This window comes from Albidovulum denitrificans, from assembly GCF_002973535.1.
GTDB lineage: Bacteria > Pseudomonadota > Alphaproteobacteria > Rhodobacterales > Rhodobacteraceae > Albidovulum > Albidovulum denitrificans.
On the sequence record NZ_PVEP01000001.1, the window covers coordinates 566,438 to 619,109 of the forward strand.

Annotated in this window: 65 protein-coding genes, 3 tRNA genes and 1 pseudogene (2 of these 69 cut by a window edge); 26 read left to right on the top strand and 43 right to left on the bottom strand. The window is 64.6% G+C overall.

The window, feature by feature from the left end; genetic code table 11:
* On the bottom strand, positions 1–152 hold the 5' end (the start) of the coding sequence (locus tag LX70_RS02675) for a hypothetical protein (protein WP_105512980.1). The gene continues 751 nt to the left of window position 1, outside the view; 152 of the gene's 903 nt are visible here — the first part of the coding sequence; it begins with the start codon at positions 150–152; its stop codon lies off the left edge, out of view.
* Positions 153–316: 164 nt separating this feature from the next.
* Here LX70_RS02675 and LX70_RS02680 point away from each other — a divergent pair, with 164 nt between their 5' ends.
* From LX70_RS02680 to LX70_RS02695, 4 genes are all read left to right on the top strand, one after another.
* A complete protein-coding gene (locus LX70_RS02680) occupies positions 317–1,255 on the top strand; it encodes a nucleoside hydrolase (protein ID WP_105512981.1) in 939 nt (312 codons plus the stop codon).
* A gap of 51 nt (positions 1,256–1,306) precedes the next feature.
* Positions 1,307–2,731, top strand: a complete 1,425-nt coding sequence (locus LX70_RS02685) for a protein adenylyltransferase SelO (protein WP_105512982.1) — start codon at positions 1,307–1,309, stop codon at positions 2,729–2,731.
* Position 2,732: 1 nt separating this feature from the next.
* Complete coding sequence (locus LX70_RS02690) at positions 2,733–3,470, top strand: endonuclease/exonuclease/phosphatase family protein (RefSeq protein ID WP_105512983.1); 738 nt, start codon at positions 2,733–2,735, stop codon at positions 3,468–3,470.
* A gap of 107 nt (positions 3,471–3,577) precedes the next feature.
* Positions 3,578–4,558: a CorA family divalent cation transporter gene (locus LX70_RS02695; RefSeq protein ID WP_105512984.1), complete on the top strand. Its 981-nt coding sequence runs from the start codon at positions 3,578–3,580 to the stop codon at positions 4,556–4,558.
* A 221-nt stretch (positions 4,559–4,779) separates the two neighbouring features.
* Here LX70_RS02695 and LX70_RS02700 read toward each other — a convergent pair.
* Positions 4,780–4,853, bottom strand: a tRNA-Gly gene (locus LX70_RS02700).
* Between the two features lie 12 nt (positions 4,854–4,865).
* Positions 4,866–5,546 carry a hypothetical protein gene (locus LX70_RS02705; RefSeq protein WP_105512985.1) on the bottom strand — a complete coding sequence of 227 codons (681 nt, stop codon included), beginning with the start codon at positions 5,544–5,546 and terminating at the stop codon, positions 4,866–4,868.
* Positions 5,547–5,923: 377 nt separating this feature from the next.
* On the opposite strand from LX70_RS02705, the gene drt2 reads away from it, so the two are divergent.
* From drt2 to LX70_RS02720, 3 genes are all read left to right on the top strand, one after another.
* Positions 5,924–7,252: an antiviral reverse transcriptase Drt2 gene (gene drt2, locus LX70_RS02710; RefSeq protein WP_105512986.1), complete on the top strand. Its 1,329-nt coding sequence runs from the start codon at positions 5,924–5,926 to the stop codon at positions 7,250–7,252.
* 110 nt (positions 7,253–7,362) lie between these two features.
* A complete protein-coding gene (locus LX70_RS02715; RefSeq protein ID WP_245884902.1) occupies positions 7,363–8,001 on the top strand; it encodes a DUF3489 domain-containing protein in 639 nt (212 codons plus the stop codon).
* A 162-nt stretch (positions 8,002–8,163) separates the two neighbouring features.
* Entirely contained in the window at positions 8,164–8,355 is a 192-nt protein-coding gene (locus LX70_RS02720; RefSeq protein WP_105512987.1) for a hypothetical protein, read from the top strand.
* Between the two features lie 42 nt (positions 8,356–8,397).
* Here the strand turns inward: LX70_RS02720 and LX70_RS02725 are convergent, their stop codons facing one another.
* The 15 genes from LX70_RS02725 to LX70_RS02800 all read right to left on the bottom strand — a co-directional run bounded on the left by LX70_RS02725 (position 8,398) and on the right by LX70_RS02800 (position 18,820).
* The gene (locus tag LX70_RS02725; RefSeq protein ID WP_105512988.1) at positions 8,398–8,703 is read right to left on the bottom strand and encodes a hypothetical protein; all 306 of its coding nucleotides are present in this window, start codon (positions 8,701–8,703) and stop codon (positions 8,398–8,400) included.
* The gene (locus tag LX70_RS02730; RefSeq protein ID WP_105512989.1) at positions 8,700–8,942 is read right to left on the bottom strand and encodes a hypothetical protein; all 243 of its coding nucleotides are present in this window, start codon (positions 8,940–8,942) and stop codon (positions 8,700–8,702) included. Before LX70_RS02730 ends, LX70_RS02725 begins: the two co-directional genes overlap by 4 nt.
* Positions 8,939–9,121: a hypothetical protein gene (locus tag LX70_RS02735; RefSeq protein WP_105512990.1), complete on the bottom strand. Its 183-nt coding sequence runs from the start codon at positions 9,119–9,121 to the stop codon at positions 8,939–8,941. The genes LX70_RS02730 and LX70_RS02735 overlap by 4 nt, the downstream gene beginning before the upstream one ends.
* A 199-nt stretch (positions 9,122–9,320) precedes the next feature.
* Positions 9,321–10,034: a hypothetical protein gene (locus tag LX70_RS02740; protein WP_105512991.1), complete on the bottom strand. Its 714-nt coding sequence runs from the start codon at positions 10,032–10,034 to the stop codon at positions 9,321–9,323.
* Complete coding sequence (locus LX70_RS02745) at positions 10,024–10,818, bottom strand: terminase large subunit domain-containing protein (protein ID WP_146111532.1); 795 nt, start codon at positions 10,816–10,818, stop codon at positions 10,024–10,026. Before LX70_RS02745 ends, LX70_RS02740 begins: the two co-directional genes overlap by 11 nt.
* Positions 10,811–11,419: a hypothetical protein gene (locus LX70_RS02750; protein ID WP_105512993.1), complete on the bottom strand. Its 609-nt coding sequence runs from the start codon at positions 11,417–11,419 to the stop codon at positions 10,811–10,813. Before LX70_RS02750 ends, LX70_RS02745 begins: the two co-directional genes overlap by 8 nt.
* The gene (locus LX70_RS02755) at positions 11,419–11,676 is read right to left on the bottom strand and encodes a hypothetical protein (protein WP_105512994.1); all 258 of its coding nucleotides are present in this window, start codon (positions 11,674–11,676) and stop codon (positions 11,419–11,421) included. Before LX70_RS02755 ends, LX70_RS02750 begins: the two co-directional genes overlap by 1 nt.
* 4 nt (positions 11,677–11,680) lie before the next feature.
* On the bottom strand, positions 11,681–12,043 hold the full coding sequence (locus LX70_RS02760) for a hypothetical protein (protein ID WP_105512995.1): 363 nt from the start codon (positions 12,041–12,043) through the stop codon (positions 11,681–11,683).
* A 152-nt stretch (positions 12,044–12,195) separates the two neighbouring features.
* Complete coding sequence (locus tag LX70_RS02765; RefSeq protein WP_105512996.1) at positions 12,196–12,900, bottom strand: hypothetical protein; 705 nt, start codon at positions 12,898–12,900, stop codon at positions 12,196–12,198.
* A 3-nt stretch (positions 12,901–12,903) separates the two neighbouring features.
* Positions 12,904–14,259 (bottom strand): DUF4055 domain-containing protein, encoded by a 1,356-nt coding sequence (locus LX70_RS02770; protein WP_105513564.1) that lies wholly within the window; start codon positions 14,257–14,259, stop codon positions 12,904–12,906.
* 5 nt (positions 14,260–14,264) lie between these two features.
* Positions 14,265–14,528 (bottom strand): hypothetical protein, encoded by a 264-nt coding sequence (locus LX70_RS02775; protein WP_105512997.1) that lies wholly within the window; start codon positions 14,526–14,528, stop codon positions 14,265–14,267.
* 326 nt (positions 14,529–14,854) lie between these two features.
* Positions 14,855–15,037 (bottom strand): hypothetical protein, encoded by a 183-nt coding sequence (locus tag LX70_RS02785; protein WP_105512999.1) that lies wholly within the window; start codon positions 15,035–15,037, stop codon positions 14,855–14,857.
* Positions 15,038–15,809: 772 nt separating this feature from the next.
* Entirely contained in the window at positions 15,810–17,243 is a 1,434-nt protein-coding gene (locus LX70_RS02790) for a TOTE conflict system archaeo-eukaryotic primase domain-containing protein (protein ID WP_146111533.1), read from the bottom strand.
* Positions 17,244–17,248: 5 nt separating this feature from the next.
* Positions 17,249–17,449: a helix-turn-helix transcriptional regulator gene (locus tag LX70_RS02795; protein WP_105513001.1), complete on the bottom strand. Its 201-nt coding sequence runs from the start codon at positions 17,447–17,449 to the stop codon at positions 17,249–17,251.
* A gap of 258 nt (positions 17,450–17,707) precedes the next feature.
* Positions 17,708–18,820, bottom strand: coding sequence for a tyrosine-type recombinase/integrase (locus LX70_RS02800; protein WP_170076099.1), 1,113 nt, complete (start codon positions 18,818–18,820; stop codon positions 17,708–17,710).
* Between the two features lie 267 nt (positions 18,821–19,087).
* Here LX70_RS02800 and LX70_RS02805 point away from each other — a divergent pair, with 267 nt between their 5' ends.
* Together LX70_RS02805 and LX70_RS02810 are read left to right on the top strand one after the other, a co-directional pair.
* Positions 19,088–19,441: a RidA family protein gene (locus tag LX70_RS02805; protein WP_105513003.1), complete on the top strand. Its 354-nt coding sequence runs from the start codon at positions 19,088–19,090 to the stop codon at positions 19,439–19,441.
* A gap of 117 nt (positions 19,442–19,558) precedes the next feature.
* Positions 19,559–19,747, top strand: a complete 189-nt coding sequence (locus LX70_RS02810; protein ID WP_105513004.1) for a hypothetical protein — start codon at positions 19,559–19,561, stop codon at positions 19,745–19,747.
* A 7-nt stretch (positions 19,748–19,754) separates the two neighbouring features.
* Here the strand turns inward: LX70_RS02810 and LX70_RS02815 are convergent, their stop codons facing one another.
* Both LX70_RS02815 and LX70_RS02820 read right to left on the bottom strand, forming a co-directional pair.
* Positions 19,755–20,099 (bottom strand): nuclear transport factor 2 family protein, encoded by a 345-nt coding sequence (locus LX70_RS02815; RefSeq protein WP_105513005.1) that lies wholly within the window; start codon positions 20,097–20,099, stop codon positions 19,755–19,757.
* 44 nt (positions 20,100–20,143) lie between these two features.
* Positions 20,144–21,688, bottom strand: coding sequence for a helicase HerA-like domain-containing protein (locus LX70_RS02820; protein WP_245884904.1), 1,545 nt, complete (start codon positions 21,686–21,688; stop codon positions 20,144–20,146).
* A 429-nt stretch (positions 21,689–22,117) separates the two neighbouring features.
* Between LX70_RS02820 and LX70_RS02825 the strand changes: the two genes are divergently transcribed.
* Positions 22,118–22,780: an invasion associated locus B family protein gene (locus tag LX70_RS02825; RefSeq protein ID WP_105513006.1), complete on the top strand. Its 663-nt coding sequence runs from the start codon at positions 22,118–22,120 to the stop codon at positions 22,778–22,780.
* 116 nt (positions 22,781–22,896) lie between these two features.
* Here LX70_RS02825 and LX70_RS02830 read toward each other — a convergent pair.
* The 6 genes and pseudogenes from LX70_RS02830 to LX70_RS02855 form a co-directional block, all read right to left on the bottom strand.
* Positions 22,897–23,175: pseudogene (locus LX70_RS02830) on the bottom strand (type II toxin-antitoxin system RelE/ParE family toxin); the annotation flags it as partial.
* A gap of 12 nt (positions 23,176–23,187) precedes the next feature.
* Positions 23,188–23,445: a type II toxin-antitoxin system ParD family antitoxin gene (locus tag LX70_RS02835; RefSeq protein ID WP_105513007.1), complete on the bottom strand. Its 258-nt coding sequence runs from the start codon at positions 23,443–23,445 to the stop codon at positions 23,188–23,190.
* A 115-nt stretch (positions 23,446–23,560) separates the two neighbouring features.
* Positions 23,561–24,769 carry a beta-ketoacyl-[acyl-carrier-protein] synthase family protein gene (locus LX70_RS02840; protein WP_105513008.1) on the bottom strand — a complete coding sequence of 403 codons (1,209 nt, stop codon included), beginning with the start codon at positions 24,767–24,769 and terminating at the stop codon, positions 23,561–23,563.
* Positions 24,766–25,041: an acyl carrier protein gene (locus LX70_RS02845; protein WP_105513009.1), complete on the bottom strand. Its 276-nt coding sequence runs from the start codon at positions 25,039–25,041 to the stop codon at positions 24,766–24,768. The genes LX70_RS02840 and LX70_RS02845 overlap by 4 nt, the downstream gene beginning before the upstream one ends.
* Positions 25,025–26,152, bottom strand: coding sequence for a UDP-3-O-(3-hydroxymyristoyl)glucosamine N-acyltransferase (locus LX70_RS02850; RefSeq protein ID WP_105513010.1), 1,128 nt, complete (start codon positions 26,150–26,152; stop codon positions 25,025–25,027). The genes LX70_RS02845 and LX70_RS02850 overlap by 17 nt, the downstream gene beginning before the upstream one ends.
* A 45-nt stretch (positions 26,153–26,197) precedes the next feature.
* Complete coding sequence (locus LX70_RS02855) at positions 26,198–27,814, bottom strand: L,D-transpeptidase family protein (RefSeq protein ID WP_105513011.1); 1,617 nt, start codon at positions 27,812–27,814, stop codon at positions 26,198–26,200.
* A gap of 313 nt (positions 27,815–28,127) precedes the next feature.
* Here LX70_RS02855 and mepK point away from each other — a divergent pair, with 313 nt between their 5' ends.
* Entirely contained in the window at positions 28,128–28,697 is a 570-nt protein-coding gene (mepK, locus tag LX70_RS02860) for a peptidoglycan L,D-endopeptidase MepK (protein ID WP_105513012.1), read from the top strand.
* Positions 28,698–28,930: 233 nt separating this feature from the next.
* Here mepK and hppD read toward each other — a convergent pair whose 3' ends face one another.
* A complete protein-coding gene (gene hppD, locus LX70_RS02865; RefSeq protein ID WP_105513013.1) occupies positions 28,931–30,034 on the bottom strand; it encodes a 4-hydroxyphenylpyruvate dioxygenase in 1,104 nt (367 codons plus the stop codon).
* Between the two features lie 119 nt (positions 30,035–30,153).
* Here hppD and LX70_RS02870 point away from each other — a divergent pair, with 119 nt between their 5' ends.
* Both LX70_RS02870 and maiA read left to right on the top strand, forming a co-directional pair.
* Positions 30,154–30,627, top strand: a complete 474-nt coding sequence (locus LX70_RS02870; RefSeq protein ID WP_105513566.1) for an Lrp/AsnC family transcriptional regulator — start codon at positions 30,154–30,156, stop codon at positions 30,625–30,627.
* A gap of 32 nt (positions 30,628–30,659) precedes the next feature.
* Complete coding sequence (gene maiA, locus LX70_RS02875) at positions 30,660–31,277, top strand: maleylacetoacetate isomerase (RefSeq protein ID WP_105513014.1); 618 nt, start codon at positions 30,660–30,662, stop codon at positions 31,275–31,277.
* Positions 31,278–31,334: 57 nt separating this feature from the next.
* Here maiA and LX70_RS20625 read toward each other — a convergent pair.
* Positions 31,335–31,421 (bottom strand) — tRNA-Arg (locus tag LX70_RS20625).
* Between the two features lie 315 nt (positions 31,422–31,736).
* On the opposite strand from LX70_RS20625, the gene LX70_RS20630 reads away from it, so the two are divergent.
* The 7 genes from LX70_RS20630 (at position 31,737) to LX70_RS02900 (ending at position 34,578) form a co-directional block, all read left to right on the top strand.
* On the top strand, positions 31,737–31,913 hold the full coding sequence (locus tag LX70_RS20630; RefSeq protein WP_170076100.1) for a hypothetical protein: 177 nt from the start codon (positions 31,737–31,739) through the stop codon (positions 31,911–31,913).
* Entirely contained in the window at positions 31,910–32,116 is a 207-nt protein-coding gene (locus LX70_RS02880) for a hypothetical protein (protein WP_105513015.1), read from the top strand. Before LX70_RS20630 ends, LX70_RS02880 begins: the two co-directional genes overlap by 4 nt.
* 119 nt (positions 32,117–32,235) lie before the next feature.
* A complete protein-coding gene (locus LX70_RS20845; RefSeq protein ID WP_211301652.1) occupies positions 32,236–32,457 on the top strand; it encodes a 3'-5' exonuclease family protein in 222 nt (73 codons plus the stop codon).
* On the top strand, positions 32,454–32,807 hold the full coding sequence (locus LX70_RS02890) for a hypothetical protein (protein ID WP_105513017.1): 354 nt from the start codon (positions 32,454–32,456) through the stop codon (positions 32,805–32,807). The genes LX70_RS20845 and LX70_RS02890 overlap by 4 nt, the downstream gene beginning before the upstream one ends.
* A complete protein-coding gene (locus LX70_RS02895) occupies positions 32,804–33,052 on the top strand; it encodes a hypothetical protein (RefSeq protein WP_211301653.1) in 249 nt (82 codons plus the stop codon). Before LX70_RS02890 ends, LX70_RS02895 begins: the two co-directional genes overlap by 4 nt.
* A complete protein-coding gene (locus LX70_RS20355; protein ID WP_146111534.1) occupies positions 33,052–33,330 on the top strand; it encodes a hypothetical protein in 279 nt (92 codons plus the stop codon). The genes LX70_RS02895 and LX70_RS20355 overlap by 1 nt, the downstream gene beginning before the upstream one ends.
* 144 nt (positions 33,331–33,474) lie before the next feature.
* A complete protein-coding gene (locus LX70_RS02900) occupies positions 33,475–34,578 on the top strand; it encodes a tyrosine-type recombinase/integrase (protein WP_105513018.1) in 1,104 nt (367 codons plus the stop codon).
* Positions 34,579–34,666: 88 nt separating this feature from the next.
* Here LX70_RS02900 and LX70_RS02905 read toward each other — a convergent pair.
* A tRNA-Arg gene (locus LX70_RS02905) sits at positions 34,667–34,743 on the bottom strand.
* Between the two features lie 141 nt (positions 34,744–34,884).
* Between LX70_RS02905 and LX70_RS02910 the strand changes: the two genes are divergently transcribed.
* Positions 34,885–35,973 (top strand): endonuclease/exonuclease/phosphatase family protein, encoded by a 1,089-nt coding sequence (locus tag LX70_RS02910; RefSeq protein ID WP_105513019.1) that lies wholly within the window; start codon positions 34,885–34,887, stop codon positions 35,971–35,973.
* A 10-nt stretch (positions 35,974–35,983) separates the two neighbouring features.
* On the opposite strand, the gene LX70_RS02915 is transcribed toward LX70_RS02910, so the two are convergent.
* The 13 genes from LX70_RS02915 to iscR all read right to left on the bottom strand — a co-directional run bounded on the left by LX70_RS02915 (position 35,984) and on the right by iscR (position 47,456).
* Positions 35,984–36,658, bottom strand: a complete 675-nt coding sequence (locus LX70_RS02915; protein ID WP_105513020.1) for a cytochrome b/b6 domain-containing protein — start codon at positions 36,656–36,658, stop codon at positions 35,984–35,986.
* Entirely contained in the window at positions 36,651–38,285 is a 1,635-nt protein-coding gene (locus LX70_RS02920; RefSeq protein WP_170076101.1) for a tetrathionate reductase family octaheme c-type cytochrome, read from the bottom strand. The genes LX70_RS02915 and LX70_RS02920 overlap by 8 nt, the downstream gene beginning before the upstream one ends.
* Before the next feature lie 131 nt (positions 38,286–38,416).
* Positions 38,417–39,637 carry a cysteine desulfurase gene (locus LX70_RS02925; RefSeq protein ID WP_105513022.1) on the bottom strand — a complete coding sequence of 407 codons (1,221 nt, stop codon included), beginning with the start codon at positions 39,635–39,637 and terminating at the stop codon, positions 38,417–38,419.
* A 1-nt stretch (position 39,638) separates the two neighbouring features.
* Entirely contained in the window at positions 39,639–40,223 is a 585-nt protein-coding gene (locus LX70_RS02930) for a YIP1 family protein (RefSeq protein WP_105513023.1), read from the bottom strand.
* Positions 40,223–40,711 (bottom strand): YIP1 family protein, encoded by a 489-nt coding sequence (locus tag LX70_RS02935; protein WP_105513024.1) that lies wholly within the window; start codon positions 40,709–40,711, stop codon positions 40,223–40,225. Before LX70_RS02935 ends, LX70_RS02930 begins: the two co-directional genes overlap by 1 nt.
* Positions 40,711–42,012 carry a SufB/SufD family protein gene (locus tag LX70_RS02940; protein ID WP_170076102.1) on the bottom strand — a complete coding sequence of 434 codons (1,302 nt, stop codon included), beginning with the start codon at positions 42,010–42,012 and terminating at the stop codon, positions 40,711–40,713. The genes LX70_RS02935 and LX70_RS02940 overlap by 1 nt, the downstream gene beginning before the upstream one ends.
* Positions 42,012–42,767 (bottom strand): Fe-S cluster assembly ATPase SufC, encoded by a 756-nt coding sequence (gene sufC, locus LX70_RS02945; protein WP_105513025.1) that lies wholly within the window; start codon positions 42,765–42,767, stop codon positions 42,012–42,014. Before sufC ends, LX70_RS02940 begins: the two co-directional genes overlap by 1 nt.
* A 78-nt stretch (positions 42,768–42,845) precedes the next feature.
* Positions 42,846–43,361, bottom strand: coding sequence for a hypothetical protein (locus LX70_RS02950; RefSeq protein WP_105513026.1), 516 nt, complete (start codon positions 43,359–43,361; stop codon positions 42,846–42,848).
* Positions 43,362–43,574: 213 nt separating this feature from the next.
* The gene (locus LX70_RS02955) at positions 43,575–43,886 is read right to left on the bottom strand and encodes a heavy metal-binding domain-containing protein (protein ID WP_105513027.1); all 312 of its coding nucleotides are present in this window, start codon (positions 43,884–43,886) and stop codon (positions 43,575–43,577) included.
* Positions 43,887–43,891: 5 nt separating this feature from the next.
* The gene (locus tag LX70_RS02960; protein ID WP_105513028.1) at positions 43,892–44,293 is read right to left on the bottom strand and encodes a hypothetical protein; all 402 of its coding nucleotides are present in this window, start codon (positions 44,291–44,293) and stop codon (positions 43,892–43,894) included.
* Positions 44,293–45,843: a Fe-S cluster assembly protein SufB gene (gene sufB, locus LX70_RS02965; RefSeq protein ID WP_245884905.1), complete on the bottom strand. Its 1,551-nt coding sequence runs from the start codon at positions 45,841–45,843 to the stop codon at positions 44,293–44,295. The genes LX70_RS02960 and sufB overlap by 1 nt, the downstream gene beginning before the upstream one ends.
* A gap of 19 nt (positions 45,844–45,862) precedes the next feature.
* A complete protein-coding gene (locus LX70_RS02970) occupies positions 45,863–46,876 on the bottom strand; it encodes a cysteine desulfurase family protein (RefSeq protein ID WP_105513029.1) in 1,014 nt (337 codons plus the stop codon).
* A gap of 121 nt (positions 46,877–46,997) precedes the next feature.
* Positions 46,998–47,456: a Fe-S cluster assembly transcriptional regulator IscR gene (gene iscR, locus LX70_RS02975; protein WP_105513030.1), complete on the bottom strand. Its 459-nt coding sequence runs from the start codon at positions 47,454–47,456 to the stop codon at positions 46,998–47,000.
* A 181-nt stretch (positions 47,457–47,637) separates the two neighbouring features.
* Here iscR and LX70_RS02980 point away from each other — a divergent pair, with 181 nt between their 5' ends.
* From LX70_RS02980 to LX70_RS02995, 4 genes are read left to right on the top strand one after another with little or no spacing between them, the layout of a single operon-like run.
* The gene (locus LX70_RS02980) at positions 47,638–48,297 is read left to right on the top strand and encodes an alpha/beta hydrolase (protein WP_105513031.1); all 660 of its coding nucleotides are present in this window, start codon (positions 47,638–47,640) and stop codon (positions 48,295–48,297) included.
* 4 nt (positions 48,298–48,301) lie between these two features.
* On the top strand, positions 48,302–48,544 hold the full coding sequence (locus tag LX70_RS02985; protein WP_105513032.1) for a hypothetical protein: 243 nt from the start codon (positions 48,302–48,304) through the stop codon (positions 48,542–48,544).
* A complete protein-coding gene (locus LX70_RS02990; RefSeq protein WP_105513033.1) occupies positions 48,541–49,497 on the top strand; it encodes a hypothetical protein in 957 nt (318 codons plus the stop codon). Before LX70_RS02985 ends, LX70_RS02990 begins: the two co-directional genes overlap by 4 nt.
* On the top strand, positions 49,494–50,096 hold the full coding sequence (locus tag LX70_RS02995; protein WP_105513034.1) for an HD domain-containing protein: 603 nt from the start codon (positions 49,494–49,496) through the stop codon (positions 50,094–50,096). Before LX70_RS02990 ends, LX70_RS02995 begins: the two co-directional genes overlap by 4 nt.
* Positions 50,097–50,183: 87 nt before the next feature.
* Here LX70_RS02995 and LX70_RS03000 read toward each other — a convergent pair whose 3' ends face one another.
* Positions 50,184–51,377, bottom strand: coding sequence for a DUF2235 domain-containing protein (locus tag LX70_RS03000; protein WP_105513035.1), 1,194 nt, complete (start codon positions 51,375–51,377; stop codon positions 50,184–50,186).
* Positions 51,378–51,553: 176 nt separating this feature from the next.
* Between LX70_RS03000 and LX70_RS03005 the strand changes: the two genes are divergently transcribed.
* Positions 51,554–52,672: the 5' portion of an NADP-dependent isocitrate dehydrogenase gene (locus tag LX70_RS03005; protein WP_105513036.1), read on the top strand. The gene runs 93 nt beyond the window's last position; only the first 1,119 of its 1,212 coding nucleotides appear in the window; it begins with the start codon at positions 51,554–51,556; its stop codon lies off the right edge, out of view.

Sequence of the window (52,672 nt, forward strand, 5' to 3'; positions counted from 1 at the left end):
CCGCCCTCGGCCCCGCCCCGGCCCGGATAGGCCATGTCGAGACCGGCGGCGTTCAGCGCCGTGCGATTGAGACCCAGCACCGTCTGGAATTCATCCGCCCCGGTGCAATGCATCCCGGCATGAACTACGATCTGGGCGTCGCGCGCGAACATCGTTTTGGCCTTTCCCCGTTTACCATTTAACTTTCCTCAGGGATTGTGGCGAAGGTTGGGCAACTTTGGGTTGTATCAGGATCATTCTTCGGGTGACCTCGTGACCTTCCCGCTCTCTGGACAATCCGCAGGGCGATGGCCACAGTCGCGGCAACGGAGGTGCCATGACTGCTCAGAAAATCATCATCGACACCGATCCCGGCCAGGACGACGCGGTCGCGATCCTGCTTGCCCTCGCCTCGCCCGAGATCGAGGTACTGGGCCTGACCTGCGTCGCGGGCAACGTGCCGCTGGCGCTGACGGCGAAGAATGCGCGGATCATCTGCGAACTGGCGGGACGGCCCGATCTGCCGGTCTATGCGGGGTGCGACCGGCCGCTGAAGCGCGATCTGGTGACGGCCGAGCATGTCCACGGCAAGACCGGCCTTGACGGCATCGCGCTGCCCGACCCGACCATGCCGCTGGCCGAGGGCCACGCGGTCGATTTCCTGATCGAGACGCTGAGGCGCGAACCGGCGGGCAGCGTCACGCTTTGCCCCATCGGCCCGCTGACCAATATCGCCACCGCGCTGCACCGCGCGCCCGAAATCGCGGGCCGGATCAGGCAGATCGTCCTGATGGGCGGGGCGTATTTCCAGGTCGGCAACATCACCCCGGCGGCCGAGTTCAACATCTATGTGGACCCTGAGGCCGCCGATATCGTTTTCCGGTCCGGCATTCCGCTGGTCGTGATGCCGCTTGACGTCACCCACAAGGCGCTGACCACCCGGCCAAGGATCGAGGCATTCCGCGCGCTTGGCACCCGCGTGGGCGAGGCGGTCGCAAGCTGGACCGATTTCTTCGAACGCTTCGACATGGAGAAATACGGCTCGGAAGGCGCGCCGCTGCATGATCCCTGCACCATCGCCTGGCTGCTGCGCCCCGACCTTTTCGCGGGCCGCGAGATCAATGTGGAGATCGAGCTTCACGGCCAGTACACCGCCGGGATGACGGTTGCCGACTGGTGGCGGGTGACGAAGCGGGCGCCGAACGCGCTGTTCATCCGCGATGTGGATGCCGACGGGTTCTATGCGCTTCTGACCGAACGGCTCGCGCGGCTGTGAGGGGGCGTAACCGCCCATTCCTTTCGCCGCGCGAATCCCTACATTGATCCCATGACGCGCGCGCTTGCCTTCGACAATTCCTATGCCCGCCTGCCGGGGCGGTTCTACCACCGCCAGCCGCCCGCGAAGGTGGCCGAACCGCGCCTGATCGCGCTGAACGACGCGCTGGCGCGGCGGCTGGGCCTTGATCCCGATGCGCTGCGCCAGCCCGGCTGGATCGCGGCCTTCGGTGGCAATGCGGTGCCTGAGGGGGCGGCGCCGCTGGCGCAGGCCTATGCCGGGCATCAGTTCGGCGGCTGGGTGCCGCAACTGGGCGACGGGCGGGCGCTGCTCTTGGGTGAACTCGTGGCGCCAGACGGGGGGCGCTTTGACCTGCAACTCAAAGGCTCTGGCCCGACGCCGTTTTCGCGCCGGGGCGACGGGCGCGCGGCCATCGGGCCGGTGATCCGCGAATATATCGTGTCCGAGGCGATGGCCGCACTTGGCGTGCCGACCACCCGCGCACTGGCCGCCGTCACGACGGGGGAGCCTGTCTGGCGCGAAACCGCCCTGCCCGGCGCCGTCCTGACCCGCGTCGCCGCCAGCCATATCCGCGTCGGCACTTTCCAGTATTTCGCCGCCCGGAATGACGTGGAGGCGCTTGGCCTTCTGACCGACCATGTCATCGCCCGCCATTATCCCGATGCCGATGGCCCGCTTGGCCTGATCCACGCCGTGACGGCGGCGCAGGCGCGGCTGATCGCGCACTGGATGTCGCTTGGCTTCATCCATGGCGTGATGAACACCGACAACATGGCGGTGTCGGGCGAAACCATCGACTATGGTCCCTGCGCCTTCATGGATGGCTACGACCCGCGCAAGGTCTTTTCCTCCATCGACCAGTTCGGCCGCTACGCCTATTCCAACCAGCCGCAGGTCGCGCTCTGGAACCTTGCGCAATTCGCCTCTTGCCTGATCCCGCTGATGGGGGATGAGGACACCGCCATCGCCGCGGCGACCGAGGCGATCAACGGCTTTACCACGGTCTATGAGGGCGAATGGCTGCGGCGGTTCGGGGCCAGGATCGGTCTGGCAGAGGCGACAACGGATGACGCGGCCCTGATCCAGCGGCTGCTGGGCCTGATGGCCGATCAGGGCGCGGATTTCACCCGTACCTTCCGGGGTCTGGCCGAGGGCATGGCGGCGGCGGAATTCGCCGACCCCACAGCCTTCGACGGTTGGGCGCGCGACTGGCGCGACCGGCTGGCGACCGAGGAGGCGCCCGACGAGATCATGCGCGCCGCCAACCCGGCGGTGATCCCGCGCAACCACCGCGTCGAAGAGGCGATCGCGGCGGCGACGGGCGGCGATTTCGCCCCCTTCGACCGGCTGGCCCGTGTCCTTTCCACCCCCTTCGACCTGGCGCCCGAGGACGCCCCCTATACGCTGGCCCCGACCGACGATCAGGTCGTGCGCCGGACCTTCTGCGGGACCTGAGATGATCCGTCTGGCGAGTTACAATGTTCACAAATGCCTGGGCATGGACCGGCGGCGGCAGCCCGGTCGTATCGTCACCGTCCTGAACGCGCTGAACGCCGATGTGGTGGCCTTGCAAGAGGTCGACCACCGCCTTGGCCAGCGCCCCACCGCCCTGCCCCCCGGCCTGATCGCGGATCATACCGACCTGTCGCCCCTGCCCTTCGCGCTTGGCCCGCAAAGCCTTGGCTGGCACGGGCAGACCATCCTTGTCCGCCGCAGCCTGACCGTTTCGGCGATCCGGCGGCTGGAACTGCCGGGGCTGGAACCGCGTGGCGCCATCATGGCGGAGGTGGAGACCGATCACGGCCCGATCCGCGTCGTCGGCGCGCATCTGGGCCTGATCCGGCGCTACCGGCTGATGCAACTGGCCGCGATCCGCGCCGCGCTGGGCCACCGCACGCCGATGCCGACCGCGATTCTTGGCGATTTCAACGACTGGTCCCGGCGCGGCAGCGGCATGGCTCTGGGGCCTGAGTACCGGATGCACACGCCGGGGCCGAGCTTTCCGGCCCCCCGCCCGATGGGATCGCTCGACCGGATCGCCATCGGCGGCGGGCTGCACCTGCATGACAGCGGCACCCATGCCACGGCCCCCGCGAGGATCGCCTCCGACCACCTGCCGATCTGGGCCGAGGTGACGCTTTCGGGGCCTGCGACGATTGCACCCGCCGCCGCTTCGGGCCAGCATGGGCGCTAAAGCGTTTCGGGTTGTCATTGAGAAAGTAACTATCAGAATTTGAACGAAATAAGTTCGAATTCTGATTCAGTGCAAACCCGAAATGCGCTAAGCCAAGCGGACCGCCCATGACCCAGACCCTGACCACGATCCTCGCCTTCGACATCCTGCCCGACGGCACCACCCGCCCGGTGACCGAGGATTGGCCCGCACCGGCCCCCGCCGGGGACGCGGTCTGGCGCTGGCTTCACTGTGACCGCACCACGCCCGCCTTCGCCGCATGGAGCGCGCAGCACCTGCCCGCCCCGGTGCGCGAAGCCCTCTTGCTGGCCGAGACGCGGCCCCAGGGCGATCCGATGGCCGAGGGGCTGATGGTGGTGCTGCGGGGCATGAACCTGAACCCCGGCGAGGATGAAGAGGACATGATCGCGATCCGCCTCTGGGTCGGGGAAAAGATCGTCGTCTCCACCCGCCTGCGCCGGATCCGCGCGCTGGATACGCTGCGGGCGGAGTTTGAGGCCGGCCACGGCCTGCCCTCACCCGGTGCGCTGCTGGCCCGGCTGGCCGACGCTCTGACCGCCCCCATCGAGGAAGCGGCGGGGGAGCTTGAGGACCGCACCGACGCGCTGGAAGAGGCGCTGTTCGAACCCGGCGGCAGCGATGGCGATGCCCCGGAAACCGAGGTCGCCCGGATCGCCCGGTCGGTCCTGAAGATCCGCCGCCACCTGGCCCCGCAACGCGACGCCATGGCCCGCCTCGCCGCGCTGGAGACGCCGCTGATCGGCGCGGCGGAACGCTACGGGCTGCGCGGCACCTCGCTGCGCACCACGCGGGTGGTCGAGGAACTGGACGGCGTGCGCGAACGGCTGATGAGCCTGCGCGCCCATGTCGATTCGATCCACGCCGCGCGGATCGGGCGCAACGGCTATGTCCTGTCGGTCGTCGCGGCGATCTTTCTGCCGCTGGGCTTCCTGACCGGACTTTTCGGCGTCAACCTCGGCGGCATTCCGGGATCTTCTTCGCCAACCGGCTTCCTCCTGCTTTCCGCAGCACTTGTGCTGATCGGGATCGCGCTTTGGGCGGTGCTGCGCTGGCGCCGCTGGTTCTGATCCCGCTTGCCACGCCCGCCCCGGCAGGGTAATCAGCATCCGACGCGGGTGTAGCTCAATGGTAGAGCAGAAGCTTCCCAACCATCCGTTCAAATCGCGCATTTCACTTGAAATTCAAGCGGATGACCGCGACAGAATCCCCAAATTGTAGGCATTCTGTAGGCGTTTTGGTCGCTCGCCTACAGTGTCGAGCGATGCGCCTGCAATGGGATCGGGGAGGATGGAGCGGGCGAGCGGACTCGAACCGCCTTCGCTGGCTTGGGAAGCCAGGGCACAACCCATATACCACGCCCGCATGACGCGGTGTCTATCCGCGCCAGCCGTCATTGTCCAGTGTGCCATCGAAGGAATTCTTCTTCCGCAAGTTCTCGGCGGCGGTGAGCACCTGCAAGTTCAAGGGGACATGCAAGCCGCAGACATTGGGATGCACCAGCGGAACGATGTGGTCAACGTGATGGACTTCGCCGGTGGAAAACGTCAACCTCGCGCACTCGTCATAGACGGCGCGAAGGGCCTCGCGATCCACCCAGGCTGGCATGGCGTTCATCTCGGCGGCGCGGCGGGCGGCGGTATACTCGCGCACCCGGTCTGGGTTTTCTTGTTCCCACTCTTTGATGCGGGCGATCCGGCGAGGCTTGTTGTCTTGATGCCACCGCGCCTTGTTCGCCCGGTCGCGCTCTCGAACCTCGGGGCGTGACTGATATTCCTGGACATACGCCTTCACGGAGGGATTGCTGTGGTAGCGGTTGCGCTCGTATTCCCGCGCTTTCTCCCGCTGGCCAGGCCGCTTAGCAATCTCGCCCTGCATGAACCTTTCGCAGGCCATGCAGTGCCCGTCCCGCGTCGTGCGAATGTCGATATGCCCCCGCTTGCAGGGCCTGCCCGTGAAGTACTTGTGCGAGCCGGTGCCGCGAGCCTCCGGCGCGCTCCCCGGCAGCAAGAGCCATTCCGGCCGTCCCGCATCCTGGGCTGCTTTCTCTCGGGTCATCGCACCCTCCTTCGTTCAGGGCAAACGATGACATTGGCTTCGGCACTGCCGCAAAGGATGTCCGAGGTAGAACACCAGGCAATCCAGGTGGCGATAAGGCCGGATCAGAAAAAAGTGATACCGGGTCTTGTATCTTGCAAACGAGCACCCACCTCATGAAGTGCCCCGGGGCACAGGACCCGGATGACCAGTGTTAAGGCCCGCAAGCGCTACCCGCGCCCAGGGGCACCGGGTGGTCGTGATTTCGGTCATGGCGCATCCTTCGCACATCGTGGTTACAACATACCACGCCAGGTTTTCTCGTACCGGAGGGCACCTCGGTGCCCGTTGATGGGAGCTAGGTTCAATAGCCCGGGCATTTGACGAACGGAGTCGCTATGCCCGGGTTTTACCTGCCTTCTGAAGACGAGTTTGATCCATCCACTGATGACTTTGTGCTGCCCGCCATATCGAAAGAGCGGAAGTACAAGCACTTCGACCTGCCACTGGTCGACCGCGAGTTGGCATTCGACTTTTCGCGAGAAGATGAACCGCACAGGTTCCTGCCCCTGCTTGGGTTCACCGATGTTGCACGGCGCTATGTCCGCAAGGCATCGGGGGACCGCGAGGTCAAGGTCAAGGAGCGGCCCATCCGGTTTGCGGGCCACGAGGACGCGGCCTATCTTCAAGCCTACGCCGGGCATCTCAACGGGTTCTATGAGAGGGCGCTGGCGCAGGATGGCACCTCCGGCTCCGTTCTGGCTTACCGCCGAGGTGGCGGCACCAACATCCATCATGCCAAGGCGCTGTTCGATGAGATCAGGACGCGGGGCGACTGCACCGTCTTCGCGATGGACATATCCGGCTTCTTCGATTGCCTCGACCACCTTTTGCTCCGCGACGAGGTAGCCGGGCTACTGGGCGTGACCCGACTTGATGGGCACCACGCAACCGTGTGGAAAAACGTTACGCGCTATTCCTGGGTCGAGACGGCCGATCTGGACAAGTTGCTTGGGCGGAAGCGCAACGGTCACGGCCGGGTGTGTTCGCCCGCAGACTTTTCAGATCATGTCCGAGGCCGGAAGGACGGCCTCATTCGGACACATGACCAGACTTTCGGAATCCCGCAGGGAACGCCAGTGTCCGGCCTGTATGCCAACATCTATCTCCGCACCTTTGACCGGGAGATGATCGCCTGGTGCGCCCGGCTGGGCGGTTCCTACAGGCGATATTCGGATGACATAGCGGTCATCCTGCCGCTGGGTGCGAAGGTCCGGCATGTCGTCGCGGTGGTGGAGAAGATGCTTGCCGATTTCGGCTTGGCTATGTCCGTGGACAAGACAGACACCGCCAATTTCAAGTGCGGTCTTCTGGTATCGGCAACGCCAATTCAGTACCTCGGATTCACATTCGACGGGGTGAAAACGCTCATCCGCCCGTCGTCGCTTGATGCGTACCGGGGCAAGATGCGCCGCGGCATTCACGCCAAAATGGTTGCGGCGAAAGCGAAGAACATTCCTTCTCCCGAAGTGTTCAAGCGCGAAAGCCTCGCGCGGTATACCCATCTCGGGAAAAGGCGCAACTTCTTGCGCTACGCCTACAAGGCATCAGAGATCATGGGCTGCCCCGAGATCAGGCAGCAGGTCAGCCACCACGTTACCTGGTTCAACCGGGCCTGGGAGCGCGAAGCTGTGAGGGTGTTCGGCGGACTAGCCACGTCGCCATAAAAAATCCGCGCCCTCGGGAACCACAATCTCCGGTTGATTGCCGCCGCGGATGGGTCTTAGTGAACGTGTCGTTCACGGAATGTTCTGTGACCCATCAACGGAGTGACACCATGACCGACACCAAGAAGATCACCGCCGCCGAACACCACCTGCTGGTTGCCTTCGCCCACTGCGAGAACACACCCCTGAACGGCGCGCCGATGCAGGCGCAGCAGCCGTCCGACCTGTCCACTTGGGTATGGCTCGACGACCGCAAGGTGGGCGACATGACGACCGCCCAGAAGAAAGGTGTTCTCGCATCGCTGGTGAAAAAGGGCTTCGTGACGGTGACGCCGGATTCCGAAGGCGACCTGATCGGCTGGACGGATTCCGGGTTCGCCCTGCTGAAAACGATCCTGGGCCAGCCGCTGCCCGCGCTGACGGTCCAGAAGGGCGCGCAGGAGCCTGTCAAGGGCAAGCCCGCGAAAGCCGCCGGGGCCGCGCCCAAGACCAGCCGCAAGCCCGGTGCAGACGTGATCCTGTTCTTGCCCGCAGACGCACAGAAGGAGCCGCGCCCTGGCACGAAGCGCGCGGCCATCATCGACATGCTGCGCAAGCCGGCAGGCACCACGGTCGAAGAGATCGCCGCTGCGACCGGGTGGAGCCGCGCTGTTGCCTCGTCGGCGCTCTACGTTGACGTGAAAGGTAGCGGCTGGGGTGTGGAAAGACGCGAAGGGCGCCTGCACCTGCTGCCCGAAGGGGTGAAGTGATGATTGGGCGGCGGCCTATGCCGCCCGCCCGACCCTTCCCGCTGGTGCTGCGGCGCGAATGGCGGTGCGACATTCCGAACCCCCGGCTTGGCCGGAAGCGCGCCCTCGCCCTCTTAGCGGCGGCGCAGCCGACGGCCCGACCGAAGCCGTGGAGGGTGCTGAATGATGCCCGTGGATGATGCCGCCGATGCCGTGATCCTCCGGTGGCCGAAGGCGCAGCAGGTCGCGCCACAGCCCAAGGGGCGAACGATACGCCAGCGCCTAGGCTGGCTGGCCTTTCCGATCTGGCTGGTTCGGCTGATCGTCGAGATGATCGGATGGCTGGCCGTGGTCGGCCTTATAACTCGCTTATGAAAACACGACGGGCGGCCCCGGAAGGGACCGCCCGTCGCCGTTTTAAGTGGCCTCGCTGACAAACGCGCGGCCGAGGGTAATCCACGGCTTTTGCAGTGCGCGAAGGTCGTCAATGGTGTGCCCAATGGCAGACAGCGCAAAGCCAAACTCCTTGGAAACCATGAGGACCGAGGCCACCTCAAGGTCATCCGGGTTCCAGAGTTCGAGTTGAACTTGATCAACGATGATGCACTGCCCTTTCAAGGCGACTTGCGACTCGCAAGGGTGCGTACCGATGATTGCCATCGCGCGCAGCAAGTTCTCGCGCTTGACCTTGGGCAGCGCCTCCTGTGCCTCTGCGTAAGTCATGCCGCCACCGCCTTCCCGAAGCCCAGCGCGCGGTCGATGTAGAAGCGCATGGCGTCGAGTTCCTCGCGGATGTCGTTGTCGAGGACGACATACTTGAGGGCCTCAGTCATGGCATCGTGGCGCATGTCGATGGCGTGATCGCGAACCATCAGCACGACAGAGCGGTTGTAGGAACAGTCATCGGGATCGGTCGTCAGGATCGACGCGACGAGGGCGGAGGTATTGATCTCGTCGGTCATTGCGCGGCCTCCGCATTGACGATCCGGCTGACGTCGAGGTACCAGTAAGCGTCGCCCCGGTCGTCGTCGAACTGAAGCATGTAGTCGCCCTTCGGTGCCTCGATACGGGCATTGTAGATGCCCGCCGCATTGATCGCCCGCATGGCCGCGAGGGTCTTTTCTTCGATTTGGTAGTTCATCTGTGGGTTCTCCTATGTTTCTTCCACAAGAGAGAATTTACCCCGACGGTGATTTGGCGTCCTTCTGAGGACGTTAGAGCGGATTGCAGTTCGTTGCCGAACGTCAGAGACGCGCGTCTCTTGGGGCGACGTCGAGCGCCCCACGCGGACACCCGCCAGCGCGACAACCGCAGCGCTGCGGGCGCTCGCTGCGGCTCTCTCACCAGTAGCCGCGCAACGGCACTTGCCCGATGTGCGCACCGACCGACCTGTGATCTGATAGCCAAAATGCCATTGCGCTCGCTAGCGCCATGTCGAGGTGGCCGCTGGCCGTGCCGCCCGTAAGCCGCATCCGGCCGGACACGCCGATGGTCGCCTCGACGGCTTCCAACTCAGCTTGCAATTCCGACCGCATCGGGAAATCCCCGATTAGCAGATCGCCGGTGTGGAGCGCGCTATTCAGCGACCCGAGAAGCAGGTTGCGGGAGACATTGTTGAAGCGGACGCCCCTTTCGGTCGTCTCGGATTCGTTCTCGCCCGACACGATCTGGCAGCGAGTGTGCTGCACGGACTTCGCGTCGAGCAGATCACAATAGCTGCGGCCAGGGCCGCCTGCGTCGGCCACGAGATAGGACCGGCCAGCGAGCATCGGGTCCAGCATCAGGTTTTTCGTGACCTGGGCAAGCTGGACATACGACATGGCGGGCAGACGTTCGCTCCTGACGATTACCCTCCGGCGCGGGCCAAGCGTTTGGTCCGGGCGCGGCACCTGGCTATCTTCGATGATGGCGATGGCGTTCGCGTCCACGGTGCCTGCGCTCTGGGCAATATCAATTGCCACGAGGAACCGACGAAAACCGCGAACCACGGTCACGGCCGGATCATCGCAGGGGATGACAAGTTCCTCGCCGACTTGCACGATCTCATGCGACATGGAGGAAATCTCCCAATTTCAGTTCCGGGGTGTCCGTGAAGGCGGCCGTGATCGTCTCCGGCGCGAAAAACTGGATGCCGCCCTGCCCCATCCAGCGCAGCAGGTGTTCCGTCGCGAATTGGTTCGGCGGCATGAAGCGCTGGTCGAAGGCGACTTTCTCGGCCATGCGGGGTATGTCCACCGACCGCGCGGAAATCTTCTCGATCTCGTTTTCTTCTTCCCAAAGGCGGTGGGCGAACGTGCCTTTCCGGCCCGGCGTGGTGATAGCCAGGATCCTGCCCCCAGTTTCTCGGATCGGCAGGGTGGCCGTGATTGCGTCTTCGCTGATGAACGAGAATTCCTCGTAGACGAGCAATCCGCCGTCCTTCACGCCAAGCCCGCGCGCGGATTCTCCGTCATTCCCGGCCGGGACGCAGACGATCACGGAGCCGTTGTCGAGTTCCATCGTGGTCTGCGTCAGCCGGGTCTTCTGGATCGGCAAACCGAGTTCGTGCCAGGCTTGGAGACACCGTTTAAACAGCAAGGTCGATTGGCTGAGCGTCGGCGACAGGATCACGACGTTCCGGTTCGGAGTCGCGACCGTGTGGGCCGCGAGGATGCCGACCGTTTGCGATTTGCCGACACGACGCGAGCAGCAGGCATAGACGAAGGGCGAGGTGGAGGTCAGCATTTGCTGCTGCCAAGGATCGCACGGGCCACCGACGACGCGCCGGAACAGTGCGGTCGGGTCTAGCCGTTCCTCAAGCGTCCGAAGGTATAGGGCGAGTTGGTCGTCGTCATCCAAGGCGCAACCTCTTCTCCTTGGCGAGCGCCTGGAACGCCGCAAACGCCTCCGGGTATGCCTGGAACGTCGAGAACAGCACGTCAGACAGCTTCGCCCATTCGGGGCTTTCCTGAATGGGCGTGATGATCGTGGTCTTGGCCTGGAGAGCGGAATAGGCCTTCGTCAGCCGGTCGAGCGACTGCCCCATGTCGCGCAGCAGTTGAGCCAGCGCGGGCGCAAGGTCTTCGATGTCTCGCCCCTCGCCGATCTTCGCCTTGATCAGCGCATAGATTTCCCTCTGCTCCTTGATCACGAGGCGAAGGCCGTTCTGGATTTCGTCCTGCCCCTCGTTCACCTTTTCGTCGAGCGCGTTCGCCGCTTGCTCCTGATCCATCACGAGGCACAGCTTCTGCACCTCGGGCGTGATGAATTTGGACCTGAACCTGTCCAAGGAGGCCGTGGTCACGCCGCAGCGTTTGGCAATGTCCGTGAGGGTGCGGCGTTTCAGGACCACATCCAGAACAACGTCGTGAACATCTGGCCGATTGCGGATAACGGAACGCCGCCCAAGGCCTGACTCCTTGGGCAGCGCCGCTTTGATCTTGGCGGTGTCGATGGCCACTAGCGCGCCTCCGCGAGTGTCTGCCCGGCCAGTTCGACCAGGTGCGGCGCGATCTTGCGGACGACGCGGCGCGCGACCAAGCGCACGCCTGGATGCGCGACAGGGCCGCAGATGCGCGCGATGAAGTCCGGTTCCTCGGACGAGAGCAGGCAATCCAGAATTGCGTTGCGGGTGACTGCGACGTGAAACTCGGGCGGGCGGCGCTTGCCCGTCAGGAAGCCGCGCGCCACCTGGTCGGCAGCTTGGGTGAGGTCCACGGCATCACTCCACGATCTCGATGGAGGTGCCATTCGCCTGTGCCTGCGCCTTCGCCCGGCGATAGATGGCGGGATCGCGCGCCTGCTCGCGAGTGAGCCGGATCGGCTCGGGCGTCAGGATGGATTTGATTGCCGCCGGGGAGTCGCCACGCTCCAGAAGGGTCTTGAGTTGCGAGAAGTCAGCGGCTGACTGTTCGCGTTGCCGCTTCGCATCCTTGATTTCATCCAGGAGGCGACGATTGTGCTCGACCACGCCGGACAGCTTCTCGTCGATCTGCTTCGTCAGCAGTTCCGACATGCTTTCCAGGAGGCGGGGCGATGCCTTCTCGATGAACTTGGCGAGAAGCGCGTCGTTTTCTTCGGACATGGAGTTTCCTTTCACGTTCTAGGCAAAGAAAAAGGCAGGCCCGAGAGCCTGCCTTTCCCTGAACGTGGAAGTGCAGCAGGAACCCCGCTCCTACGCGTTCAATATGCGACATTCCGTGGAGTCCACTCGACCACAGAACGCAGCAGTCCGCCCTAAGCCGCTGCGCGCGCTGCCAATTTCCAGGTAATGCCGTCCAACTCGGCCAGCCCGGCTTTGCGCGCCTTGTCGAGACGCCACCTAAGGGCCTCCTTGTCCATGGTCCCGCCCATGTCGAAGAACAGTTCCCGCAGGGTCTTCGGGCCTTCGCGCAGGTGCCGCAAGATGGCTGCCGACTGCTTGAGCTTCGCATCCTGTTCGATGGCCTTCGCGAGGCGGCGTTCTTCGTCCGCTGTGGCCCTTGCCCTCTCGGCTGCCGCGTTGCGTTCGGCGGCTGCTGCTTCCGCGCGGCGCTTTTCTGCGTCCGTTTTGCGACGGGCGAGCCAGTCCGCATGGGCCGCTTCACGGGCGGCGGTGGCTTCGGCGGTGTTCGCATCTCGCGCCTTCTTCTCAGCCCACAGCGCCAGAGCATCTGCCGAGAAGTCGGTCAGCGAGCGCCCGTCGGGCATCAAAGGGGGCGGCAGCTTGCGGTCCAAGATGGCGATAGTGCGACGCCGCAGCACGTCGCCGTCGAGGCCGACGAGGGAGCAGAGGTGGTTGCGGTCCGCAGCATCTGCACCCTTCTCGGCTGTCAGCCAGCGCAAGGCAGACAAACGCGTCGAAGTGCGCATTGTGTCAGATACAGTCGAACCGAGACCCCCGAAGAGGTCCCGGATCACTTGAGCGATGATCGCGGAGACGAGGCGGGATTCCGGCGTCATAGGTCAGTTCAGGCCGCCCGCGCCCAGGATCGGGAAGGGTGGCGACAGGTCGCCGCCCTCCTCCTCGATCAAGGTCTTTTCCTCTTCCCAGGTGCGGTCTGCTGGGGCGACTTCGCCCTGTTGCAGGTTCTCCCACAAAGTCTGCCGCGAGATCGCACCCGATTGCCAAAGCTTGAGATTGGCCTCGATCATCTTCGGGTCTGCCGTGACTTCCAGGAAGTCGCGCGACAGGGTGATGCACGTCTCGTCAGGCGATGCGCCAACCCACTCGGCGGCCAAGCGCAGCAGGAAGTTGAGGGCGGCTTCCGTCGAGACGACCGCGCCGTGAAGCAGCGACAGTTCCGAACGCGTCCGCATCGAAGCGGTCGAGATGTCTTCGTTGCGGTTGATGGTGGTCGAGAGCATCCGCGCGCCCATCGAGACCATCATGGATTCGAGATCGGCCATCTCGTCGCGCATGGCCGAGACGCCTGCACCCGTAAATTCCAACTGGCCGACCTGGCAGTTCTCGGGCAGCAGCCACAGCGCACCCGCGCCGATGGCTTGCGGCACCTTGTTCGCGGGCACGGAGCCGGAAATCCAGGGCGTCGGGCTGGCCGTCAGGTGCAGCGCGTGGCGGCGGTCGCAGGAGGTGGCGAAGTGTGCGAGGGCCGTCTTGCACAGCGACAGGAAGGGCGGCGTGACGTCTTCGGGCCGGATGCCTTCATGGGACAGCAGGACGAATGGGATGGCGTTGAGCGCTTTGCCGTTGACCGTGGGGATCACTTCTTCGCCTACGTTCACCCGGTTCTTCTGGTCGTCCAGGATGAAGCGGCGGAACTTGTAGATGGTGTCTTCCAGGAGCAGTTCGTAGTGGACCTGGGAACCGTCGAAGTCTTCGTCTGCCTCGAGCACCACGCGGGTCAGCACCTTGCGGCCATCCACGAAAGCCGTGGTGTAGTCCGCGACGCACTCGGCCTCGAACCGGGCGATGTGAGGCACCGTGTTGACCGATGTGCCGCTGGCCGGAAAATCGAGCAGCAACCCAACGCGACCCAGAGACAGCACATCGCGCAGCACGTCTTCCAGGAGGATCGACAGCGGCGCGTTGTCGTCGGTCGCGTTGAGGCGAAGGGGTTCCAGCCGAGAAGGGAGGCGAACCACAGGGGCCTTGCGGCCCGCGATGCCGACCAAGGCGCGCAACGTCATCTCCGGCACGCCCGAGAAGTGCCCACGATTGAGATAGGCGGCATACTGCTGGGCGGTCATCGCGTCCGGCCGAGGCGTTAGCCACTCGCCCGCCTGTTTCACGGCATCGTCGCCCTCAAGGCAGGTGCGGATCAGCTTATATTGGCTGCTGAGGCCTTGGCGGATGGGCATCGGGATCACGCCATCACGAAGGGGAAGACATGGACGAGCGGGATGACCGCGCAGCCCGAGCCGACATGAATCTTGAGATCGGTCGAATTCTTCACGAGGAAGATCGCACCGGCAATCTGCTCGCGAGTTTCCGGTTCATCGAGCAGCGCTTTGATCGCGGCGACGAGCGACGCCTTCGCCATGGGCACGGTGAACGTCCAGGACGACGAGTCAGTCGCGCCCGTGATCTGCGTGGTCTCCCCGTGATCGTCGAGGGTGTATCTTTGCATTGAAGGTTCCTGTGTGGGGTCGGTGGACGAGGGTGGAAAGGACTAGCGCGCTGCCTCGTCCACCGGATGAGGGCCATGCGCGTGACGATCATCGGTGCCAGCGATTGCAATGCCCAGCGGGCGACCGTTGCAGAGCGTTGCAGATTGCCCGGCGCGCCAGCAGGCGAGGCATTGGCCGGTTCTGGTGAGGTGGGCGCTGGTGGGATGGTCGGGGCATTGCTCGGAGGCGTCGGGCGAATAGAGCGGCTGCTCTGTCTCGCGCGCGGTGTGGCGGTCGGGGTAACGAGGGATGCGCGCGAGGGTGCCGTTGACGAGGCAGACCATGGTCAGGCGTTGGCGGCTTGCATGGCTTCAACGAATTTCCAGGATGCGGCAACCAGCGCCTCGTGCGCGCCTTGGCGAACACCCGCTGCCGCTTTCGGGTCCAGCGCAACGGCCGCCTTGATCGAGTGGGCGACAACGAGGCGGCTGAGGGCGATTTCTACGGCATTGCTTACGTCAGTCTTCATCACCGGGGTCTCCGTTCAGGGGTGGTGCGAGGATCATCGCGGGGCGACCAGGGAAACGCGACCGGAGCAATGAGGTAGCGCGGCGGGGCGGCTGCGGTGTTCTAGGTGGTGGGCGGGGTGACATGGATTCTCTGAAAAATGGCGCTGACTGTGGTCCCGGGGTTCCCTCTCTGGAAAAAGGGGGGTCATTCGATGAACTTGAGGACTTATGCAAGCACGTCATGCCTTTTCCGATTACCTATGCGTTGGCTGCATACGTCCTAGATCACATGCTCACGCAGCATACGTTCTAATCGCGAATAACGCTTTGCTTTCAATTAGGTTGGGCGGCGCGTAGTCGGCGGTTTGTAGTGACTTTGCAGGCGGCGCAGATTGTATGCAGTTGCATACAGTCCTTAGCGGACGCCCTTCCCTGACTGTGAGTGGCGACGTGACCGTGATCGGCCTCGCAAAGGCGCAAACCACCCCATTTTCTAACATGCCATACATTTAATTAATGGATGGATGGACGTTCTATTCCCTTGCGCGACCAGAAATACATGGATGTTTGCCTCCATCCATCCATTGATTTTTCGTCATGGATGTTGCGCTCGCCCCCATTTTGCGCCTTTGCGAGGCTGCCATCGCCCGAGCGCACAGCAACGCGCCCGAAGACACCACAACACAGCAAACCGCCATGAATTAATGGATGGCGCTCAAAGCAACGGGGACGCCCGAAGACGCCCCCGAAAACCTCCATCCATTAATTTTCCCGAATGGATGGCGCCATCCATTAAAACGGCACATCCACCTGTGCCCCACGCGCCCTTTCTTCGGCCTGTGTCGTCAGTTCGGCCATGTGCTGCTTGTGCATGGCGATGATGTCTTCGACCGATGCCTCAACATCCTCGACCTTCTCGAAGACGAACTCGCGGTTGTGCCCGCGCGTCATGCGCCAGCCGTGCGTCTTCTCGATCAAGCCCGACGCCTGCACGATCCGGGGCGAGATCGCCCGCGCATTGCCGCCGACGCGCGCGAACCGCAGATCGACATGCTCGGGCGCAGTTTCGGATGCCTGAGCCTGAGCGATCATCTGGGCCGACTTCACGTCTTGCTCGGCCGGGATCTTTTGGTTCGCCCGGTACATGCCAAGCGCGCAACTGTTGCGGAAGTCATTCGTGTCGATGCGCACCCATTCACGCGGCTTCAACTCGGCATAGGCAACGTCGGATTGATCGCGCAGAATGCGGACGTCGGACAGGAAGTCGAGGGCGAGCAGCTTGCGCTTCTCGGTTGCCGTGAAGGGTACCTTGCCCGTGTAGCCGTGCTCTTGCGCAAAACGCCAGAACGACAGTGCCGAGTATTTCTTCGCGGATGACAGCTTGTCCCATTCGCGGTCGTCACCCGGCTTGAACGCCCTCGACGTCTGCGACCACGCGACCCAACGACCGCGCGCCCACTCGCTTTCCTTGCCGAAGGCGGCTTGCAGGCAGATGCCCGCAGCGCCCCAATCGTCGCGGTTGTCGGGGTCGTACTTCTGGATGAAGGCGTCAAAGGCCGCATCGCGGTCTTCTGAGGTGGTGTCAGCGGCCTTCTTGCGACCGGCTTTTTTGCCCGCGTATTCGAACACGATGAAGTCGTCGTCCGAAGTGGTCCAGGCACCCGCGTCGAGCAGAACCAGCCGGTGTGATTGCCTGCCGAACGGCAGCGCACAAACCTGCTGTCCCGCGCCCTTCGGCAGCACCTCAACGAAACCGTCCGCGAGTTCGCCACCGGCCTTACGTTCGAGGCCAGCCTTTTTCAGGATGAAGTCGGCCTGCTCTTTCACCTGGTCCACGCGCTTCGGCGTCTTGAAGGTGACCCAGATATGTGCGCCGTGACCGCTGCCCGAGATAAAGCCGTAGGCCGGGATTTCATGCTCGTCGAGCACCGTCGCGACGGCGCGGTAGCGGGCAATGATCTCGTCTTGGGTCAGGCGCTGATTGTGATCGTCGAAGTCGAAGATCATGAAGCGAGTATGGTCGCGCGCGTCGGGCGCGGTTTCTGTGCCGACGTTGAGCCAGATCGCGCGGCAATCTTCGCCACGTTTCAGATGCTCGCGCAGTTCATCGTCGGTCAATGGTTCATTGATCGGCCGATAGTACCACTTGTTCTTCGCCGTATCCCAGGCACGGACAGAATACCCGCTCTTGTCAGCGAGGTTCCGCCAGAGTCGCAAACATTCCATGATGATCAGCCACCCGCCTTCACGCGGCCGGCTTCCATCCAGGCATCGAGATCGGATTTCTTGTACTTCACGCGCCCGGCGGCCTTGAAATAGTCCGGGCCGCGCCGCGGCGACATGGTGCGCCACAGTTCGAGGTTCGACTTGGAATAGCCGAGGTAGTGAGCGGCTTGCGCCGTGTCGAGGTATTCATTCTGGGTGTCGCGCATAGCGAGCATCTCCCCGTTCAAGGGTTAGATGTCTCACTGCGCGTCCCGTGGGTGCCGAGGTTTTCCGCTTAGCGGCGGTTTACCCATCCATCAGGATCGGGCTCCGCCCAGCTACCTCTGCCGCACTACCCCACGCGTTTCCGCAGTCATTCGGCCGCCACGTTCATCACGGCCAAGACGGGTTCAGTAAGAAAGAATGTAGTGCGCTTTCAGACGCATTACAAGGACCACAACAAGGTAGAGTCAGAAATTCCCCAGTTAGATCAGGCCCCTGCGTTTAAACGCCGAGATGATCTGCTCCATCGGGGCGCGCAACCGCTCGTGTCCGACGACGATATACCGCGCCCCCGTGACCGACGTCGGGGTGTGGTTCAGCAGGCGGCCGACCGTTTCTTCAAGCAAGCCGCCCTCGTTCTCCGCGAAGGTCGCAAAGGTGCGGCGGTGGTCGTGCGCGGACCAAGCGAGACGCGTGGGCGCGCGCAGGTGAACGGCGTGGCGGGTGCCGTGGAAGACGTATTCCGAACGGTATGCGCGCATCGGTTCGAGGATGGCGTGATGCTCGGGCAGAAGCGGCAGGTTGAAGGCGCGGCCGTTCTTCGTCTCGGGCAGATGCAGGTGATCGTCAAACACCTGCTCCCACCGCAGGGTCATCGCCTCCTCCTTGCGCAAGCCGGTGAGCAGCAGGAAGTAGTAATAGGCGCGGTGGACGGGATTCTCGATGGCATCGACCGCTTTCTTCCATGCGTCGAGGTCGTCGATGATCCGATGCGACGGCTCCTCCGGGAACCACTCGACGGCCACCGTCGGGCATTCGGGAAGGTCATGCGTCCGGCGCGCATGGTTCCAGATCGAGCGGAAGGATTTCAGGACATGGTTGGCCACGCGCTCCCCGCCGATCATGCAGGGACGCCCGCGAGAGTTGACGCCCTCCCGCTCGACTGCGATCCGGCTGTGGGCCGCAACGCAATCCGCCTTCGTGATCTCGTCCAGGGGGCGCTTGAGCCAGGCTTTCAGATGGCTTTCCATCTGCGACTTCACCTGATCCTTGTTCGCCTCTGACCGCAGTTTCGGCCGCGCGATGTAGGCGGCCGTCGCCTCGGTCAGCGTCGGAATCTTTGCCGCGCGCAGGCGCTTCGCAACGGCTCCCGAGGCGTATTCCCCGACGAGAAGACCGGCTTCGTACCGGGCATCTGCCACGCGTGTTTCCGGCCAGGTGCCGAGCTTCGTCCTGACCGTCTTCCCCTTCACGTCCTTCTGGAAGTAGAAGGTTTTCGTCTCCTTCCCCGTGAACAGGCCGAAACCCTTGATCTCGGTGTCCCAGAATTTCGCGTTCGGCGCAGCGGTCTTCACCGCCGCCTCCGTGAACTTCATCCTCTCACTCGCCATCGCCCATCGCCCTTTCTGTAGGCGTTTTGTAGTCAGCGTTATCAAACGCGCTACCACGCACTCGGACGACGATCAACGATTAGTGCAATGATTTCAACCACTTTCCAAGGCGTTCAAATGTTCTCGAACCAAACACACATGCTTCCCAAGCTTACGACGAGGGTTCGATTCCCTTCACCCGCTCCATCCCCCGTTCCCTTTCCCCTCCCCACCCGCTAGTCACGGGGAGGAAATCTCAGCAGAGGATGGATCATGTCGAATATCACCCGAATCGAGACCGGCAAACGCATGTCGAACGTTGTCATCCATGACGGCACTATCCGTCTTGCGGGCGTCGTGGGCGAGCCCGGCGGGGACGCGGGCCAGCAGACCAGGGACATTCTGGCCGAGATCGACCGCCTTCTGGCGCTGGCCGGGTCGGACAAGACGCGGATGCTGCGGGCGCAGATCTGGCTCGCCGACATCAACCGCGACTTTGCCGCGATGAACGCCGTCTGGGACGCCTGGGTCCCCGAAGGCCACGCCCCCGCCCGCGCCACGGGTGAGGCGAGCCTTGCGACGCCGGACTATCTGGTGGAGATCATCGTGGACGCAGCCGTCGCCTGACCGGCGATAGACTGTTTCCACCTCGGAAAGAATTAACAATGGCCTCCCGCCGCAATTCGCCTTAAGGTTGAGTAACGACCCTCGGGTCGTGCCAAACCATCGAGGGGATGCGGCGGGATGGCCCAATACGCCAACATCAAGTGGTTCGAGGTCAGGCGGAAGGCCATCAGGCCGTCACGCCCGCGCTATGACCCGGTGGACGACGACCTGAACGGACGGGTCCTGCCCTTCGGCTGGTGGCTGCTGCCCGTCCTTCTTCTCTCGCTCGCCGCCTGGGGCGGGATCTTCTGGCTGATCTTCGGCTAGGGCGCCGTCAGGCCGGTGTCTGCTGATGCGACATCAGCCGCCAGCCGCCCTCTTCGCGCACATAGGTCGAGGCGCAAAGCATGGTCTGGATCGGCGCCCCTTCGCGTTCAGCCTCGGCCTTGTAGGCAAGGACCGCGACGTTCCCGCGAAGATTGATCCGCCTCTCGGACATCAGCACCGACCGCCAGCGCGGGGCGCGCGCGACGCTGTCGGCGATCCCGTCGCCCTGAAGGATACCCGCCGGATAGGGAAAGACCATCACCGCGCCGTCGGCCATTGTGCTGCGAAAGGTCTCTGCCCCGCCAAGCCAGAAGCTTTCCTCAAGCTGCCAGAGGTCTGTCTGATCGGTCATGCCGTACCGTCCTTTCCGTGCTGGGCCAGCGACCGCCCCGCCTCCTAACGCGACTTGAAGAGCGATCCGAGGATGCCGCGCACCAGCGCCTGGCCGGATTTGGTGCCAAGCTGCCGGGCAAGGCTTTTGCCGAACGTCGTGGCAAGGCTGTCGGACCGCGACGTCCGGCGCGCGGTGGACCGGCCCACCGTCTTGCCGTCATAGCGCCGCGCCTGTTTCAGCTCCCGCAACTCCGCCTTCATCTTCTCTTCCTCGGCCTCCGCCTCGGCGGCGGCCTTGGCGGCGGTCTCGGCGCGCACCTGAAGGCGTTCATAGGCGGAATCGCGATCCACGGCCGTATCGTATTTCGCCCCCAGCCCGGTCGCGGCCAGTGCCGCCTTGCGCTGATCGGGGGTGATCGGGCCAAGCTGGCTGGCGGGCGGACGGACAAGCGTGCGTTCGACGATCCCCGGCACACCCTTGGCCTGAAGAAGCGATGTCACCGCCTCGCCCGTGCCGACCTCCTTGATCGCGGTTTCGGTGTCGAAGCGCGGGTTGGGGCGATAGTTCTGTGCCGCCCGCGCCAGATCGCGCTGGTCCTTGGCGGTGAAGGCGCGCAGCGCGTGCTGGACCCGGTTGCCAAGCTGGCCAAGGATGTCGTCCGGCACGTCGGCAGGGTTCTGGGTGATGAAATAGACGCCCACGCCCTTGGACCGGATCAGACGCGCGACCTGTTCCACCTTGTCGGTCAGCGCCTTGGGCGCGTCCTCGAACAGAAGATGCGCCTCGTCGAAGAAGAAGACGAATTTCGGTTTGTCGGGATCGCCGACCTCCGGCAGTTCCTCGAAGAGTTCCGACAGGAGCCAGAGCAGGAAAGTCGCGTAAAGCCGGGGTGAGGCCATCAGCTTGTCGGCGGCAAGGATGTTGACCTGCCCGCGCCCGTCCGCACCCACCCGCATCATGTCGGCCAGATCCAGCGCCGGTTCGCCGAAAAGCTTCGTCCCGCCCTGATTTTCCAGCACCAGCAACTGCCGCTGGATCGCGCCGACGGTGGCCGGGGAGACATTGCCATAGCGCAAGCCGATCTCGGCCGCGTTCTGGCCGATCCAGACCAGCATCGCCTGAAGATCCTTGAGGTCGAGAAGCGGCAGGCCTTCCTCATCCGACAGGCGGAAGGCGATGTTCAGCACACCTTCCTGCGCCTCGCTCAGGTCCATCAGGCGCGACAAGAGAAGCGGCCCCATTTCCGCGACGGTCGCACGAATCGGATGGCCCTGTTCGCCGAAGAGGTCCCAGAAGGCGACCGGGAAGGCCTGATAGGCCAGATCATAGCCGATGGTCGCGCAGCGCTTCATGAAGGCGTCGTGCAGCTTGCCTTCGGGCGAACCGGCAACCGCGAGCCCGGCAAGGTCGCCCTTCACGTCCGACAGGAAGACCGGAACCCCGGCGGCCGACAGCCCTTCGGCGAGGATCTGCAAGGTAACCGTCTTGCCGGTGCCGGTCGCGCCCGCGATAAGCCCGTGGCGATTTCCATATTTCAACAGAAGTTCCTGAGGCGTGGCATACCCTTCGCCCCCGCCCCCCACGAAAATCCCGTTCTCCGTCAGCACCGTACACCCCTCAATTCGCGGCCGTCGTTCGGGGCCACAATACAATCTTAATCTTCCGGCGCCAGTCTTCTTCCCATCCGCAGGGGCCTTGGCCCAGGCGGGCTTTCTTCCTCCCTGTCTGACTGGCCGCGCCCCCTTGGCGCGGCTTTTTTTCCTGAAAAATCAAATTTCTGGGCCTTGAAATTTTTCCGGTTGACGCATGGGGAGGAGTTGAATAGCGTTCGCGGCAATGACTAAGTCGGCCTGTCCGACAGGGAGCGTACGAATATGAAAGGGCCTCTGCGGAGGCCCTTTCGTTTTGGGCCGGGTGCCGCCGGGAAGCGGCCTGTCGCCGCCCCCACCGGAACGTGACGGTTTGCCCGCTGACAGCGCCCCGGCGCCGTGCTAAGGCCACGCAGCACCACCGAATTACCAGAACGGAAAGATATCATGGCTGCAATTTCCAAGACCCTGACGCTCTTGCTCTCGCTGGCCGCGGCGCTGCCCGCCGCCGCGCAGGACACCGCCGCGCCCGCCGATCAGGCCCCCGCGGCCGATGCCGCGCCCGCGGCCGATGCGGCAGCCCCCGCCGATGCCCAGGCCGCGCCCGACGGGATCGGCCAGCCCTATACGGCCGAAACCTTCGACGACTGGGAACTGCGCTGCGTGCGCACCGCCGACGGCGCCGATCCCTGCCAGATCTATCAGCTTCTGCGCGACAAGAACGGCAACCCGGTCTCTGAAATCTCGATGATCTCGCTGCAAAATGGCGGCAAGGTCTCGGTCGGGGCCAATGTCATCACGCCGCTTGAGACGCTTTTGACCGAACAGCTTGCCTTCGCGGTCGATGACGGCAAGCCGCAGGCCTATCCGTTCAGCTTCTGCACCCCCGTCGGCTGCTACGCCCGTCTCGGCTTTACCGAGGAGGAGGTCGGCAAGATGAAGAAGGGCAACAAGGCTGCGGTGACCATCGTTCCGGTCGGCAATCCGAACGCCAAGGTGACGCTGGATGTGTCGCTGAAGGGCTTCACCGCCGCGCTTGAGGCGCAGAAGAAGGCGGAAGAGGCGCTGGCGACCAAGACCGGCGGCGCGGCAGAGGCCCCGGCGCAGTAAACGCCCGCCGCTTTGAACGAACGCAACGCCGCCCCGCGACCCGCCGGGCGGCGTTTTGCGTTACGCCCCCGCGCGGGCGGCAGATCGGCAAGTCGTCGCGGCAGATCCGACCGGGCGTGAAGGAAATCAATGATGATCACCTGCCCGGCCTCCTCGATGAAGATCACGAAATGCGCGCCCGCCCGCGCAAAGCGCAGATCCTCGGGCAGGTTCGGGTCGATCAGCCTCCGGCAATCCTGTGACGGGGCCTCGCCCCTGGCGATGGCGCGGCAAACGGCAATCAGGTCCTCCTCATAGGCCGCCGCCTGACGCGGCCCGAAGCTTTCGACCGTCCAGCGGGCGATGTCGATCAACGCGGCTTGTGCCGCCCGTGTCAGACGCCAGGGTTTCGGCATCGCGTCCCCGGATCAGAGGTCTTCGCGGGCGGCAGCGAAGGCACGGCGCACGGCATCCTCTCCGCTTCCCTCCACCAGATCGCCCAGCCGGGCCTGTTCCAGCCCGGCGATCAACCGCCTGCGCAGGTCGCCGCTTTCGGCCTCCTCACGCTCCAGAAGGCGCAACCCCGCGCGCAGCGCCTCAGAAGCATTCTGATAGCGCCCGGACGCGACCAGCCGGTCGACGAGGTCGGATTGCGTGTCGGTCAGAACGACGTTTCGGGTGACCATGCGAACCTCCTGCCAAGATATTGGCAATATATGCCAATACCACCGTCCTGTCGATTGGTCGCATCGGGGTAAGGGTTTTATACCACCGGGAACGGCGCAACTACCGGGCGCGCGCTTACGCCCGCCGCAAGGCCAGCACCGCGTTCAGGCCCCCGAAGGCGAAGGCGTTCGACAGCACCGCCGTCACACGCGCGTCGCGCGCCGCGTTCGGGACCACGTCCAGCGCGCATTCCGGGTCCGGCTCCTCGTACCCCACGGTCGGGGCGATGATCCCGTCGCGCAGCGCCATGATGCAGGCCAGAAGCTCCACCGCGCCGGTGCCGCCGATCACATGGCCGTGCATCGACTTGGTGGAGGAAATCATCAGCCGGTCGGCATGGGCGCCGAAGGCATGGGCCACGGCGGCGCATTCGGTCTTGTCATTGGCCGCCGTCCCGGTGCCATGGGCGTTGACATAGCCGACCTCTTCCGGCGCCAGCCGCGCATCCTCAAGCGCCCCGGCGATGGCGCGCTGCGCGCCCGCCTGGCTGGGCATGACGATGTCGGCCGCGTCCGAGGTCATGGAAAACCCCGCGACCTCGGCCAGTATCTCGGCCCCCCGCGCCCGGGCGTGGTCCCAGTCCTCGAAGACGAAGACGCCCGCCCCCTCGCCCTGCACCATGCCGTTGCGGTTGGCGCTGAAGGGGCGGCAGGCGTCCTTGGACATGACGCGCAGGCCTTCCCACGCCTTGATGCCGCCGAAACAGAGCATCGCCTCTGCCCCCCCGGTGATCATCGCCCGCGCGGCGCCGGACCGCACCATCTGGAAGGCCAGCCCCATCGCGTGGTTCGACGACGCGCAGGCCGTCGCCACGGTGAAGGACGGCCCGCGCAGCGCATATTCCATGCTGACATGGCTGGCGGCGGCGTTGTTCATCAGCTTCGGCACCACGAAGGGGTGAACGCGGTTCTTCCCCTCCTCGTAAACCGTGCGGTAATTCTCGTCCCAGGTCGTGACCCCGCCCCCGGCGGTGCCAAGGACGACGCCGCAATCGAGGCCCATCTTGCCGCGAAAATCCAGCCCAGACTGGTCCACCGCCTGTTTCGCGGCCAGCATGGTGAACTGCGTGAAGCGGTCGTAAAGCGCGATTTCCTGACGGTTGAACTGGCGTTCCGCGTCCCATCCGCGCACCTGCCCGCCGATGCGGATCGACAGCCGTTCGACATCGCGGAATTCCAGCGGGCCGATGCCACAGCGCCCCTCGCGCATCGCGGCAAGGGTGGAGGGGACGTCATGGCCAAGCGCGTTGATCGTCCCCGCGCCGGTAATGGCCACGCGCCTCATGCGGCGGACTTCTGGGCGACCAGCTTTTCGACCTCGGCGATGATCGAGCCGACCGAGGAGATGTCGAACGCGCCCTCGTCGGGGTCATTGGCGTTGAAGGGGACCGAGATGTCGAACGCCTCTTCGAACGCGAAGATCGATTCCACCCGGCCAAGGCTGTCGATGCCCAGATCGTCCAGCGTCATCTCGGGGCTGACCTGATCGGGGTCCAGCACCGCCTGTTCGGCGATGATCGCGATGACCCGGTCGCGGATGTCAGTTTTTGCCGCCATCTTCTGTGTTCTCCTTGTTGCCGGGGTCTTGCATCAGGGACGTAACAGCTTCACGAAGCTCGGCCACCTGCGCGTAAAGACGGCCCAGCCGGCGGATGTTTTTCTGCGCATCGACATGGGTGTCCATCTTCATCGCCGGATAGCCCAGAAGGACGCGGCCCGCCGGGGCGTTGGTCATGATCTTGGTCGCGCCGCCCGCGATCACGTCATCGCCGACGAAAAGGTTATCCCCCACGCCGCACTGGCCGCCCAGCACCACCCGGTCGCCGATGCGCGAGGACCCGGCGATGCCGACCTGACCGCAAAGCAGCGTGTCACGCCCCACCGTGACGTTATGGGCGATATGGACGAGGTTATCGAGCTTGGTGCCGGACCCGATCTTCGTCGCCCGGATGGTGCCGCGGTCGATGGTGCAATTGGCGCCGATCTCCACATCGTCGCCGATCTCCACCGTGCCGAGCGAATGGATACGCAACCAGCTTTGCTGGCGGATCTCGCTCCGTTCGCCAAGGGTCTGGCGGATCTCCTCCACCCCCGATTTCTCGGGCGTGACGAAGGAATAGCCGTCCGCGCCGATCACCGCGCCGGGCTGGCAGATCAGGCGGTCGCCGATCCGCACCCGCGCGCCGATCCGGGCGCCGGAATGGATCAGCGCCCCGGCCCCGATCTCTGCCCCCTCGGCGATGGTCGCATGGGACACGATACGGGCCTTGGGGCCGATCCGCACGCCCTCGCCGATCACCACGAAGGGGCCGATGGCCGCGCCGGGGCCGATCACGGCCGAGGCGTCGATGACCGCGCTGGGGTGGATGCCCGGCGCGATCTTCGGGCCGGGATCGAGGGTCCGGGTCAGGCCCGACATGGCCAGACGCGGCCGCGCGACGAAGATCGCGGCGCGCAGGCCAAGGGCGGCCCGATCCGCCCCGTCCCAGAGGATCGCGGCCTGCGCCGCGCCCTGGGTCAGCCCGTCGGCATAGGCCGGGTTCATGGCAAGGGCGAGGTCCTCCGGCCCGGCCATCGCAGGCTCGGCCGCGCGGGTGACGCGGAACTCAACATCCCCCTCGGCGCGGGCATCCAGCGCGCGGGCGATCTCGGCAATCGAATAGGACATGTCGGCACCGGAAGCAGGCCGGGATCAGGTCCCGGCCCCCCGGATTTAGCCGCGAACCTCGGGCAATTCCACCCCGGCCGCCTGAAGCGCGTTGAAAATGCGCCCGTCGCGGCCATAGACGTCGCGGCGATAGTCGATGCGCCCCTTCGCGGTCGGCCAGGCGGTGAAATAGACCAGATGCACCGGCACCGGTGTTTTCAGCATCAGGGTATTCTCCGCCCCGGTCCGCAGATGCGCCTTGAACTCCCCCACCGGGTCGTTGCTTTGCGGCGCCAGAAGCGCATAGGCAAAGTCGAAGGGATCGCCCAGACGGATGCAGCCATGGCTATAGGCGCGCACCTCTTTCGAGAAGAGCGATTTCGACGGCGTGTCATGCAGGTAGATGTTCCACTTGTTCGGGAACATGAACTTCACCAGCCCCAGCGCATTGCTGTTCGAGGGCGGCTGCGACATCGAGAAGGGGAAATTGCGCGCGGTATACTGGCTGAAATCGGCGGTGGAACGGTCCACCACACGGCCGCGCCGGTCGACGATCTTGAGATGCCGCGCCGCATTGGGATTGCGCTGAAGCATCGGCAGGTATTCCTTGACCGTGATGGAGCGCGGGACATTCCAGGTCGGGTTGATGACCATGAATTCCATCTGGTCGGAGAATTCCGGGCTGCGGCGGTCGGGATTGTCCATGCCGACGACGGTCACGGTTTCGAACGTGACCTTGCCGTGATCGACGATCTTGGCGGTGAAATCGGGCAGGTTCACCCAGATATGACGCTCGCCCAGCTCAACCCCGTTCATCCAGCGCAACCGCTCAAGCGCGACGAGAACGGATTTCAGACGCTCCTCGGGGCCAAGGTTCATCAGCGCGATGGTCCCCTTGCCCGCGACGCCGTCGGGGGTGACGCCATTGTCGATCTGGAACTGCTGCACCGCCTTCTGGATCGCGCCGTCATAGGCCTGCGTCGCGGTGCGCGGCAGATAGCCCATGCGGATCAGGTGATCGCGCAGCGCAACGACACGCGGGCCGCTGTCGCCGGGCTGCAACTTCTCGGCATTGATGCGCGCGCCCCATCCGCCCTGGGCCACCGCGAGTTCGAGATCGCGCTTGGCCTTCATCAGTTGCGCATATTCGGGGGCCTTGGGCGCCAGACCGGCGATGTAGCGCCCCGGCTGCGCGGACGCGGCAAACCCGGCCAGAACGGCGGCGCCGTCGGGCTGGATCACCTCGCGCACGATGCCGCTATCGGCCTTGGACGGCACGATGGCGCCGACCTGAAGGTCATGCGTATAGGCCAGGAAGGCGGCGGCGACCGCCGCCTCAAGCCGCCCGCGCTGGCGTTCGGAATCCACCGAAGCGAACTGATCGCGCAGCGCGCCGCTGTCATAGCGCGCGGCCGGAAGGCCATGATCGCCCGCATGGTCAAGCGCCGCGAACAGCGCCGCGCGCCGCCCCGCATCCTCGGCCGAGGTCCAAAGCGGCGCATAATCGCGCGCGCCGTAAAAGGCCGAAAGGACCGGATCGCCTGCCACCGCCTCGGCCACCGCCTGACGGAAGGCCAGCGTCTCGACTGCCACGGCGGCCTGAACGCTGGCGAAAAACGCAAGCGCGAGGGCGGCGAAAGTCCGGGAAGCGGCCGCGAGGCGGCGGGGGCGCGAAATCATCATGGGCAATCCAGCAGCAGCAAGCAGTATTGAAAAAAAGGATCGCCGCAACGGTTCGCAGAGTCCATGCCCGGCGCCCGGTTCCGCACCGCCCCGACCCCCACTGTCACCATTGCGCAACGCTGCCCGCAAAACCGCAGCACAAGGGCAACACAGGCGGCCTTTGGGCGAGTTTTTGCCGACCGGCCTTGAATTCTCGATCCGTGGACAATTCCCCGGTTGGCGGCAGAATCATCTTGTGCCATAAGACCGTTGCACTTGGGGAAAATGGTCACGAGCCGCATCAAGCGGCCTAAACGGGACAGGCGTCAGCGCCATGGTTGAACACGCTCAATCCGGTCTTACCCGCCGCGGTTTGCTCGGTATCTTTGCCGCCACGGCGGTCGTCGCGGCACCCTCGATGTCCAACGCTTTCGGGATCTTGCGTGGCGCGGGCGATGTCCGCCGCATCCGCATGTATTCCGGCCGCACGGGGGAATCGATCGACACGATCTACTGGCTGGAAGGCAAGTACATCCCCGAGGCGCTGAACGAGATCACCTATTTCATGCGCGACTGGCGCCAGGACGAAAAGAAGGACATCGACCCGCGCACGATCGACATCGCCGCCGCCGCGCACCGTCTTCTCGACGTCAACGAACCCTATATGCTGCTGTCGGGCTACCGCACCGCAAAGACCAACGCGATGCTGCGGTCGTCCTCGCGCGGCGTGGCGCGCAATTCGCTCCACATGAAGGCGCAAGCAGCCGATCTGCGGATGCGCTCGCGCTCCGTGCCGCAAATCTACCGGGCCGCGACGGCCTGTGAGGCCGGCGGCGTCGGCAAATATTCCCGGTCCAACTTCGTCCACATGGACTGCGGCCCGATCCGCACCTGGGGTCGGTAAACGTTCAGGCAGGTCTGTAACGACCAGGGAGGCGTCGGGGTTCCGGCGCCTCTTTCATTTTTTGCCCCCCGCCAGAAAGGAAGGACCGGCCCCTTATGGCATTTCGGGTTTACGCTGACTCAGAATTTGAACTTGTTTCGTTCGAATTCAGATACTTGCTTTCTCAACGCAACCCGAAACGCTTCAGGACCGGCCCTGCCCCCTCCCCGGCGTTCTTCCCCGTGAGTGACGGCTTATTCCGCCGCTTGTGACGACAAGACACCCCGCGCGATCTGGTCGGCCTCGATCGATTCGAAGAGCGCCTTGAAGTTGCCCTCCCCGAAACCGTCATCGCCCTTGCGCTGGATGAATTCGAAGAAGATCGGCCCGACCATGGTTTTCGAGAAGATCTGAAGCAGGATCTTCGTCTCGCCGCCATCGACGACGCCTTCGCCGTCGATCAGGATGCCATGCTTCTTCAGCCGTTCGACCGGCTCCTCATGGCCCTGCACGCGGGTCTGGCTCTGGTCGTAATAGGCCGCGGGCGGCGCGGGCATGAAGCGGATGCCATTGGCGGCAATGGCGTCGGTGGCGCCATAGATATCCTCGGTCCCGACCGCGATATGCTGGATCCCCTCCCCCTTGTAGCGCTTGAGGTATTCGACGATCTGCCCCGTCTCGCCCCGGTCCTCGTTGATCGGGATACGGATGCGGCCGCAGGGCGAGGTCAGCGCGCGGCTGGTCAACCCGGTATACTTGCCGGAAATGTCGAAAAAGCGAATCTCGCGGAAGTTGAACAGGTCACCGTAAAAGCGGAACCAGACATCCATGTTGCCCTTGTGGACATTGTGGGTGAGGTGGTCGAGGTAGTAAAAGCCCACCCCCGCCGGATGGGCATCCGCCAGCCAGTCGAATTCGGCGTTATAGGGCGAGCTGTCCCAGTACTGGTCGATGAAATAGATCAGGCTGCCGCCGATGCCGACGATGGCAGGCACATCCATGGTCTTGCCCGTGCCGGTATAGGGCGTGGCGCCCTTGGCGACGGCGTGGTCAAAGGCGTGACGGGCATCGACCACCCGCCAAGCCATCGACGGCGCGCAAGGCCCGTGCTCCGCGACAAAGGCGCGGGCATGGCTGCCGGGGTCGTCGTTCAGCACATAGGTGATGTCGCCCTGCTGCCAAAGCTCGATCGCCTTCGCCTTGTGGCGGGCGACGCGGGCAAAGCCCATCTCGGCGAAAATCTCGCGCAGCTTCTCCGGCTCGGGATGGGCGAATTCGACGAATTCGAACCCGTCGGTCCCGGCGGGGTTCCTGTCGCTGATCGTTGCGCGCGGGGCGTCATGCGGGAAGGGTCCCATCGAAAGCTCTCCTGCCATCCTGTTTCAATTGAAATTATATCGCTTGCGACGCGCAATTGCTTTGCATAGTAATGGGCGAAATGGCAGAATTGCGCATCCTTGGTGAGAGCAAGATCAAAATGACGCACGAAATCCGCATAGATGACTTTGATTGCGCAATTCTTGCGGCGCTGCAAAAGGACGGCGCGATGACCAATGCCGCGCTGGCGGAGCGGGTCAATCTTTCCGCCTCGCAAATCTCCCGCCGCCGCAGCGCGCTGGAAGAGGCCGGCGTGATCGAGGGCTATTCGGCACGTCTTGGCGCCGCGAAACTGGGCTATGGCCTGCGCGCCGTGATCCGCGTCAACCTGCGCAGCCACGGGCCGGGCAAGGATGAGGACTTCGCCCGCTTCGTCGCCAGCCATCCGCAAATCCGCTCCGCCTTCTCGGTATCGGGCGATGCCGATTACATTCTCGATGTCCGCATGACCGACCTCGACGCCTTCGCCGATTTCGTCCACAGCGCGCTTCTGCCCCATCCGCAGGTGTCGCAGGTCCGCTCCGAGATCGTGCTGAAGACGCTGAAGGACGACCGCGGCCTGCCGCTGGGCTAGCCCCGCGCGCCCCGCTTGAAGAAAGGTAAGACATGATAACGCTTTACGATTACTGGCGCTCTTCCTCCTCCTACCGGGTGCGCATCGCGCTGTCGCTGACCGGGCTGCATTGGAACCGCGTCGCGGTGGACCTCGCCAAGGGCGAACAGGCGACCGAGGCGCATCTGCACCGCAACCCGCAGGCCCTTGTCCCGGTGCTGGAAATCGACGGCGCGCGGCTGACCCAGTCGCTGGCCATCATCGACTATCTCGACGAAACGCGGGACCTTGGCCTTTGGCCGGACAACCCGCTGTGCCGGGCGCGGGTCAAGGCGATGACCCATGCCATCGCGATGGAGATCCAGCCCGTCTGTAACCTGCGCGTGGCGCGCTACGCGGCGGCGCAGTCGCAGGGCGCCATCACCGAGGAAAGCTGGATGCGGGCCTTCATCGCCCCCGGCCTTGCCGCCCTTGAGGCGATGGTGGACGATGGCGATTACTGCTATCGCCACATGGTCACGGTCGCCGACATCTGCCTTGTGCCGCAGCTATACAACGCCCGCCGCTGGGGCGTGGACCTGACAGCCTTCCCCCGCCTTACCCGCATCGCCGCCAACCTCGAAACCCTGCCCGCCTTCGCCGCCGCCCACCCTGATCGGTTCAAGGGGTAAGTACGGCCGCGCGGCCAGACGCCGATTGGGGCCGCTGTGCTATCGGGAAGGGGGTTCTGGCGCACCCGAGAGGATTCGAACCTCTGGCCTCTGCCTTCGGAGGGCAGATTCGTACCGCAGATTCTCTGAAAATTCGGCAAATACCCCTCTTTCGTTCGCGTAATCGCGAACGTTCTGATGCGCATTTCAGGGGCGCGCCCCAGATATTGCCGCCCATCCGCTGCGAGGTGGCGTGATGGCTGACCGCCTCCATGCAGGAAACGGCTGCACCTGTGATTGGTGCGCCCCGACGCCCGAGGGGAAGGCCGAGGCGGCCCGCATCGGCGCCGCCATAGATGAGCGAAACGTGCTGTTCGACAAATGGCTACTTCTAGATCCGGATAAACGCCCGGCCTTCCATGTCTGGGCTGACGCAAAGCGATCCGAAAGACGAGCCAGAGGTATTCGGGAGGGCGCCCAATGAAGATCGCCGCCTGCATCCTCATCATCTCCGCTACGACAGGCGATTGCGTGAAGGAACGCGACGGTCGCTGCAAGTGCGTGTCGCCGAACGAGATCGCGGCGCTTGAGAAGGAGCCCGACATATGGGACCGGCTCAAGGCCGCCGTGGCGGCAGAAAAGGCCGGCCGGAAATGATCTACGCCATCATCATCGCCGCCGTGATCTTCACGGTTGCCGCGTGGATCTACGCCATCATCTTCATAGCGGCCTGCGCCTACTGGTTCCCCCGCCGGATGCTGGAAGGCCGCGACTTGGTGTCCGCCGGCGCCCTCACATCGGCCGCAATCGCACTGACCTATCTGGTGATCCGCCTATGTCTGACCGTCACACCTGCCTGATGCCGGGCTGCCGCCGCACTCGTGCGCCAGCCGGTTTCTCTGAATGGATTTGCGCGCGGCACTGGTCGGCCGTCCCGAAGCAGAACCTCGCGCCCTACGGCAAAGAGGGGCTGCCGATCATGCGCGGCTTCGTGAAACTCAAGGAAGCCTGCGCCTATTTCGGCTTCGACATGACCGATGCGCACGACGCCATGGCGGATGCGCAGGCTGCGCGCCAGATCCTCGCGCGCCTCATCGCGGATGGGCGGATGCCGGAAGCCAAGGTCCACTACGCCAAGAACCGGCCCATGCCGGCCGATGCGCCGATCACGGCCGTCGATGGCGCGGAGGCGGCGGAATGACGCGGGAACGCTTCCTGAACGCCGCCAAGATCCTCCTGAACATCGACAAAGATGAACTTGAGGCGGCAGGCGTTCTCACGCCAGGCGCGGTCGGCGGAAGCGATTGGACGCGCTTCAACGATGAGCCTCTGATCTTCCTCGTGAAACTGCCGGATGACCGCTATGCGCGCCTCTGGCAGATGATCGAGGCGCGCCAGCCGAAGCAAAAGAAGCCTGGCTCATCGTTTCACGCAGCGCTCACCGTAGAACGCCTGATCCGCATCAAGGACCACCTTTCAAACCAGAAAGAGCGCGACGCGATCAACGAAGCGGTGGCCGCAATCTACAAACTTGAGGAGGTCTCTGCATGAAACCGCGCACCGAGAAGGGCGAGAAGATCGGCGGAGGGTTCTTCGTCCATCGCCGCGGCAAGAAGTCCCGCCGCATCAGGGCTGCCGCATTCCCGTTCGAACACGGCACGTTGATGGCGGCCATATCCGAATGCGAGCGTCTGGCGAAGGCCAATCCGGGCGAAACCTATGTCGTCGTCGGACAGTGCTACGAGGCGCTTGTCGAGCGTGAGGCTGTCGAGGAAACGGTGGTGGAGTCGGCCTGATGCGTGACCTGTTCGGCAACGAGATCACGGAAGAGGAGGCGCGTCGCCGTCTCAAACGCCGTGACCCTGAGCCGAACGGGTACGCATGGAAACCGGGAACTGGACCGGAAGGCGAGAAGTGCAAAGGCTGTGAGTATTTCGTGAGACGCCACATGTCGAAGACATACTTCAAGTGCCGACTGGCGCGGGAGAATTGGACCAAAACCAGACGCACCGACATCAAGGCCAACGCCCCGGCCTGCAAGTTCTGGAAGGCGATTTCCGATGACGAGCGCTAGGCTATGGACAATCGACCAGACTGCCGCGCACCTTGGGGTGCCGGTCAAGGCGCTTGAGCGCGCCGCGATCGACGGCGGTTTCATTGTCCAGATCGGGAGCGCGAAGCGCATCAACCCCGATGAGATCGAGGAGCTGATCGAAACATGCCGCGTCCGTCAAAAGGTGCCAGGGTCTACGAGCGGAAAAGGAAAGACCGAGAGCCGGTCTGGGTCATCCGTGACGGAGCCTTCGAAAAGCAGACCGGCGCGCGAAACCGCGTCGAAGCTGAAACAGCGCTCGCACAGTACATCAACGGAAGAGGGCTGCCCGGTAGTGCCTCTGCGCCGGAGGACATGAGGGTGGGATTGGCGCTATCCATCTATGGCGAGGAACACGCAATCCATTGCGCCGATCCGGCCCGCATCGGCTTCGCCATCGACGCGCTGGACCCGTTCTGGGGCGATCTGCGCGTGTCTGACGTCAAGGGGGCAACATGCCGTCGATACATGAAGTGGCGCGCCCGGTCTGATGGGACCATGCGCCGCGAACTTGGCGTGTTGCAGGCATCGCTCAACTACTGCGAGCGGGAAGGGCATCTGACCTCGGCACCGACAGTCACGTTGCCAGAAAAACCGGCCGCCAAGGAGCGCTGGCTGACGCGGACCGAGGTCTACTGGATGCTGCGCGCATCTCGTCGGCTGCGCATCGACGGCAAGCACCTTCGCAAGTTCATCATCGCCGGCCGCTATACCGGAACACGCAAAACCGCGCTCCTTAACCTGTCGATCGACATGCCGTCTGTATCTCATGGCTGGGTCGATACCGAGAGCGGCATCATGTACCGGATCGGCAGCGCTGCAAGGCGGTCGAAGAAGAAGCAGCCGACGGCACGGCTGCCGCGCCCGTTCCTATCTTACATTCGCCGATGGAAGGCGGCCGGGTGTCGGTGGGTCATCGAGACCAACGAGGGCAATCGCGTCGCCAACGTCAGAAATGGGTGGGCCAACTGCGTTAAGATCGCCGAGGAGATGGCGGCAGCCGCAGCCGAGAAGGCCAGAGATCCCGCGCTTGCCATCGACCTGACCGGCGTAACGCCGCACGTCATGCGCCACACGGCAATCACCTGGGCGATGCAGAGCGGCGCAGACCATTGGGACGTCTCGGGCTTCTTTGGCGTCAGCCTGAAGACGCTCGAAGAGGTTTACGGACACCACCACCCAGACCACCAAGGATCTGCGGTGCGCGCGATGGAACGGAGGTCCAGGTGATTCACCCACAGGTTTTCGGGGCGCGCCCCAGAAACTCAAAGCACGCTAATTTTTTCGACCAAAAATGATGAGGTGAAACAGATGGTTATGGCGCACCCGAGAGGATTCGAACCTCTGGCCTCTGCCTTCGGAGGGCAGCGCTCTATCCAGCTGAGCTACGGGTGCGTGCGCGCATCCCCATAGCAGCAGCCCCCCGGCTTCGCAAGGCGGTTTGCGCGGGAGGGAACCCGTTGCCCGTTTCGGCCGTTAGGAAGGGCAGGACGAAACCCGATCCCGCTGCGGATTTCTGACGCGGAGTGCATTGCCTTGTCGATTGCGGGCCTCATCACCCTGATCCTGACGGCGATCATCGCCCTGGCGACGGGCATCGCGCGCCTGCCGCTGGCCCATGGGTTTGCGCGCTATTTCGACTTTCCGCGGGTGCAGCTTCTGGTCCTCGCGCTCCCCGCCGCCCTTGGTCTTGTCACCTCCGGCCTGCCCGCCCCCTGGCGCTGGGGCGCGGGGATCGTGCTGGCCCTCGCGGTTGCCGATCAACTGGCCCATGTGCTGCGCTTCACGCCGCTTTGGCGCAAGCAATCGCTGGCCGCGCCGGACCCCGGCGACCCCGGTGCGCGGATCAGCGTGATGACCTGCAACGTCAAGATGTCGAACCGCGATTACGGGCGGCTGGCCCGGCTGGCGGCGCGGGTGAAGCCGGATATCCTGATCCTGATGGAGGTCGATGCGGGCTGGCTTGCCGGGCTGACGGAGCTGCGGCGCGCCTTCGACCACCATATCGACCATCCGCTGGGCAACAGCTATGGCATGGCGCTTTGGTCGCGGCTGCCGCTTTCATCGGTCACGGTGCGCGACCTGCTCGTCCCCGACGTGCCGTCGATCCGCACGACGGTAGAACTGCGCGACGGGCGTAAGATCGCGCTTTTCGCGCTGCATCCCGAACCGCCGGTCCCCTTCCACCCGACCGAGGGGCGCGATGCCGAGATCGGGATGGTCGGCGTCGAGACCACGAAAACCGACCTGCCCGCCATCGTCGCGGGCGACCTCAACGATGTCGCGTGGAGCCGCACGACACGACGGTTTCAACGCCTCTCCGGCCTTCTCGATCCGCGCGTCGGGCGGGGGTTTTACAGCAGCTTCGACGCGCGGTTCGTCTTCCTGCGCTGGCCGCTGGACCACCTTTTTCACGACGCGCGGTTCCGGGTCGTCGATCTGCAACGGCTGGACACTGTCGGGTCGGACCATTTCCCGATGTATTTCGCGCTGGAGCTGAACGGCAAGCCCGCGCAGGGCGAAAAGATCGGGGACGCGACCGCCGACGACCACGCCGAACTGCGCCGGATGCGTGACCGCGAGGCGGCGCGCGACCGCCGCCCCGTCGGGGAGGATTGGGAATGACCGCCCCGGTTCAGCCTTTCGCCCGCAGTTCCGGGTGCAGCCGCCCCGGCTCCTCCGTCTCAAGATAGGCTTCCTGCTCTGGCGTCAGGTCGACCCGGTCAAAGCCCGTCAGCATCGGGCGGACATGGGCGCGGAACCCATGCCCGATCGTCAGCAGGTAGACATGGATGACGACAAAGGCCGCGACCGCGAAACCGGCGAGGATATGCAGGTTGGCCACCAGCCACAGCCATTGGTCGCCGCTGTCCAGATGCGACCAGAGCCCGTGCAGCAGATAGGCCAGCCCGGTGATCCAGATGGCCGGCAAAAGCACCATCTTCAGCGCGAAATAGGCGAAGGCCTGAAGCGGGTTCAGCCGTCGGCCAAGGCGCTTGTGATAGGGATGTTCCTGCCCCCGGAAAACACCCCAGGCATAGTAGCGCGCCACCTCGACGAACCCGTCGAGCGAGGGGATGAACTGCCGCCAGGCCCCCGTCGTCATCAGCCAGAAGACGACAAAGGCCCAAAGCACCAGCAGCGCCAGCGCGACGACGGTGTGGACCATGACCGCAAGCCCGAAGGGCAGCACGGAATGCAGCCCCATGATCCGCGCGCCGGTAAAGAGCAGGATCGCGATCGAGGCGACCTGGCTCCAGTGCCAGAGACGGTTGAAGCGCGAATAAACCTTGACCAGACGCTCAGTCATGATCCCCTCCCCGGCCCGTCACCAGACGCAGACCGCCATGCACCGCGACGCCAAGCGCCACCAGCGCGAACAGCGCCATCCCAAGCTTGCCGCCCAGCGTCAGCTTGGCGCCCGGCATATAGACGCCCGCCAGCGCCGTCAGCCGTCCGTCGCGCGCATGGCAGGCATCGCATTTCAGCGCGTCCTCCCCCGGCGCGACCATATGGGTGATGGGCCAGTACATGTAGGTATCGACGAAGCCATAGCTTCCCGAATAGGGCTTGCCCGCATAGCGCATCCCGGCCTCGATGGATTTCGACCAGTCGAAATTGGTCCAGAAGGCGGTGTCGGTCTCTGGCCCGTAGACCTGATTATAGACCAGCGTCAGGTTTTCGGTGTCATAGGCCTGCCGCCCGACCATCCGCTTGAAGGGCCAGATCCGGCTGGTGCCGTCGTCGGGGCTGCCGGACAGGCGGTTGACCTCGACCACCTGCTCCGGGTCGATGACCTCATCCGACAGGGTGTATTCGACCTGCCCGTCGAACCAGGCGTAATGCGGCACGACATTCTCGCCCCATTCGAAATTGCCCTTGGTGGACAGGTAGGTGTGAAGCGCCTTGCCGTCGGACTGGGTAAAGGCCGCTTCGTGATAGGGCTTGCCATCCTTCAGTTTCCCGGCCGTGGACCAGTCCCAGACCGTCTTGGTCGCCACTCCGCCGCGCGCGAATTCGGGGATATGACAGGTCTGGCAGGCCACCCGGTCGGTATGGTCGTTCAGCTTCATCCCGATCAGGCTGGCGCCGTGCGGGCTGTCGCTGTGGCAGCTTTCGCAACTGGCCACGTCGCGGCGCATTCCCGGCAGGCCGGTGCCGCCAAGGTCATGCGCGTTCACCGCATAGCGCGACCCCGCGACCTTGTGTTCGCTGCTCAGGTGGCAGGTCTCGCAGGTGAAGTTCAGCCCGTCGCTGGCCATGTGGACATCGACATCGCGCGTCGCCGCGATCAGGGCCGAGCTCAGGTCGCCATGTTTCACATTGTCGCCGCCGCCGCCGTTGAAATGGCACTGGCCGCAGTTTTCCCGTTGCGGCACCCCGACCGACATCGCCGCCTTGGACAGATCGACCGGCGTCGCCAGCGCCCCGGTGATGGTCTTGGCCCCCTCCGGCACGGGCGAGAGCGGCGGGTTGCCCGCCTGATTGTCAAGCTTGGAATAAAGCGCCGTATCGGCATGGCAGACAAGGCAATCGACCCGCGTCGGATCGGCGGGGGCCGAGACGCGGGTGTCGGTCCAGCCATAGCCGGTATGGCAGGAGGTGCAGCGCGTCTCATTGCTGGCGGTATTGCCGCAAAAGGCGTTGATGACGTTCTTCTTGCCCAGCGACTGCCCCGTCGCGGGATGGGTATAGTCCCAGTTCCAGTGCAGCGTGTGCATGACCTGATCGGACGCCTCGGTATGGCATTTCAGGCAGGCCCTGGTAACCTCGGGACCCGAAGCGAAATCCTGTTTGAGGATCTCGAACTTGGTATGATCGGCGGTACTGCCCTTGCCCGGCACGGCCGGTGGGTCAGCGCCCACCTCCTGCGCCAGCGTGGGCGTGGCCAGGAAGATCGCAACCGAAAAGAGCGCGCAAAAATATGCCCGTGACACCAATTCCTCCCCTGCGGCCTTCGGGGGCCGCCTCACTATTTTGCGCGTTTAAAATTCAGCTTATTGAATGATTCTAATTCCACCAACAGCGGCCGGTGGGGCATCTTGTCGCGGGAAACGGGCGCCTTATCTCAGGCAAACAGCTCGTGGCAGAGCTCCAGCGCCTCGACCAGCGCGTCGACCTCACCCGTGGTGTTGTAAAGCCCGAACGAGGCGCGGCAGGTCGCCGTCACGCCCAGATGTTCCAGAAGCGGCATGGCGCAATGGGTGCCGGCGCGCACCGCGATGCCCTTCTGGTCCAGCACGGTCGAGATGTCATGCGCATGGGCCGGCCCGTCAAGCGTGAAGGAAAAGATCGCCCCCTTGCCCGGCGCGTCACCCTGCACGTTCAGCCAGTTGAGGCCGCGAAAGCGCTCGCGCGCATAGTCGCGCAGGGCGGCCTCATGCGCCGCGACATTCTCCATCCCCAGCGCCATCAGGTAGTCCAGCGCCACGCCCATGCCGATCTGCTGGACGATGCCCGGTGTTCCGGCCTCGAACTTCATCGGCGGGTCGTTATAGGTGACCGCGTCGCGGGTCACGTCACGGATCATGTCGCCGCCGCCAAGGAAGGGGCGCATTTCCTTCATCCGGTCCTTCGCAATCCAGATCGCGCCGGACCCGGACGGGCCGTAAAGCTTGTGGCCCGTGATGGCGTAGAAATCGCAGCCGATGTCCGGCACCGAGACCGGCCGGTGAACCGCGCCTTGCGAGCCATCGACCAGAACCGGCACGCCCCTTTCCCTCGCGCCCCGGCAGATGGCGGCCACATCCACGAGCGTCCCGGTGACGTTCGACATCTGCGTGACGGCGACGAGCCTTGTCCTTGGCCCGATGGCGTCGATCACCTTCTGCGGGTCCAGCGACCCGTCCGCCTCAGGCTCTACCCATTTCAGGACCACCCCCTGCCGTTCGCGCAGGAAATGCCAGGGGACGATATTGGCGTGATGTTCAAGCACCGACAGAACGATTTCATCCCCCGCCTCCATCCGGGGCGCGGCCCAGGCGTAGGAGACAAGGTTGATCCCCTCGGTCGTGCCGGTGGTAAACACGATCTCATCCGGGTCGGGCGCGCCCAGAAAGCGCGCGACGATGGCGCGGACGCCTTCGTATTTCTCCGTCGCCACCGTCGAAAGGTAGTGCAACCCCCGGTGGACGTTGGAATATTCCTCTTCATAGGCCTTCGTCATGGCGTCGATGACCACGCGCGGCTTCTGCGCCGAGGCGCCGTTGTCAAGGTAGACCAGCGGGCGGTTGTTGACGCGGCGGCCCAGGATCGGGAAATCGGCGCGGATCTTTTGAACGTCGTACATGTCAGGGTCCGGTCGGCTGCGGCACCAGCCCGAGGATACCGGCCACGATCGCCACAAGGACGACCACGGCGACAAACCCCGCGACAAGCGCCAGAAGGACGCGGCCAAGTGCTGCGATACCGTGCAGCGCCGCTGTGAAGTGAACCATCAACCACAGGAAAAGCACCAGCGAGGCCATGGAGATCAGCGCCGACAAGGGCGGCAGGATCACCAGCGCCACGAGCTGAAGCGCCTGCGCGATGGCCATGACCAGCTCAAGCCAGGACACCAGCAGCAGCGCATCGGCAAACCGCCCCTGCCCGCCCTGCACCCGGCCCGCCACGGTCACCACGACCGACAGCAGCAGGATGGAGACGACTTGCACCGGCAGGCCGAACCAGGGATCGGCCAGGGCGGTGAAGATCGACGGCTCCGTCTCGGGCGAGATCAGGACCGCCAGCATCAGCCCGATCATCGACAGGATCGCGGCCAGCAGGGCGGCCATCCAGCGCACCGACATCGGCACATCCTGCGCGATCAGCCAGCGGGCCGTGGCCTGCGGGTCGCGCAGCGTCTGGATCAGGATCGTGGCCGCTGGCCCTGCCATCAGGCGACCTTTCCGAATTCCGCGATCTTCAGGCCGGTCGCCCAGAACATCAGAAAGACGGCAAAGACCGCCACCCCGGTCAGCGTCAGCGCCGTCCCCGGCCCGACAAAGGCCGAGACAAGGCCCTGAAGCAGCATCAGCGGCGTGATCGCCAGCAACGCCCAGAACAGCACCACGCGGGCCTCGAAATAGCTGCCCCGCCCGCCAAAGGCGCGCAGGACCAGATGCGACAGCGCCGCGAGGCCGTAGAAAAGCGGGATCGCGGCAAGGACGGCAAGGAAGGCCGCCATCATCCGCTGCGCCATCGGCACCTCCGGTTGCAGGAAGGCCGCGCGCGACATGCCCGGCCATTGCGCGATATGGATCACGATCACCGCCGCCAGCAGATAGGCCAGCGCGCGCGCCTCATGCCGCTCGCCCGCCAGAACCTCGCGCATCACCCGGCCGGGCGCGCGGTAGGTGGCGATGATCTGATCGGTGACCGCCATCAGTGCTTCCTGCGCGCCAGCCAGCCTTCGATCCGGGCCACGATGTCTTCGGCCAGCCCCTCATCCTCGATCTCGGCGATGGCATCGGCGACGAAGGAGAGGACCAGCAGCGCTGTCGCATCCTCTTTCGGCACCCCGCGCGAGCGCAGGTAGAAAAGCGCCGTTTCGTCAATCGCCCCGGTGGTGGACCCGTGGGAGCATTGGACATCGTCGGCATAGATCTCAAGCTCGGGCTTGGCGAGGAACTGGCTGTCCTCATCCAGAAGCAGGGACTGGCTGATCTGATAGCCATCGGTCTTCTGCGCGCCGGGCCGGACCAGAATCTTGCCCTGGAAGATGCCTTGCCCGCCGTTCTTCAGAACCTTCTTGAAGACCTGACGGCTTTCGCAGCCGACGGCGCCATGGTCGATAAAGATCGTGTCGTCGTGATGGTAAGGCCCGTCCGCCCCATCCCCCAGCGCGACCCCGGCGATATGGGCCACCGCCCCGTCGCCCGCGATGCGCAACACCGCCTCATTCCGGGTCATCCTGCCATTCGCGGTCAGTGTGAAGGATTTCAGCATCGCGCCTTCGGCGATCCGCGCGAAAAGATGGGTGATCATCTGCCGTTCCAGCGCACGGCCCTGCGGGCGCAGGTGATGCAGCCGCGCGCCTTCGGCCAGATCGACCTCTGTCACGACGTTCGACCGCGCGCCGGGCGTTCCGGTCTCAAGCACGGTCAGGTCCGCGCCGGGTTCAAGCCGGATGACATGGTGCAACACCACATCGGCCGTTTCCGAGCTTTGGCGGTAGGAGATATGCAGCGGCTTTTCCGCCTTTCCGGTGACGCGCAGCAGCACGCCATCGGTCGCGGCGGCGGTGTTCAGCGCCGCGAAGGGGCGTTCGACGGGCGTGTGACCCTCCCCCTCAAGCGCACCGTAAAGCGCCTTGGCCCAGTGGATGTCGGCGCGGTCGGCCTCGGCCAGGCGCGCGATCTCAACCCCCGCCAGCGCCGGATCGTCCGAGGCTTCGGCATCGAAGACGCCATCGACGAAGACCAGACGCACCTTGTCGCGGCCCTCGAAGATCGGCCTGTCGACGCGGAAGGCCGCGCCGCCCTGCGGCCGGGGCGCGTTGAAGGCCGATGGATCGGTCCAGCGCCAGTATTCGTCGCGCCGCGTCGGCAGCCCCATTTCGGCCAGCCGCGCCAGCGCCGCCGCGCGGGCGGGTGCGGTGAACCCGCCCTTCGGCGCGTCAAGCGCCGCGATCCGCGCTTCGGTCGCCTCGACCCGCGCGGCCATGTTCCGTTTCGGCGCCGCCATCAGGCCGTCTCCCCCAGAATATCGGAATAGCCTTCCTTTTCGACCTCAAGCGCAAGCTCCGGCCCGCCGGTCTTCACGATACGGCCAGCGGCCATGATGTGAACGACATCGGGCTGGATATGGTCCAGAAGCCGCTGGTAGTGGGTGATGACCAGAAAGGCGCGGCCAGCGTCGCGCAGCGCGTTCACGCCATCCGCCACCAGCTTCATCGCATCGACGTCAAGGCCGGAATCCGTCTCGTCCAGGATGCACATCGTCGGCTCAAGCACCGCCATTTGCAGGATTTCGTTGCGCTTCTTCTCACCGCCCGAAAAGCCCATGTTGACGGGCCGTTTAAGCATGTCGGCGTCGATCTTCAGCGTCTTGGCCTTTTCACGGACGAGTTTCAGGAAATCGCCCGCGCTGATCTCCTCCTCACCACGCGCCTTGCGCTGTGCGTTCAGCGCCGTGCGCAGGAAGGTCATGTTGCCGACACCGGGAATTTCCACCGGATACTGGAAGGCCAGGAACAGACCCGCCGCCGCGCGTTCTTCCGGCTCCATCTCCAGCAGGTCGCGGCCATCAAGCGTCGCGCTGCCGCCGGTGACCTCATAACCGTCGCGCCCGGCCAGCACATAGGACATGGTCGACTTGCCCGACCCGTTCGGCCCCATGATCGCATGGACCTTGCCGGCCTCGACGGTCAGGTCGAGCCCCTTGAGGATCTGCTTGTCCTCGTCTTGCAGACGCACCTGAAGGTTCTTGATTTCAAGCATGGTTTTCCCTCGCAAAATGGATCGGGCGGCCTGCGGGCGCATGGCCCGGGCCGCCGGTCGGTCGGTTGGATGGTGGTGTCAGCCCTGCGGCGTGATGCGGTAGTCCTTGCCCTGTTCGGCCATCTGCGCGGCATAGTCCGCCGAGAAGATGTTCGACCAAAGCTCCGGCGCGTTCGATGCCACGGCCGCCTCGCCGTAATGCATCACGATGCAGCCGATCAGCAGGGCGGCGACGCGCTGCTTGGTGAAGAGGTGCAAAAGCGCCATCATCAGCCCCGCCAGCACGAAGGCAAACAGGATCATGCCGCGCGTCTCCAGATCGTAGAACGCCTTGGGCAGCCCTTCGATATGGGACATCTGGAAGTAGAGAACGCGCCCCAGCAGCACCGAGGACATGCCGCAGATGAAGGCGATCACGACCATCATCTTTTCGGCGAAGGTGCGCTTGGGTTTTTTCGGCTTGTCGCCGAACTTGCGCTTGTAGGCCTTGTGCGTGGCCTTGCCCAACACATCGGCATGTTCGAACTGATGGCCGCTCTGGATCCGCTGCAAGCGCGACTGAAATGCCGATTTCTGATCCAAGGTCGCAATCATGTCCACGTCCCGACTGTCTTTGCTTCGGGATAGGTTTTGCACAAGGTTTAGGGCGGAAATGCGGACGGGATTCGGGGCTTTTCATGACTGCGCAGTCCACATCCTGCCGCAGTTCGCGACGTAGCGTCACAACTCTCGGTTGCGCCATGCTGGCACAACCCATGGCGGCCAAGCCCCGCCCGGACAGCGATATGAAGCCACGCAGCGCCATCGTCAGCCGACCGTCACCGCCGTGCCAGAGGCCGAAACCATGAGCATGTTGTTGATGACCTCGTAATCCAGATCGACGCCGACGATGGCATTTGCGCCCAGCATCGCCGCCCGCTCCTCCATCTCGCGCAGCGCCGTCTCCCGCGCCCGGCCCAGCTCCTGCTCATAGGCGGCGGAGCGGCCCCCGACGATGTCGCGGACCGAGGCGAAGAGATCGCGAAAGATATTCGCGCCAAGGATCGCCTCGCCGGTCACGATGCCGTGGTAGCGGGCGATCTTCTGACCCTCGACGGAGGGGGTGGTGGTGACGATCATGGCTGTCAGTTCCAAACCTTCAGGGTCAAAATTCCCGCCGCGAGAGCGATGAAAGCGCCCGTCAGGAATGGGCCCGGAAGCTCAAACCCTCGCATCGCCCGAGCGGAGCGCAAGACGCTTCGTGTAAACAGAATGGGGATGATCCCGAACCAAGCGATGCTGAGGAGTGCAATCGGCGCCCCCATGGCCCCCGGCATGCTGCTGTTGCGGATCGCATCGGGTGCGGCGTCCGATATTGCCTGAATGTTCGCGAAGAGCGTCACAACGACAGCGGAGGCAAATCCGCCCCAGATCGCCCTGCCCCAGCCGCGACCCACCGGTGTGGCGGCGGGGCGAGTTGACGCAGGCGCGGGCCGCTCTTGGGAACGAATGCGCGCTAACCGCGCTTCGAATTCGTCTTGCGCCATCACCCAACCGACCCCTCAAGCGAGATCGCCACAAGGCTCTGCGCCTCCATGGCAAACTCCATCGGCAGCGCCTGCAAGACCTCGCGGCAGAAGCCGTTGACGACCAGCGCCACCGCCTCCTCCTCATCCATCCCGCGCGAGCGGCAGTAGAACAGCTGATCGTCATCCACCTTGGATGTCGTCGCCTCATGCTCGACCCGGCTCGAGTTGTTCTTGACCTCGATGTAAGGCACCGTATGCGCCCCGCATTTGTCGCCGATCAGCAGGCTGTCACACTGGGTATAGTTGCGACTGTTGGTGGCCTTCGGGTGCATCGACACAAGGCCGCGATAGGTGTTCTGCGCCTTACCGGCAGAAATCCCTTTCGACACGATGCGGGACCGGGTGTTCTTGCCAAGATGGTGCATCTTGGTGCCGGTGTCGGCCTGCTGCATGTTGTTGGCGATGGCGATCGAATAGAACTCCCCCTGGCTGTCGTCGCCGCGCAGGATGCAGGACGGATATTTCCAGGTGATCGCCGATCCGGTTTCCACCTGCGTCCACATCACCTTGGCCCGGTCGCCCCGGCAATCGGCGCGCTTGGTGACAAAGTTGTAGATGCCGCCCTTGCCTTCCTCGTCGCCGGGGAACCAGTTCTGGACGGTGGAATATTTCACCTCGGCATCGTCCAGGATCACGATCTCCACCACCGCCGCATGAAGCTGCGCGGTGTCACGCTTGGGCGCCGTGCAGCCTTCCAGATAGCTGACGTAAGACCCCTTGTCGGCGATGATGAGCGTGCGTTCGAACTGCCCCGTATTCTCGGCATTGATGCGGAAATAGGTCGAAAGCTCCATCGGGCAGCGGGTGTTCGGCGGGATATAGACGAAGGACCCGTCGGAAAAGACCGCCGAATTCAGCGTGGCAAAGAAGTTGTCCGACTGCGGCACGACGCTGCCCAGATACTTCTGCACCAGATCGGGATGCTCGCGGATCGCCTCCGAGATGGAACAGAAGATGACCCCGGCCTTGGCCAGTTCCGCCTTGAAGGTCGTCCCCACGCTGACGCTGTCGAAAACCGCATCCACCGCGACGCGGCGGGCATCCGCGGGGGCCTCTTCCGCGCCCTCGACACCCGCCAGGATCATCTGTTCCTTCAACGGGATACCAAGCTTTTCGTAAGTCGCCAGCAGCTTCGGATCGACCTCGTCCAGCGACTTCGGCTTTTCCGTCATGCTCTTCGGCTTGGCGTAGTAGTACTGCGACTGGTAGTCGATCCGGGGATAGTCGAGCATCGCCCAGCGCGGCTCCTCCATCTCCTTCCAGCGGGCGAAGGCCTCCAGCCGCCAGTCGGTCATCCACTCCGGCTCACCGTTCTTGGCCGAGATCAGCCGCACGATGTCCTCGTTCACGCCGATGGGGGCGTATTCGGTCTCGATCTCGGTTTCCCAGCCGTATTTGTAGGCGCCCATGTTCTGGACGGTTTCCACCGTCTCGCGGTCGACACCTTCGCGCACTTCGATCTGGGCGGTCTCGTTCTTGTCCAAAGCCATCGCCTTCCCGTCTGTCATATCCGTCGTCATATCCGCCTCACGCCGCCCGTGCCATGTGCCGCGCCCGCGCGGCCAGCCAAGCGGCCGCAAAGCGGTCGAGATCCTCTTTCGCCGTCGCCGGTCCGATGGAAACGCGGATCGCCGAGGCCGCATCCCGCGCGTCATAGCCCATCGCCTGCAACACCCGGCTGGCCTTCACCTTGCCCGATGAACAGGCCGACCCGGCGGAAACGGCAAAGCCCGCAAGGTCCATCTGCATGACCTGCGTCTCCCCCTTCCAGCCCGGCGTCAGGATGCAGGAGGTGTTGGGCAAACGCGCCCGGTCCCGCCCTACAAAGATGGTGTCTCCGGCCGCCGCCGCAAGACGTGCCTCCAGCCCGTCGCGCAGATCGGCGACACAGGCCCACACGCCCCCGGCCAGATCGCGCGCCGCCGCCGTCGCCGCCGCGCCGAAACCGGCGATCCCGGCGACGTTCTCGGTCCCCGATCGCCGCCCCATCTCCTGCCCGCCGCCGGGGCGCAGGGTGGCGATATCCACCCCCTCGCGCACGATCAGCGCGCCCACACCCTTCGGCCCGCCGATCTTGTGCGCCGACAGGATCGCGAAATCCACGCCCGACCAGCCAAAGGCAAACGGCACCCGGCCCACGGCCTGCACGATGTCCAGCAGCACCGGCCCGTCCCGCGCGGGAACCTCCGCCAGAACGCCGGTCTCACTATTGGCCAGCCCCAGCGCCAGAACCCCGCCCTCGCCCTTGGCATGGGCCTGAAGGCAGTCATGCGCGGTGGGCTCTACCGTCACCGCGTCAAAGCCCGCCAGAACCCCCGCCGCCTCGGTCGCGCCAGAGGTAAAGACGATCTCCTTGGCCTTGCAGCCGACAGCCTCGGCCACCTCCTCGCGCGCGCGCTCGACAATCATCTTCGCCGCCCGCCCCTCGGCATGGACCGAGGACGGGTTGCCGGTCACGTCCAGCGCCGCAACCATCGCCGCCCGCGCCTCTTCCCGCAAAGGCGCGGTCGCGTTCCAGTCGAGGTAGACCCGCCCGCTCACGCCGCAAGCCCCTTCTCCGTTGCCCCAATACTCCCGCCGGAGGCAGGCCGAGCCGAAGCCGCAAGGCGCAGGCGAGAGGAAAAGCGTGGCGCGGAACGCGCCGCCATGGGGTAAGGGCGCCTCATTCGTCCACCACCGTGAAAAGCGCAGGCACCGCCGGGCAGGGCTTCAGCCCGTTGCCGATCACATCGCCCAGCGTGGTCTGGTGCAGGAACACATAGACCTGCGCCGACAGACCCTCCCAAAGCCGGTTGGTCATCGACTGCGCCCGGCTGCCGGAAACCCCGCCATGCGCGCCCGCGCCGGTATGCAGCGCGTTGACCGTCTCGTCGACCGCCTCAAGCACCTCGCTCACCCTTATATCGCCCGGCACCCGCGCCAGCTTGTAGCCGCCCCCCGGCCCGCGCACCGATTCGACCAGCCCCGCGCGGCGCAGCTTGACGAACAGCTGCTCAAGATAGGGCAGCGATATGTCCTGACGGCGGGAGATTTCGGCCAGCGAGGTCAGCTGATCCTCCCGCACCGTGGCCAGATCGGCCAATGCCACCATCGCATAACGGCCCTTCGTCGACAGTTTCATGCGCTTTCAGCCCCGCAAAGACATTGACGCCGAGGGGATGGCCGCTTAACTCCAATCCACCCGGACACCGGCCTCGCGCCGGTATTTAGAACTGTTCTAGGGTGCCTGAGCAAATCAGTCAAGAATGGCGCGGCCATTTTGATCCCGATTTGCCCCGGCCCCGCCGCAAAGAAGGCAGGCGATGCCCGAAGTGATTTTCTCCGGCCCCGAGGGCCGTCTGGAAGGCCGCTACCACCCCCAGAAACAACCCGACGCGCCGATTGCCATCGTGCTGCACCCGCATCCGCAGTTCGGTGGTACCATGAATAACCGAGTCGTTCACCGGCTGCACTATGCCTTCCACGAACTCGGCTTCACCGTGCTGCGCTTCAACTTCCGTGGCGTCGGGCGCAGCCAGGGCGAATACGATCAGGGCGTGGGCGAATTGTCCGACGCGGCCTCGGCGCTCGATTATCTCCAGGCGCTCAACCCCAACTCCAAGCATTGCTGGGTCGCGGGCTTTTCCTTCGGCGCCTGGATCGGGATGCAGCTCCTGATGCGGCGGCCCGAGATCACCGGCTTCATCTCGGTCTCGCCGCCCGCGAACATGTACGACTTTTCGTTCCTCGCGCCCTGCCCTTCGTCAGGTCTCATCATCAACGGCACCGCCGACCGCGTCGCACCGCCGAAGGATACGCTCAGCCTTGTCGGCAAGCTGCGTGAGCAGAAGGGCATCACGATCACCCATGAGCAGGTCGAAGGTGCCGGCCATTTCTTCGAGAATGACGAAGACCATATGGCCCCGATGATCACCACGGTGCAGGACTATGTCCGCCGCCGCCTTGGCGAACAGACCCGGTAGCGCCATGGCCACGACCGAGGAACTTGGGATCAGGCTGGCCGAGGACGTGCTGAAGGCCGTCGCCGAAACCGGCGACGACAGCCTCGTGAACGAGGTCAACAAGATCGTCGAGGCCGCCTCCTCGGCCTTGCAGGAATCCTATATGGCCGCGATCCGCGCCCAGCGTGCGGAAAGCAAGGCCCGCGCCTTCCTCAACCAGCGCCTCAAACGCGCCCGCGCGGCGGTGCAGCCGCAGAAGACGGGATGAGCGTGACCGGGCAGCGCGTGACCGGGCGCGCGGCCCCCGTTGCTGGCCCGGCCGCGCCATCGGTCCGCATGGCGCTGCGCCCCCGTCGCGCCTTCTCCCCGGCCTCTGCCCTGCGGCGCGTCCTTGGCCGCGCGCTCCGGGGCCGGTTGCGGCAAAGGGGGACGCTTGCCGTCGCGCTCATGGCGCTTGCGGTCTGGGCCGCCCCGCTGCGGGCCGGGCCGGACGATCTGGTCTTTCCCGCGCCGGTCACCATTTCGGCCGAGGACATCGCCTGGTTCCGCACCGCGACCGTGACCTGGATCGACATGGAGGCGGGCGCCCCCGCGATCCTGCTTCCCGGCGACGACCCGGACTTCGCCTCCGATGTGCCGCCGCCGGGCGAGCGGCGGGAACGGATCTTCCTTGCCTTCGCCCTTTACGGCGACCTGCCGCCGGGCAGCTACGACGTCCCCGCCATGGCCTTCCTGCCGCCGCTTGCGCAGGGCTACCTTCCGCCTACACGGATCACGGTGACGGCCGAGCATCGGCAACTGCTGCGCGCGGCGTGGTGGCGCCAGACCGTGATTGACCCGAAATACCCCTATGGCAGCTACGGGTTCTACGAGGCGGACATGGCGCACAAGCTTGGCACCCCGCCGCCAATCGGCAAGGACGGCGTCTTCGACATGACAGAGGCCGAAATTGCGCGGATGCGGGCGCTTCACCGCGACCTTCAGGCGGTTCTGGCGGTCTGGGTCACCCAGGCGCGGCTTGCGCCCGGCACCTACCAGTTGCCCGTCGACGGGTGGGAGACCTATTCGGGCCTGCGCCTCTCTCCCCCCTCTGCGTCCGAGATCGCCCGCTACATGGACGACTGGCGCGCGCTGTCCACCACGACGGCCGTCCAGACGGGTCAGGACCGGGGCCTGCGCTGGATGGAGATCAACGCCCGCCTCGCCGGGGCCGCCGAATGACCGGCAGGCTGACGAATGACCGGCTTTCGGCCCAGTTCGCCTTCCTGAACGAGGCCGACAAGCTGAAGCGTGTCCTGCGCGCGACCACGCTTTGCGATGGCTCGCGGGCGGAGAATTCGGGCGAACATAGCTGGCATCTGGCGCTTTATGCCCTCGTGCTGGCCGATCAGGCCGGGCCGGGCGTCAGCATCGACCGGGTGATCCGCATGCTTTTGCTGCATGACCTGGTGGAAATCGACGTCGGCGACGTGCCGATCCATTCCGCCAACGGTCAGGCCCATGGCTCGGCCGAGGTGCAGGCGGCCGAGGCGGCGGCGGCGGAACGGATCTTCGGTCTGCTGCCCGGCGACATCGGCGCCCCCTTGCGCGCGCTGTGGGAAGAGTTCGAGGCGGCGGAAAGCCCCGATGCGGTCTTTGCCAAATCGCTCGACCGGGTGCAGCCGGTGTTGCAGAACATCGAAAGCGGCGGCGGAAGCTGGATCGACTACAACGTCACCCGCGCGCAGGTTGAGGCCCGGGTGGGCGCCAAGGTCGCGCGCGGGGCGCCGGGCCTCTGGGACTGGGTCCGCGACAGGCTGGGCGGGTTCTTCCCCGATTAAAGCGTTTCGGGTTTGCGTTAAGAACCCAAGCATCGGAATTCCAACGAAATAAGTTCGAATTCCGAGTCAGTGCAAACCCGAAATGCTCTAGGTCAGCCGGGTCGTGCTGTAATCGCTCAGCCCCGCCAGATCGAACCCGTCGAGATCGCCCGCCAGCCCGGTCAGCGTCCTTGGCCGATAGGCCCGCCCCTTCCAATCCGCAGGCAGCTCCGCGCAGCGCCAGCGGCCGACGGCCGGGTGGGCAACCATGCCGATCCGCTCCGGCCCGCTCCGCGCCTTGCCGGTCAGGCCCAGAAGTTTCTGAAACAGCGTCTTGCCCTGCGACTGGTTGAAGACCGGACCGAGCAGGTCGCAGCCGCGATGTACCGCCTCAAGATCCGTCAGCCGCAGCTCCAGCCCCGCCATGCGCGCGCCGTTCGCGACCCAGAGAAGCGCGATCCCCGACAAGCTGACCAGATCGCCGCCGCCGCCCACCGCGCCATGAACGCCCGCGAACCATTCCTGCCGGTAATCGCCGCCGGGCCGGGCGGCGCGCAAATCCGGCAGGTTGGTCCAGAGCGTCGGCACGAAGGGTCTGCGCATCTCGTCCACCGCGACGGCGTGGCGGGCGGAGTGGACGAGGCTGGAGAGGTCCGTGTCATGAAAGCGGTACTTGCGGTTCAAAAGCCGCGCCGGAAGCCCCCAATGCGACGGGATACCCAGCGCGCCGACCGTGTCCCAGACGCCCAGATAGGTCACCGCGAAGGGATGCCCCTCGGCATGGCCCCTGGCCTTGCGCCACGCGGCCTCTGCCGCGCTGGTGGTCAGGCCGGGGGAGATGCGGAGGCGAAACGCCATGCTCTCCTCGCTGTCTGGCTTCGTATCCTCATCCCGGTCGCGGTAGTGGTCGAAACAGGCCCGCACCGTTTCCACCGAAGGCCGATGGGGAAGGCCGCAATTGCGGATCAGCCCGACCAGCGATCGCGCGGTATAGGCGCCGCGCGAAAAGCCGAAGACATGGACCTCATCCCCCGGCTCATACTGCTTGCCCAGATGCAGGTAGGCGGTGGCGATCTTGTCGTCGAGGCCAAAGCCCATCGCCCCGCCCGAGATCCTTTCGTTCAGCCGCGTCAGCCAGCCGCCGCCTTCCGGCACGCCGACGCCCTGAAAGTAGAGCGTGACCTGCCGGACACCATCCGCGCCCACCGGCGGGACCATCATTGCCATCCGCCGCACATTCGTCGGATGGGGCTGATCGGCGCTGTTCCAGGTGCCGTCGCAAAAGACCGCGATCCGTTTCATGGTAATGCCTCGTCAATCAAAACCCGTTCAAATGCCGCCAGTGTCCCCCGTCCCCGCCCCGCGCGCAACCTTCGCCTGTGGGGCAATTTTCAGTATACCACCGCATACCATCTTTCCTCGCGCGCCATATTGGGCTATGACGCGCGCCAGAGAGTCACCCCGAAACGGAGAAGCGAATGTCGAAGATCAAGGTAGCAAACCCCGTCGTCGAACTCGACGGCGACGAGATGACCCGGATCATCTGGGACTTCATCAAGAAAAAGCTGATCCTGCCCTATCTCGACATCGACCTGAAATATTACGATCTGGGCATCGAGGAGCGCGACCGCACCGACGACCAGATCACCGTGGACGCGGCCGAGGCGATCAAGAAATACGGCGTCGGCGTCAAATGCGCGACCATCACGCCCGATGAGGCGCGGGTCGAGGAATTCGGCCTGAAGAAGATGTGGCGCAGCCCGAACGGCACGATCCGCAACATCCTTGGCGGCGTGATCTTCCGCGAGCCGATCATCTGCAAGAACGTGCCGCGTCTGGTGCCGGGCTGGACCCAGCCGATCGTCGTCGGCCGCCACGCCTTTGGCGACCAGTACCGCGCGACAGATTTCCTCTTCCCCGGCAAGGGCAAGCTGACGATGAAATTCGTCGGCGAGGACGGCACCGTGATCGAACGCGACGTCTTCGACGCGCCCGCCGCCGGTGTGGCGATGGGGATGTACAACCTTGATCAGTCGATCATCGACTTCGCCCGGTCGTCGATGAACTACGGCCTCATGAAGGGCTGGCCGGTCTATCTGTCGACCAAGAACACCATCCTCAAGGCCTATGACGGCCGCTTCAAGGACCTGTTCCAGAAGGTCTATGAGGAAGAGTTCGAGGCGAAGTTCAAGGCCGCGGGCATCACCTATGAACATCGCCTGATCGACGACATGGTGGCGTCCGCGCTGAAATGGTCGGGCGGCTATATCTGGGCCTGCAAGAACTATGACGGCGACGTGCAGTCCGACACCGTGGCGCAGGGCTTCGGCTCGCTTGGCCTGATGACCTCGGTCCTGATGACGCCCGATGGCAAGACGGTCGAGGCCGAGGCCGCGCATGGCACGGTGACGCGCCATTACCGCCAGCATCAGGCGGGCAAGGAGACCTCGACCAACTCCATCGCCTCGATCTTTGCCTGGACCGGGGGTCTGAAGCACCGCGCGAAGCTCGATGACAACGCGGCGCTGCTGAAATTCGCCGAGACGCTGGAAAAGGTCTGCGTGCAGTCGGTCGAGGACGGCCACATGACCAAGGAC

Coding starts and splice junctions, on each gene's coding strand:
- LX70_RS02680 (WP_105512981.1), top strand. CDS start 317: ATGACTGCTCAGAAAATCATCATCGACACCGATCCCGGCCAGGACGAC.
- LX70_RS02685 (WP_105512982.1), top strand. CDS start 1,307: ATGACGCGCGCGCTTGCCTTCGACAATTCCTATGCCCGCCTGCCGGGG.
- LX70_RS02690 (WP_105512983.1), top strand. CDS start 2,733: ATGATCCGTCTGGCGAGTTACAATGTTCACAAATGCCTGGGCATGGAC.
- LX70_RS02695 (WP_105512984.1), top strand. CDS start 3,578: ATGACCCAGACCCTGACCACGATCCTCGCCTTCGACATCCTGCCCGAC.
- LX70_RS02705 (WP_105512985.1), bottom strand. CDS start 5,546: ATGACCCGAGAGAAAGCAGCCCAGGATGCGGGACGGCCGGAATGGCTC.
- drt2 (WP_105512986.1), top strand. CDS start 5,924: ATGCCCGGGTTTTACCTGCCTTCTGAAGACGAGTTTGATCCATCCACT.
- LX70_RS02715 (WP_245884902.1), top strand. CDS start 7,363: ATGACCGACACCAAGAAGATCACCGCCGCCGAACACCACCTGCTGGTT.
- LX70_RS02720 (WP_105512987.1), top strand. CDS start 8,164: ATGATGCCCGTGGATGATGCCGCCGATGCCGTGATCCTCCGGTGGCCG.
- LX70_RS02725 (WP_105512988.1), bottom strand. CDS start 8,703: ATGACTTACGCAGAGGCACAGGAGGCGCTGCCCAAGGTCAAGCGCGAG.
- LX70_RS02730 (WP_105512989.1), bottom strand. CDS start 8,942: ATGACCGACGAGATCAATACCTCCGCCCTCGTCGCGTCGATCCTGACG.
- LX70_RS02735 (WP_105512990.1), bottom strand. CDS start 9,121: ATGAACTACCAAATCGAAGAAAAGACCCTCGCGGCCATGCGGGCGATC.
- LX70_RS02740 (WP_105512991.1), bottom strand. CDS start 10,034: ATGTCGCATGAGATCGTGCAAGTCGGCGAGGAACTTGTCATCCCCTGC.
- LX70_RS02760 (WP_105512995.1), bottom strand. CDS start 12,043: ATGTCCGAAGAAAACGACGCGCTTCTCGCCAAGTTCATCGAGAAGGCA.
- LX70_RS02765 (WP_105512996.1), bottom strand. CDS start 12,900: ATGACGCCGGAATCCCGCCTCGTCTCCGCGATCATCGCTCAAGTGATC.
- LX70_RS02770 (WP_105513564.1), bottom strand. CDS start 14,259: ATGCCCATCCGCCAAGGCCTCAGCAGCCAATATAAGCTGATCCGCACC.
- LX70_RS02775 (WP_105512997.1), bottom strand. CDS start 14,528: ATGCAAAGATACACCCTCGACGATCACGGGGAGACCACGCAGATCACG.
- LX70_RS02785 (WP_105512999.1), bottom strand. CDS start 15,037: ATGAAGACTGACGTAAGCAATGCCGTAGAAATCGCCCTCAGCCGCCTC.
- LX70_RS02790 (WP_146111533.1), bottom strand. CDS start 17,243: ATGGAATGTTTGCGACTCTGGCGGAACCTCGCTGACAAGAGCGGGTAT.
- LX70_RS02795 (WP_105513001.1), bottom strand. CDS start 17,449: ATGCGCGACACCCAGAATGAATACCTCGACACGGCGCAAGCCGCTCAC.
- LX70_RS02800 (WP_170076099.1), bottom strand. CDS start 18,820: ATGAAGTTCACGGAGGCGGCGGTGAAGACCGCTGCGCCGAACGCGAAA.
- LX70_RS02805 (WP_105513003.1), top strand. CDS start 19,088: ATGTCGAATATCACCCGAATCGAGACCGGCAAACGCATGTCGAACGTT.
- LX70_RS02810 (WP_105513004.1), top strand. CDS start 19,559: ATGGCCCAATACGCCAACATCAAGTGGTTCGAGGTCAGGCGGAAGGCC.
- LX70_RS02815 (WP_105513005.1), bottom strand. CDS start 20,099: ATGACCGATCAGACAGACCTCTGGCAGCTTGAGGAAAGCTTCTGGCTT.
- LX70_RS02825 (WP_105513006.1), top strand. CDS start 22,118: ATGGCTGCAATTTCCAAGACCCTGACGCTCTTGCTCTCGCTGGCCGCG.
- LX70_RS02835 (WP_105513007.1), bottom strand. CDS start 23,445: ATGGTCACCCGAAACGTCGTTCTGACCGACACGCAATCCGACCTCGTC.
- LX70_RS02840 (WP_105513008.1), bottom strand. CDS start 24,769: ATGAGGCGCGTGGCCATTACCGGCGCGGGGACGATCAACGCGCTTGGC.
- LX70_RS02845 (WP_105513009.1), bottom strand. CDS start 25,041: ATGGCGGCAAAAACTGACATCCGCGACCGGGTCATCGCGATCATCGCC.
- LX70_RS02850 (WP_105513010.1), bottom strand. CDS start 26,152: ATGTCCTATTCGATTGCCGAGATCGCCCGCGCGCTGGATGCCCGCGCC.
- LX70_RS02855 (WP_105513011.1), bottom strand. CDS start 27,814: ATGATGATTTCGCGCCCCCGCCGCCTCGCGGCCGCTTCCCGGACTTTC.
- mepK (WP_105513012.1), top strand. CDS start 28,128: ATGGTTGAACACGCTCAATCCGGTCTTACCCGCCGCGGTTTGCTCGGT.
- hppD (WP_105513013.1), bottom strand. CDS start 30,034: ATGGGACCCTTCCCGCATGACGCCCCGCGCGCAACGATCAGCGACAGG.
- LX70_RS02870 (WP_105513566.1), top strand. CDS start 30,154: ATGACGCACGAAATCCGCATAGATGACTTTGATTGCGCAATTCTTGCG.
- maiA (WP_105513014.1), top strand. CDS start 30,660: ATGATAACGCTTTACGATTACTGGCGCTCTTCCTCCTCCTACCGGGTG.
- LX70_RS20630 (WP_170076100.1), top strand. CDS start 31,737: ATGAAGATCGCCGCCTGCATCCTCATCATCTCCGCTACGACAGGCGAT.
- LX70_RS02880 (WP_105513015.1), top strand. CDS start 31,910: ATGATCTACGCCATCATCATCGCCGCCGTGATCTTCACGGTTGCCGCG.
- LX70_RS20845 (WP_211301652.1), top strand. CDS start 32,236: ATGCGCGGCTTCGTGAAACTCAAGGAAGCCTGCGCCTATTTCGGCTTC.
- LX70_RS02890 (WP_105513017.1), top strand. CDS start 32,454: ATGACGCGGGAACGCTTCCTGAACGCCGCCAAGATCCTCCTGAACATC.
- LX70_RS02895 (WP_211301653.1), top strand. CDS start 32,804: ATGAAACCGCGCACCGAGAAGGGCGAGAAGATCGGCGGAGGGTTCTTC.
- LX70_RS20355 (WP_146111534.1), top strand. CDS start 33,052: ATGCGTGACCTGTTCGGCAACGAGATCACGGAAGAGGAGGCGCGTCGC.
- LX70_RS02900 (WP_105513018.1), top strand. CDS start 33,475: ATGCCGCGTCCGTCAAAAGGTGCCAGGGTCTACGAGCGGAAAAGGAAA.
- LX70_RS02915 (WP_105513020.1), bottom strand. CDS start 36,658: ATGACTGAGCGTCTGGTCAAGGTTTATTCGCGCTTCAACCGTCTCTGG.
- LX70_RS02925 (WP_105513022.1), bottom strand. CDS start 39,637: ATGTACGACGTTCAAAAGATCCGCGCCGATTTCCCGATCCTGGGCCGC.
- LX70_RS02930 (WP_105513023.1), bottom strand. CDS start 40,223: ATGGCAGGGCCAGCGGCCACGATCCTGATCCAGACGCTGCGCGACCCG.
- LX70_RS02935 (WP_105513024.1), bottom strand. CDS start 40,711: ATGGCGGTCACCGATCAGATCATCGCCACCTACCGCGCGCCCGGCCGG.
- LX70_RS02940 (WP_170076102.1), bottom strand. CDS start 42,012: ATGGCGGCGCCGAAACGGAACATGGCCGCGCGGGTCGAGGCGACCGAA.
- sufC (WP_105513025.1), bottom strand. CDS start 42,767: ATGCTTGAAATCAAGAACCTTCAGGTGCGTCTGCAAGACGAGGACAAG.
- LX70_RS02950 (WP_105513026.1), bottom strand. CDS start 43,361: ATGATTGCGACCTTGGATCAGAAATCGGCATTTCAGTCGCGCTTGCAG.
- LX70_RS02955 (WP_105513027.1), bottom strand. CDS start 43,886: ATGATCGTCACCACCACCCCCTCCGTCGAGGGTCAGAAGATCGCCCGC.
- LX70_RS02960 (WP_105513028.1), bottom strand. CDS start 44,293: ATGGCGCAAGACGAATTCGAAGCGCGGTTAGCGCGCATTCGTTCCCAA.
- sufB (WP_245884905.1), bottom strand. CDS start 45,843: ATGACAGACGGGAAGGCGATGGCTTTGGACAAGAACGAGACCGCCCAG.
- iscR (WP_105513030.1), bottom strand. CDS start 47,456: ATGAAACTGTCGACGAAGGGCCGTTATGCGATGGTGGCATTGGCCGAT.
- LX70_RS02980 (WP_105513031.1), top strand. CDS start 47,638: ATGCCCGAAGTGATTTTCTCCGGCCCCGAGGGCCGTCTGGAAGGCCGC.
- LX70_RS02985 (WP_105513032.1), top strand. CDS start 48,302: ATGGCCACGACCGAGGAACTTGGGATCAGGCTGGCCGAGGACGTGCTG.
- LX70_RS02990 (WP_105513033.1), top strand. CDS start 48,541: ATGAGCGTGACCGGGCAGCGCGTGACCGGGCGCGCGGCCCCCGTTGCT.
- LX70_RS02995 (WP_105513034.1), top strand. CDS start 49,494: ATGACCGGCAGGCTGACGAATGACCGGCTTTCGGCCCAGTTCGCCTTC.
- LX70_RS03000 (WP_105513035.1), bottom strand. CDS start 51,377: ATGAAACGGATCGCGGTCTTTTGCGACGGCACCTGGAACAGCGCCGAT.